This window comes from Solibacillus sp. FSL H8-0523 (assembly GCF_038051985.1).
In the GTDB taxonomy this organism is placed as follows: domain Bacteria; phylum Bacillota; class Bacilli; order Bacillales_A; family Planococcaceae; genus Solibacillus.
The window spans coordinates 692,060-749,730 of the sequence record NZ_CP150291.1; the positions used below are offsets into that span (position 1 = coordinate 692,060).

The 57,671-nt window shown below is 38.8% G+C and carries 59 protein-coding genes (2 of these 59 running past the window's edge); 40 read left to right on the forward strand and 19 right to left on the reverse strand.

The genetic code is table 11. From position 1 onward, the window contains the following. The 4 genes from NSQ62_RS03165 to NSQ62_RS03180 all read left to right on the forward strand — a co-directional run. On the forward strand, nt 1–803 hold the 3' portion of the coding sequence (locus NSQ62_RS03165) for a stage V sporulation protein AD (protein WP_341322478.1). 193 nt of this gene lie to the left of the window's left edge; the window shows 803 of its 996 coding nt (coding positions 194–996); its start codon lies off the left edge, out of view; its stop codon occupies nt 801–803. Continuing rightward, complete coding sequence (gene spoVAE, locus NSQ62_RS03170; RefSeq protein WP_341322479.1) at nt 803–1,171, forward strand: stage V sporulation protein AE; 369 nt, start codon at nt 803–805, stop codon at nt 1,169–1,171. The genes NSQ62_RS03165 and spoVAE overlap by 1 nt, the downstream gene beginning before the upstream one ends. Nucleotides 1,172–1,234: 63 nt before the next feature. Continuing rightward, nucleotides 1,235–1,369 carry a YjcZ family sporulation protein gene (locus NSQ62_RS03175; protein ID WP_341322480.1) on the forward strand — a complete coding sequence of 45 codons (135 nt, stop codon included), beginning with the start codon at nt 1,235–1,237 and terminating at the stop codon, nt 1,367–1,369. Between the two features lie 17 nt (nt 1,370–1,386). Continuing rightward, nucleotides 1,387–1,635, forward strand: coding sequence for a stage VI sporulation protein F (locus NSQ62_RS03180; RefSeq protein ID WP_341322481.1), 249 nt, complete (start codon nt 1,387–1,389; stop codon nt 1,633–1,635). Between the two features lie 41 nt (nt 1,636–1,676). On the opposite strand, the gene NSQ62_RS03185 is transcribed toward NSQ62_RS03180, so the two are convergent. The 3 genes from NSQ62_RS03185 to NSQ62_RS03195 all read right to left on the reverse strand — a co-directional run bounded on the left by NSQ62_RS03185 (nt 1,677) and on the right by NSQ62_RS03195 (nt 3,427). Beyond that, entirely contained in the window at nt 1,677–2,105 is a 429-nt protein-coding gene (locus tag NSQ62_RS03185) for a GNAT family N-acetyltransferase (RefSeq protein ID WP_341322482.1), read from the reverse strand. Between the two features lie 3 nt (nt 2,106–2,108). Continuing rightward, entirely contained in the window at nt 2,109–2,624 is a 516-nt protein-coding gene (locus NSQ62_RS03190) for a YjcG family protein (RefSeq protein ID WP_341322483.1), read from the reverse strand. An 83-nt stretch (nt 2,625–2,707) separates the two neighbouring features. Further along, complete coding sequence (locus NSQ62_RS03195) at nt 2,708–3,427, reverse strand: alpha/beta hydrolase-fold protein (RefSeq protein WP_341322484.1); 720 nt, start codon at nt 3,425–3,427, stop codon at nt 2,708–2,710. 119 nt (nt 3,428–3,546) lie between these two features. On the opposite strand from NSQ62_RS03195, the gene NSQ62_RS03200 reads away from it, so the two are divergent. From NSQ62_RS03200 to NSQ62_RS03240, 9 genes are all read left to right on the forward strand, one after another. Continuing rightward, nucleotides 3,547–4,128: a phosphatidylglycerophosphatase A gene (locus NSQ62_RS03200; RefSeq protein ID WP_341322485.1), complete on the forward strand. Its 582-nt coding sequence runs from the start codon at nt 3,547–3,549 to the stop codon at nt 4,126–4,128. A 13-nt stretch (nt 4,129–4,141) separates the two neighbouring features. Beyond that, nucleotides 4,142–4,798, forward strand: coding sequence for a thermonuclease family protein (locus tag NSQ62_RS03205; protein WP_341322486.1), 657 nt, complete (start codon nt 4,142–4,144; stop codon nt 4,796–4,798). 220 nt (nt 4,799–5,018) lie between these two features. Further along, entirely contained in the window at nt 5,019–5,804 is a 786-nt protein-coding gene (isdC, locus tag NSQ62_RS03210) for a heme uptake protein IsdC (RefSeq protein WP_341322487.1), read from the forward strand. A gap of 18 nt (nt 5,805–5,822) precedes the next feature. Further along, nucleotides 5,823–7,607, forward strand: coding sequence for an S-layer homology domain-containing protein (locus NSQ62_RS03215; RefSeq protein ID WP_341322488.1), 1,785 nt, complete (start codon nt 5,823–5,825; stop codon nt 7,605–7,607). A gap of 151 nt (nt 7,608–7,758) precedes the next feature. Continuing rightward, nucleotides 7,759–8,658, forward strand: a complete 900-nt coding sequence (isdE, locus tag NSQ62_RS03220; protein WP_341322489.1) for a heme ABC transporter substrate-binding protein IsdE — start codon at nt 7,759–7,761, stop codon at nt 8,656–8,658. A gap of 67 nt (nt 8,659–8,725) precedes the next feature. Next, on the forward strand, nt 8,726–9,679 hold the full coding sequence (locus NSQ62_RS03225; protein ID WP_341322490.1) for an iron chelate uptake ABC transporter family permease subunit: 954 nt from the start codon (nt 8,726–8,728) through the stop codon (nt 9,677–9,679). Nucleotides 9,680–9,687: 8 nt separating this feature from the next. Then, nucleotides 9,688–10,458 carry an ABC transporter ATP-binding protein gene (locus tag NSQ62_RS03230; protein ID WP_341322491.1) on the forward strand — a complete coding sequence of 257 codons (771 nt, stop codon included), beginning with the start codon at nt 9,688–9,690 and terminating at the stop codon, nt 10,456–10,458. Nucleotide 10,459: 1 nt separating this feature from the next. Further along, on the forward strand, nt 10,460–11,131 hold the full coding sequence (srtB, locus tag NSQ62_RS03235; RefSeq protein ID WP_341322492.1) for a class B sortase: 672 nt from the start codon (nt 10,460–10,462) through the stop codon (nt 11,129–11,131). Between the two features lie 12 nt (nt 11,132–11,143). Continuing rightward, nucleotides 11,144–11,968, forward strand: a complete 825-nt coding sequence (locus NSQ62_RS03240) for an EfeM/EfeO family lipoprotein (RefSeq protein ID WP_341322493.1) — start codon at nt 11,144–11,146, stop codon at nt 11,966–11,968. 118 nt (nt 11,969–12,086) lie between these two features. On the opposite strand, the gene NSQ62_RS03245 is transcribed toward NSQ62_RS03240, so the two are convergent. Continuing rightward, the gene (locus NSQ62_RS03245; RefSeq protein WP_341322494.1) at nt 12,087–14,063 is read right to left on the reverse strand and encodes a stalk domain-containing protein; all 1,977 of its coding nucleotides are present in this window, start codon (nt 14,061–14,063) and stop codon (nt 12,087–12,089) included. Between the two features lie 194 nt (nt 14,064–14,257). On the opposite strand from NSQ62_RS03245, the gene NSQ62_RS03250 reads away from it, so the two are divergent. Further along, nucleotides 14,258–14,782, forward strand: coding sequence for a YceI family protein (locus tag NSQ62_RS03250; RefSeq protein ID WP_341322495.1), 525 nt, complete (start codon nt 14,258–14,260; stop codon nt 14,780–14,782). Nucleotides 14,783–14,897: 115 nt separating this feature from the next. On the opposite strand, the gene NSQ62_RS03255 is transcribed toward NSQ62_RS03250, so the two are convergent. Beyond that, nucleotides 14,898–15,401 carry a hypothetical protein gene (locus NSQ62_RS03255; protein ID WP_341322496.1) on the reverse strand — a complete coding sequence of 168 codons (504 nt, stop codon included), beginning with the start codon at nt 15,399–15,401 and terminating at the stop codon, nt 14,898–14,900. 120 nt (nt 15,402–15,521) lie between these two features. Beyond that, complete coding sequence (locus NSQ62_RS03260) at nt 15,522–15,677, reverse strand: hypothetical protein (RefSeq protein ID WP_341322497.1); 156 nt, start codon at nt 15,675–15,677, stop codon at nt 15,522–15,524. 237 nt (nt 15,678–15,914) lie between these two features. Between NSQ62_RS03260 and NSQ62_RS03265 the strand changes: the two genes are divergently transcribed. Further along, nucleotides 15,915–17,303, forward strand: coding sequence for an aldehyde dehydrogenase (locus tag NSQ62_RS03265; protein WP_341322498.1), 1,389 nt, complete (start codon nt 15,915–15,917; stop codon nt 17,301–17,303). A 112-nt stretch (nt 17,304–17,415) separates the two neighbouring features. On the opposite strand, the gene NSQ62_RS03270 is transcribed toward NSQ62_RS03265, so the two are convergent. Further along, a complete protein-coding gene (locus NSQ62_RS03270; RefSeq protein ID WP_341322499.1) occupies nt 17,416–18,993 on the reverse strand; it encodes an ATP-binding protein in 1,578 nt (525 codons plus the stop codon). Nucleotides 18,994–19,260: 267 nt separating this feature from the next. Here NSQ62_RS03270 and NSQ62_RS03275 point away from each other — a divergent pair, with 267 nt between their 5' ends. The 3 genes from NSQ62_RS03275 (at nt 19,261) to NSQ62_RS03285 (ending at nt 23,422) form a co-directional block, all read left to right on the forward strand. After that, the gene (locus tag NSQ62_RS03275; RefSeq protein WP_341322500.1) at nt 19,261–20,730 is read left to right on the forward strand and encodes a UDP-N-acetylmuramoyl-L-alanyl-D-glutamate--2,6-diaminopimelate ligase; all 1,470 of its coding nucleotides are present in this window, start codon (nt 19,261–19,263) and stop codon (nt 20,728–20,730) included. 166 nt (nt 20,731–20,896) lie between these two features. Further along, nucleotides 20,897–21,715 carry a methyl-accepting chemotaxis protein gene (locus NSQ62_RS03280; protein WP_341322501.1) on the forward strand — a complete coding sequence of 273 codons (819 nt, stop codon included), beginning with the start codon at nt 20,897–20,899 and terminating at the stop codon, nt 21,713–21,715. A 135-nt stretch (nt 21,716–21,850) separates the two neighbouring features. Beyond that, nucleotides 21,851–23,422, forward strand: a complete 1,572-nt coding sequence (locus NSQ62_RS03285; protein ID WP_341322502.1) for a peptide chain release factor 3 — start codon at nt 21,851–21,853, stop codon at nt 23,420–23,422. 47 nt (nt 23,423–23,469) lie between these two features. On the opposite strand, the gene NSQ62_RS03290 is transcribed toward NSQ62_RS03285, so the two are convergent. Then, nucleotides 23,470–24,228: an NRDE family protein gene (locus NSQ62_RS03290; RefSeq protein ID WP_341322503.1), complete on the reverse strand. Its 759-nt coding sequence runs from the start codon at nt 24,226–24,228 to the stop codon at nt 23,470–23,472. 139 nt (nt 24,229–24,367) lie between these two features. Between NSQ62_RS03290 and NSQ62_RS03295 the strand changes: the two genes are divergently transcribed. The 4 genes from NSQ62_RS03295 (at nt 24,368) to NSQ62_RS03310 (ending at nt 31,088) form a co-directional block, all read left to right on the forward strand. After that, the gene (locus NSQ62_RS03295; protein WP_341322504.1) at nt 24,368–27,406 is read left to right on the forward strand and encodes an efflux RND transporter permease subunit; all 3,039 of its coding nucleotides are present in this window, start codon (nt 24,368–24,370) and stop codon (nt 27,404–27,406) included. Between the two features lie 28 nt (nt 27,407–27,434). Further along, entirely contained in the window at nt 27,435–28,517 is a 1,083-nt protein-coding gene (locus NSQ62_RS03300) for an SDR family oxidoreductase (RefSeq protein ID WP_341322505.1), read from the forward strand. Between the two features lie 347 nt (nt 28,518–28,864). Further along, nucleotides 28,865–29,632 (forward strand): TerC family protein, encoded by a 768-nt coding sequence (locus NSQ62_RS03305; RefSeq protein WP_341322506.1) that lies wholly within the window; start codon nt 28,865–28,867, stop codon nt 29,630–29,632. A gap of 106 nt (nt 29,633–29,738) precedes the next feature. Further along, nucleotides 29,739–31,088, forward strand: coding sequence for a TrkH family potassium uptake protein (locus NSQ62_RS03310; protein ID WP_341322507.1), 1,350 nt, complete (start codon nt 29,739–29,741; stop codon nt 31,086–31,088). Between the two features lie 42 nt (nt 31,089–31,130). On the opposite strand, the gene NSQ62_RS03315 is transcribed toward NSQ62_RS03310, so the two are convergent. Further along, complete coding sequence (locus NSQ62_RS03315) at nt 31,131–32,867, reverse strand: B12-binding domain-containing radical SAM protein (protein ID WP_341322508.1); 1,737 nt, start codon at nt 32,865–32,867, stop codon at nt 31,131–31,133. Nucleotides 32,868–33,022: 155 nt separating this feature from the next. On the opposite strand from NSQ62_RS03315, the gene NSQ62_RS03320 reads away from it, so the two are divergent. Next, nucleotides 33,023–34,468, forward strand: coding sequence for an ATP-binding protein (locus NSQ62_RS03320; RefSeq protein ID WP_341322509.1), 1,446 nt, complete (start codon nt 33,023–33,025; stop codon nt 34,466–34,468). 99 nt (nt 34,469–34,567) lie between these two features. Next, entirely contained in the window at nt 34,568–35,014 is a 447-nt protein-coding gene (locus NSQ62_RS03325) for a MarR family transcriptional regulator (RefSeq protein ID WP_341322510.1), read from the forward strand. A gap of 182 nt (nt 35,015–35,196) precedes the next feature. Here the strand turns inward: NSQ62_RS03325 and NSQ62_RS03330 are convergent, their stop codons facing one another. From NSQ62_RS03330 to NSQ62_RS03340, 3 genes are all read right to left on the reverse strand, one after another. Beyond that, complete coding sequence (locus NSQ62_RS03330; RefSeq protein ID WP_341322511.1) at nt 35,197–35,892, reverse strand: chemotaxis protein; 696 nt, start codon at nt 35,890–35,892, stop codon at nt 35,197–35,199. A gap of 62 nt (nt 35,893–35,954) precedes the next feature. Next, nucleotides 35,955–36,566: a type II CAAX endopeptidase family protein gene (locus NSQ62_RS03335; protein ID WP_341322512.1), complete on the reverse strand. Its 612-nt coding sequence runs from the start codon at nt 36,564–36,566 to the stop codon at nt 35,955–35,957. Between the two features lie 87 nt (nt 36,567–36,653). Further along, on the reverse strand, nt 36,654–36,839 hold the full coding sequence (locus NSQ62_RS03340; RefSeq protein ID WP_341322513.1) for a DUF2187 family protein: 186 nt from the start codon (nt 36,837–36,839) through the stop codon (nt 36,654–36,656). A gap of 169 nt (nt 36,840–37,008) precedes the next feature. Here NSQ62_RS03340 and NSQ62_RS03345 point away from each other — a divergent pair, with 169 nt between their 5' ends. The 13 genes from NSQ62_RS03345 to NSQ62_RS03405 all read left to right on the forward strand — a co-directional run bounded on the left by NSQ62_RS03345 (nt 37,009) and on the right by NSQ62_RS03405 (nt 48,533). Next, complete coding sequence (locus NSQ62_RS03345; protein ID WP_341322514.1) at nt 37,009–37,197, forward strand: hypothetical protein; 189 nt, start codon at nt 37,009–37,011, stop codon at nt 37,195–37,197. Between the two features lie 59 nt (nt 37,198–37,256). Next, entirely contained in the window at nt 37,257–37,493 is a 237-nt protein-coding gene (locus NSQ62_RS03350; RefSeq protein WP_341322515.1) for an aspartyl-phosphate phosphatase Spo0E family protein, read from the forward strand. A 201-nt stretch (nt 37,494–37,694) separates the two neighbouring features. Next, nucleotides 37,695–38,561: an NAD(P)-dependent oxidoreductase gene (locus NSQ62_RS03355; protein WP_341322516.1), complete on the forward strand. Its 867-nt coding sequence runs from the start codon at nt 37,695–37,697 to the stop codon at nt 38,559–38,561. 115 nt (nt 38,562–38,676) lie between these two features. Beyond that, the gene (locus NSQ62_RS03360) at nt 38,677–39,582 is read left to right on the forward strand and encodes a chemotaxis protein (RefSeq protein WP_341322517.1); all 906 of its coding nucleotides are present in this window, start codon (nt 38,677–38,679) and stop codon (nt 39,580–39,582) included. 154 nt (nt 39,583–39,736) lie between these two features. After that, on the forward strand, nt 39,737–41,278 hold the full coding sequence (locus tag NSQ62_RS03365; RefSeq protein ID WP_341322518.1) for a Ppx/GppA phosphatase family protein: 1,542 nt from the start codon (nt 39,737–39,739) through the stop codon (nt 41,276–41,278). A 2-nt stretch (nt 41,279–41,280) separates the two neighbouring features. Continuing rightward, complete coding sequence (locus NSQ62_RS03370; protein WP_341322519.1) at nt 41,281–43,437, forward strand: RNA degradosome polyphosphate kinase; 2,157 nt, start codon at nt 41,281–41,283, stop codon at nt 43,435–43,437. Between the two features lie 106 nt (nt 43,438–43,543). After that, the gene (locus NSQ62_RS03375) at nt 43,544–43,705 is read left to right on the forward strand and encodes a hypothetical protein (protein WP_341322520.1); all 162 of its coding nucleotides are present in this window, start codon (nt 43,544–43,546) and stop codon (nt 43,703–43,705) included. 166 nt (nt 43,706–43,871) lie between these two features. Then, nucleotides 43,872–44,639: a 2,4-dienoyl-CoA reductase gene (fadH, locus tag NSQ62_RS03380; protein ID WP_341322521.1), complete on the forward strand. Its 768-nt coding sequence runs from the start codon at nt 43,872–43,874 to the stop codon at nt 44,637–44,639. Nucleotides 44,640–44,695: 56 nt separating this feature from the next. Further along, complete coding sequence (locus NSQ62_RS03385) at nt 44,696–44,932, forward strand: short-chain dehydrogenase (RefSeq protein ID WP_341322522.1); 237 nt, start codon at nt 44,696–44,698, stop codon at nt 44,930–44,932. A gap of 202 nt (nt 44,933–45,134) precedes the next feature. Further along, entirely contained in the window at nt 45,135–45,578 is a 444-nt protein-coding gene (gene cbpB / locus NSQ62_RS03390; protein WP_341322523.1) for a cyclic-di-AMP-binding protein CbpB, read from the forward strand. A gap of 74 nt (nt 45,579–45,652) precedes the next feature. Then, nucleotides 45,653–46,555: a LysR family transcriptional regulator gene (locus tag NSQ62_RS03395; RefSeq protein WP_341322524.1), complete on the forward strand. Its 903-nt coding sequence runs from the start codon at nt 45,653–45,655 to the stop codon at nt 46,553–46,555. Between the two features lie 133 nt (nt 46,556–46,688). Further along, entirely contained in the window at nt 46,689–47,402 is a 714-nt protein-coding gene (gene dapD / locus NSQ62_RS03400; protein WP_341322525.1) for a 2,3,4,5-tetrahydropyridine-2,6-dicarboxylate N-acetyltransferase, read from the forward strand. A 12-nt stretch (nt 47,403–47,414) separates the two neighbouring features. Further along, nucleotides 47,415–48,533 (forward strand): N-acetyldiaminopimelate deacetylase, encoded by a 1,119-nt coding sequence (locus tag NSQ62_RS03405; protein WP_341322526.1) that lies wholly within the window; start codon nt 47,415–47,417, stop codon nt 48,531–48,533. A 68-nt stretch (nt 48,534–48,601) separates the two neighbouring features. Here NSQ62_RS03405 and NSQ62_RS03410 read toward each other — a convergent pair whose 3' ends face one another. Further along, nucleotides 48,602–49,786 carry an MFS transporter gene (locus NSQ62_RS03410; RefSeq protein WP_341322527.1) on the reverse strand — a complete coding sequence of 395 codons (1,185 nt, stop codon included), beginning with the start codon at nt 49,784–49,786 and terminating at the stop codon, nt 48,602–48,604. Between the two features lie 181 nt (nt 49,787–49,967). Between NSQ62_RS03410 and NSQ62_RS03415 the strand changes: the two genes are divergently transcribed. After that, a complete protein-coding gene (locus tag NSQ62_RS03415; protein WP_341322528.1) occupies nt 49,968–50,429 on the forward strand; it encodes an 8-oxo-dGTP diphosphatase in 462 nt (153 codons plus the stop codon). A 145-nt stretch (nt 50,430–50,574) separates the two neighbouring features. On the opposite strand, the gene NSQ62_RS03420 is transcribed toward NSQ62_RS03415, so the two are convergent. Genes NSQ62_RS03420 through NSQ62_RS03440 form a run of 5 tightly spaced genes read right to left on the reverse strand, consistent with a single transcriptional unit; the run spans nt 50,575 to nt 54,907 of the window. Then, nucleotides 50,575–51,651: an ABC transporter substrate-binding protein gene (locus NSQ62_RS03420; RefSeq protein WP_341322529.1), complete on the reverse strand. Its 1,077-nt coding sequence runs from the start codon at nt 51,649–51,651 to the stop codon at nt 50,575–50,577. After that, entirely contained in the window at nt 51,648–52,448 is an 801-nt protein-coding gene (locus NSQ62_RS03425; protein WP_341322530.1) for an ABC transporter permease, read from the reverse strand. The genes NSQ62_RS03420 and NSQ62_RS03425 overlap by 4 nt, the downstream gene beginning before the upstream one ends. Then, nucleotides 52,448–53,254, reverse strand: coding sequence for an ABC transporter permease (locus tag NSQ62_RS03430; protein WP_341322531.1), 807 nt, complete (start codon nt 53,252–53,254; stop codon nt 52,448–52,450). Before NSQ62_RS03430 ends, NSQ62_RS03425 begins: the two co-directional genes overlap by 1 nt. Further along, entirely contained in the window at nt 53,247–54,347 is a 1,101-nt protein-coding gene (locus NSQ62_RS03435) for an ABC transporter ATP-binding protein (RefSeq protein WP_341322532.1), read from the reverse strand. The genes NSQ62_RS03430 and NSQ62_RS03435 overlap by 8 nt, the downstream gene beginning before the upstream one ends. 17 nt (nt 54,348–54,364) lie before the next feature. Continuing rightward, the gene (locus NSQ62_RS03440; protein WP_341322533.1) at nt 54,365–54,907 is read right to left on the reverse strand and encodes an XRE family transcriptional regulator; all 543 of its coding nucleotides are present in this window, start codon (nt 54,905–54,907) and stop codon (nt 54,365–54,367) included. Between the two features lie 268 nt (nt 54,908–55,175). Between NSQ62_RS03440 and NSQ62_RS03445 the strand changes: the two genes are divergently transcribed. Together NSQ62_RS03445 and NSQ62_RS03450 are read left to right on the forward strand one after the other, a co-directional pair. Then, nucleotides 55,176–55,604, forward strand: coding sequence for a TlpA disulfide reductase family protein (locus tag NSQ62_RS03445; RefSeq protein ID WP_341322534.1), 429 nt, complete (start codon nt 55,176–55,178; stop codon nt 55,602–55,604). A gap of 58 nt (nt 55,605–55,662) precedes the next feature. Then, on the forward strand, nt 55,663–56,322 hold the full coding sequence (locus NSQ62_RS03450) for a TrkA family potassium uptake protein (protein WP_341322535.1): 660 nt from the start codon (nt 55,663–55,665) through the stop codon (nt 56,320–56,322). 39 nt (nt 56,323–56,361) lie between these two features. On the opposite strand, the gene NSQ62_RS03455 is transcribed toward NSQ62_RS03450, so the two are convergent. Next, on the reverse strand, nt 56,362–57,671 hold the 3' portion of the coding sequence (locus NSQ62_RS03455) for a ribonuclease J (RefSeq protein WP_341322536.1). The gene runs 358 nt beyond the window's last position; the window shows 1,310 of its 1,668 coding nt (coding positions 359–1,668); the start codon falls outside the window, past its right edge; its stop codon occupies nt 56,362–56,364.

The following is a 57,671-nucleotide window of genomic DNA, read 5'->3' on the forward strand; positions in this document are numbered from 1 at the left end:
ATTTAAATAACTTGGATATTGATTATTTGTTAGGTGGCGATTTAATTAATCAAATGACGCCAACAAATTTTGCTGCAAAGGAACTAGCGGTCTCATTTATTGGTCTATTTTCTGCTTGTGCAACGTCAGTTTCTTCTATTATTGTTGCGGCATTGTTAACGGAGCTGGGCGCAAGTGATTTTGCAATTGCGGGTGCTTCGAGTCAGCATAATTCAGTTGAACGACAATTTCGATATCCGGTTGATTATGGTGCCCAAAAGCCTGCAACTGCACAGTGGACTGTAACGGGTGCTGGCTTTGTATTGATCGGCAAGCACCAGGAAAAAATGCCAGTCATTGAAGCGGCAACGGTAGGGAAGGTCATCGATTTTGGGGCGACAGATCCATTTCATATGGGTGGCGCGATGGCACCTGCAGCGTTTGATACGATACAGGCACATTTAGAAAAGCGCGGGCAGACCTTGCAAACCTATGATGTAATAATGACTGGGGATTTAGGGAAGATTGGCTTGAAAATTTTACTTGCGATGTTTGCGCAAAGTGGTGTGAAAAAAGAAGATTTAGCGAGATTCCGTGATGCCGGTGCGGAGTTTTTTGGTGAGGATGCATCCTTTTTAGCAGGGGCTAGCGGTGCGGGGTGCTCGGCATCTGTTTATAGCAGCTATATGCTGGAGCAATTTAAAACAGGCCGCTACAAAAAAGTATTGCTTGTTGCAACAGGTGCGTTGTTGTCTCCATTATCGTTTCAGCAAGGACAAACGATTCCATGTACGGCACACGCAGTTGAAATCGGGATGGGGTGATGGGTATCGGGTTTACATTTTTAATTGCATTTGTTGTTGGTGGACTGATTTGTGTCATGGGTCAATTATTAATGGATATTGGAAAGCTAACGCCGGGACATACTTTGTCGATTTTAGTTGTAGTTGGCGCTATTTTAGATGGTTTTAATTTGTATGAGCCGTTAATTGATTTTGCTGGAGCAGGTGCGACGATTCCGATTACGTCGTTTGGTAATTCACTGACACATGGTGCGTTAGCAGAAGCCGAAAAACACGGTTGGATTGGTGTTCTGACGGGGATGTTTGAGGTGACAAGCTCCGGAATTAGCTCAGCCATTTTATTTGGCTTTATCGCAGCCCTTATTTTTAAGCCAAAAGGAAAAGTCTAGACGATTACCCCTCTTTCTTATTCTAGTGTGCATACACTAAAAAATAGAAGGGGGGTATTTTGAATGTCGGGATACGGCGGCTGGCAGCAAGACTATAACTATGAATCTCCTGGGTATGGCGGCAATAATAGTGGTACCTTTGTATTAATTGTCGTGCTCTTTATTTTATTAATCATTGTGGGTAGTGTGTTTATTTAAAGAGGGGGCAAACAATAATGGAAGGGTCTTTTTCAAAACGAATTGAGAAAAAAACAGGTGTGAATTTTGATGAAATTATGGCGCTTGCGAATGCGTTAACACATGCAAATTTTGCAGATGAAAAGCAGGTGCGTAAAATTGTGAAAAAGGTAAGTCGACTTGCGAATAAGCCGATTACAAAAGAGCTGGAAGATAACATTGTAAATTCTATTGTACAAGACGGCCAATCACTAGACTTTACGAAGATAGAGAAAATGATGAAGTAAAAAAACCCCTGCTGAGTACATGCTTAGCAGGGGTTTGTGTGTTAAAGTTCTTTTTCCATGGCGCGGTGTGGGATGTCGGCGTCCATGAATTCTGGAGACGTTACGACATAGTCTAGCTTTTCATAAAACGGCACAGCATAGCTTTGCGCGTTTAGTTTTAATGTTTTGAAGTCGATGCTTTTTGCGTATTGCTCCACTGTTTTCATGATTAATACGCCAAGACGTTTTCCACGGTAGGAACTAAGTACGCAAACACGCTCCACTTTGCCGATTTTCGGCTCAATTTCACGTAGACGTGCTGTTGCGATTGTATCTTCACCGTCATTGACGATAAAATGAATCGCAGTGGCATCATGTTCGTCTAGCTCTAAACTAAGCGGTACGCCTTGTTCTTTAACGAAAACTTCTTTACGTAGCGCAAATGCACGCTCGCGGTCTTCGTCAGTTGTCACTAATTTTACGTCAAACACGTGTTACTCAGCTCCAGTCAATTTGTAGGTATCATAGGTTGTCCATGAGCCGTCTTCAAGTTGATATAGTAAATGAATGCGATCGATGATGTCCTTTTCATCTACGCCAAACATACGCAGTTGACTGAAGATATCATCGTGCTCTGAGTCATTAATCTTTTGTGCGATGGTAATATGCGGTGAGAACACAAACTTAGGTGCACCATATTTAATGTTTTCTTGAAGGGACTTATGCACACTTTCTAATTGAGGTGTAGGCTCTACACGGAAAAAGATGGTGTTGGTTGTTGGATAAAATGAACTAATTCGAGAAGCATGAATTTGTAACGGTGCAAAGCGAGTCGAAATGTCTTCTAATGCTTTAGAAATCTCGCTAATTTGTGATTCATCCGCATCAAAGGCATCTTTTAACGTAATGTGCGGTGTAATTAATGCGTAATGCGGGTCATAGCGTTTTCGATAAGTGTTTGCTAAATCTTGTATTTTTTTCGATGGAAAAGCAACAATACCATATTTCAAATTCATTACCCCCTAAAATATTTACCAAATGTCATTTTATTATAACAGAAAATTATGTGAATAAAAATTTCCCGCTCCGTTAATTATCCGAAAATTTCAACGAGCGCCCGCTTCAAATCAGGCTTCCAATACGTCCATGTATGGTTACCATCGAATTCTTCGTAAAACGTATCAATCCCTAATTCCAAAAACAGTTGATGCAACGCACGATTCGGTGTCAAAAAGTCTTTCACGGATTTGTCCTTTAAGATTACTTCTTTTTCACGTAGGCCAATAATATGGTAAAGCGATAGCATATCTAAATTTTTTGCTTCGCGAACCGTGTTAAGAACATGTTCGTCAATAAAAGGTGATTGTAAAATGGCTTTACCAAAAATATTCGGGTAATGAATAGCGGTCATAAGAGAAATTGTTGCAGCCATTGAGTCTCCGATGAGCGCGCGACCGCCACCCATTTGCGCGGTTGAAAATTCTTCATCTAAATAAGGAACTAATTCATGAGCTAAAAAGCGCATGTAGGCTTCGAATTGATCGCCTGTTGGGATATACTTACGTTTACGATCCGCATAGTCTTTGTAAGGGACGCCAACGATGATCATATTTTCAATAATATAATCATCAATTAACTGGTCAGCTAAGCGCGGGATTCCGCCAAGCTGAAAGTAATCCTTACCGTCCGATGCAATTAAAATGTTATATGCATATAGTGGGGAATAGTTGGCTGGAATATAGATTAACAATTCTAATTCCTCGTTTAATGCATTACTAAAAAAAGCAACGTCTTTTACTGTGCCTTTTTCCAAAACAGTCACTCCTGTCATCCTTTTGTCATCAAAATTGTATCATAAAGAAAAATAAAGTTGTAATATAGAGAGAGCTGGATAGAAGTACGCTAAATTTATTTTGAAGTGAGGAAGTTACTATGCATAACAAAAGAATTCGAGTGCACTCTGATGAAGTGACGAAAGCAACGCATGATGCGTTATTACGCCGCCATGTAGAAATTCAAGATATTGCAGAAATCGTCTATACAATGCAATCACCTTATAACGAAGGGTTAACGATTGAGCACTGTATTTATTCGGTAGAACGCGTCTTAAATAAGCGTGAAGTGCAACATGCCGTATTAGTCGGTATTGAATTAGATGAACTAGCAGAAAAGAAAATGCTATCACCAACATTACAAAAAATTATTGAGTCTGATGAGGGCTTATTTGGGGTAGATGAAACATTAGCGCTAGGTTCTGTATTTACTTACGGAAGTATTGCGGTAACGACGTTCGGTCATTTAGATAAGCAAAAGATTGGGATTATCGAAAAGCTGGATACAAAAGCAGGCGAATCAGTTAATACGTTTTTAGATGATCTAGTTGGTAGCATCGCGGCGTGTGCAGCTTCACGTTTAGCACATCGTATGCGTGACTTAGAAGAAGATGGCGAGACATTTGCCGCAATCCCACCAGAAGCACTAGGACCGAAACCAAAATCGAACAAAGAGATGTAGAAAGGGATTTAACATGAAATTAAGCGATATTAAAACGCTCATTACGAGTGGTACGATTATTTTAGCTGTTGGCTTGTATTTAATTTTCAGTAATACAATGGACGATGGCAAAGACACCGTTGAGCAATCGATACCGATTACGCAAGAACAGCAAACTGGGGAAACGACGGAATACGTAATCACACCTCAATATGCTATGGATCAAACAGGTAAGTCATTAATCGATGTGAAGTTTTTAAATGCTAATGATGGCGACACGTTCAACATTGAAATGAATGGTAAAAAAGAGCGTGTTCGTTTATTAATGATTGATACACCTGAAATGAACTACAATAAAGGTGAACCGATGCCATATGCGGAAGCAGCAATGGAACGTACGACAGAGCTGTTAAAAAATGCAACGTCAGTACAGTTAGTATTCGACAAAGGACCTGAAACAGATAACTATGATCGTTTATTAACTTATGCATTTGTTGATGGTGTGAGCTTACATGAAATTTTAGTAAGTGAAGGCTTAGCTGCTGTGCGTTATGTAAATAAACCGAACGATACACTTGCAGATGATTTACGTGATATCGAACAGCAAGCAAAAAATCAAAAGCTAAATATTTGGGCACATGAAAACTATTTACAACGCGATGGTTTCCATCCGGAAGAAGTTAATAAGTAAGCGAGGGCGTGCTACGATGCTGTAGTACGCTTTTCTGATTTAAATCAAGCGTGAAATCCAACAAATTCATGAACCTTCCACAATAGATGTGAAATTTTTATGGAAAGTGAGAACGTTGTCATTTGAGAAACGGCGCGATTTATGGCATGCTAATTAGGGCAATGAGAAATGTTCTCTATTGGACAATTGGCAATCTGATAATAAGGGAGGAGAAATTGACTTGAGAAAATATTTCTTAACAGTAATAACAATGGTTTTCATGCTAGCGTTTATGGCACCAGTACAATCGAATGCAGCAATTGCAGATGGTACATACTCGATTAACTATCAAGTAAATAAACCGGGGAGCAACTCGGCTTCAATGGCTAATGATTATTTTTCAAAGCCGGCGAAATTGATTGTAAATAATGGTAAAATGACGATGCAGCTAACAATAAAAAATAGCGCATGGGTAACACAGTTTAATCCACCAGGTGGCGCGAAAGTAATTTCAGCAAATGAAGGTGCGGATCAACGTGTCGTTCAATTTTCGGTAGCAAATGCAAATCTCATTACAATTGCGATGAAAATTGATATTGATGATATCGATTACCACCATGCATATAGTGTAGATTTTGTGTTTGATAGCTCAGGCTTGCCAGAAGCAAAAGTCGAGGAACCAAAACAAGAAACGCAACAGCCAGTTAAACCGGCTGCACCTACAGAAGCGCCAAAAACATCGTCAGGAAGTAATACTTCTTCACATACACCAGCAACAACAGAACCGAAAGAATCAACAACTGAATCATCAAAGCCTGTAGATAGTGCAGAAAAAGCTAAAGGCGAAGTGGCAAAAGAAGAAGCAACGACGTCGGAAGAAGTTGTAGCGGACACAGTGCAAGATGAGCAGGCTGAGGTTGTAGAAAATCCAGAGACGAGCGATGAGTTACCGTTACTTGCGGCACTTTTATTCATCGTAGCGGCGATCGTATTCGTTCGCACAAAACAGACAAAAACAAATAGTTAATACAGGAGGAAAATGACAATGGCTAAGAAATCTCAAGCAACAAAAGCGGTGTTAGCTTCATTATTAGCAACATCAGCAATCGTACCAGCAATCGCAGTTAACGCAGAAGTAGGTGGCGAAACAACTCGCACAACTGAAGCAGTAACAACTTCGGCAGCCGTAGTTAAGACAATTGATTTTAAGGTAGAAGCAGCGCAAGGTTCAGAATCTTTACAACGCTTTATCCCAACATCAGGTGAATTAGTTGAGCGTAATGGTCAACAGTTTATTCAATTAGAATTATCTGAATCGGTGCTTGGTATGGTAAATAGTATTACTGTTGGTGGTCAACCAGCATTGCACGAATATGGTGGAAATAAAGTGATTTATATCCCTATAGCGACTAACTATGCACCTGTAGAAGTTTCTTTAAATATGACAATTCCATTTGTAGGAAAAGATCCTGTAGACTACAAAGCAACATTAACTCCATATAAAGAAACAATTAAAGAAGTTACAGCTGAAACAAAACCTGCTGAAGAAAAGCCAGCAGTAGAAGAAAAAATCTTCGCAGAAGGTAACACGTATGAGTTTGTAGCAAATGGTAAGTACGCTGTGAAATGGGACGCTTACAAAGAAAAAGTGGGCAACTACAAAGCGATTACAAATCATTTCGCTCCAGATGCAAAGTTACTAGTTAGAAACGGTAAATACTTTGTGCAATTAACAGTTACAGAAGGTTCTAAAGATATGGTTGCAGCACTAAAAATTGGTGGTAAAGAAGCAACTGAAAAAGATGGCGTTTACACAGTTGAAATCGCATCAATTAGTGATTTACAAGAAGCGGCAGTACATGTAGTCGTAGCTTCTGCAAACATGGATAAATGGTATGAATTCAATTTCGCACTTGAAACAGCTGATTTAGAATTACCTACAGCCCCAGTTAGAAAGTCTGTAACATCATATAAAGATGGTACGCAAGAATTATCAATTATGCACAATAAATATTTAGATGACGAAGTAACAGTTACAGCTACTGAGGGTGGCTATGATTTAGAATTGACATTCCCAGAAGGTCAACATTTATTAGACTTCACGGTTGAAGGTGCGACAGTAGCACTTAAATCAGAAAAAGAAGTTGGCAAAAATACAGTTAAAATCTACACAGTTTCAGTAGATGACTTAGAAAAAATGTATACAGCTACTGCAGATTTAAAAGTAATTGTTGGCGGTCAAGTACTATATGAAACAGCACATGACTTCCAAATGAAATTATCTAAATTAGTAGCACCATTCTCTGATATTACTAACGATAATCATAAAGAATTTATTGAAACTTTATATGAAGAAGGTATCTTCAAAGAAGCAGATAAATTCAATCCAAAAGATACATTAAAACGTTACCAATTTGCGTTAATGCTTAACCGTGCATTAGATTTAGACGTACCAGCAACAACAAACTTCACAGATATCGCGAAGTTAGATCAAGAAACACAAGATGCAGTTAAAGCATTAAATGCATACGGTATTATTAACGGTACTTCTGCAACTACATTTGGCGCTGGCGATGGCATCAAACGTCAACATGCGGCACTAATGATTTACCGTGTATTAGAGAAAAACGGCTATAAAGCTACAGGCGTTACATCAAACTTCACAGACTTACCAAAAGATGCCGAAGCTGTAAAAGCAATTAACGAATTAAACAACTTAGGTATCATGACTGGTTATAACGGTCAAGTAACACCAAATGCTGTATTAACACGCTCTCAAATGGCTAAAATCGTAAATAACACATTAAACGTGTTATTAGAATTAAAATAATATGTTTAGAAGTGCAGGACTCCCGTGGGTACGGGAGTCACTGCCTTTTTTCAAGATAACGGGTACAATGAATAAGACATTAAATTGAGGTAAAATTCCATCTAACATTTATGAAATTTTACTTCAGTTTAATCAACGAGGGGGAAATAACGTGAAAAAGTGGGTATTAGGCTTAGCGCTTAGCATCGGCCTATTAGCAGCTTGTGGCGACGATGAAACAACGCAGGTCGAAGAGCCAAAAACAAACGAAACAGCAGGCGCACAAACAGCTGTTGAGGAAGAGTACCGTATTATTGCAGGTACCGTTGTGTTAGCACAAATTTTAGATAAATTAAATTTAGACGCCGTGGCGGTACCCGATACCGTAAAAGAATTACCAGCACGTTTTGACGGGCTACCAAATATCGGTAATGCTATGGATCCAGATGCTGAAATTATTAAATCGCTGAACCCAACAGAAGTCTTGTCGGTTTCAACGTTGGAATACGATTTAAAAACAAAGTTTGAGCAATTAAAAATTCCGGTCGATTTCGTTGATTTATCAGGAATTGAAGCAATGATGGCTGAAATTACCGAACTGGGTGAGCGCTACAACCGTGTAGAGGAAGCAAAAGCGTTAAACGCGGAGCTTCAAGCAGAAATGGATGCCGTTGAAATTGCATCAACAGGTAAAGAAAAGCCGCGCGTACTGATTTTACTTGGTGTACCAGGTAGTTATTTAGTAGCAACCGAAAATTCTTATGCAGGTGACTTAGTCCGTTTAGCTGGAGGCGAAAACGTGATGGCGGGGCAGGATGCAGAATATTTACCGTCAAATACGGAGTACTTATATGAATCGAACCCAGACATTATTTTACGTTTGGCACACGGGATGCCGGACGAGGTTATTAAAATGTTTGACGAAGAATTCGTAACAAACGACGTATGGAAACATTTTAATGCGGTAAAGAATGGTAATGTATACGACTTAGAAGAAGAGCTATTTGGCACAACGGCAGCACTTAACGTACCAGATGCATTAAATGAACTAGTCGGAATTTTTTATAAGTAACTAATCGCCTCTCGCTCCTAATGGGGTGAGAGGTGTTTTTTTAATAAAGGGATAAAGGGTGTTTGCTGTGACAAAAAAGATAGTTAGCTATGTAACGGTTGTACTTTTACTACTTGTTACGATTATATATGCAGCGACGACCGGAAGTATTAAAATGTCGTTTGTTGAATTTATTACGAATTTTTTTAATGCCGACAATGCCAATATGGCTGCAATCAAAGATTTACGTTTCCCACGGATCATCGTAGCAATTTTTGCGGGGGCAGCGCTGTCTGTTGCAGGTGTGTTACTACAAGCGATTATGCGTAACCCGTTAGCAGATGCGGGGTTTATCGGAATTTCTGCAGGTGCAGCGTTTACGAAATTATTTATTGTGAGCTTTGTGCCTACGTTATTTTTCTTCACGCCTATTGCAGCCTTTATCGGGGGGGCACTAGCTTGTTTCTTCGTCTTCTTACTCTCATGGAAATCCGGCTTAAATCCGCTAAAATTAATTTTAGTCGGGATCGCTATTAACGCCATGTTCTCAGGACTTACAGAAGCAATGATTAGCTTTGGTGCATCTTCAACAGGTGCGATTACGTCAAACTTATCATTAAAAACGTGGGATGATGTGTCACTAATCGTCACGTACGGCTCCATTGGGTTGATTTTAGCATTTATCTTATATGTATGGTGTAACGTGTTAGTACTATCAGACAAAACAGCAAAAAGTGTTGGTTTTAACGTGACGATTTCTCGTGTGATTATTGCAGCGGTTGCGGTATTACTAGCGGCATCTTCTGTTGTAGTAGCGGGGGTTATTTCGTTCGTTGGTATTTTAGTCCCACATATTGCGCGTCGTTTAGTCGGCTATGATCATAAGGTGTTGATTCCTTTTACAGCACTTTTAGGCGCATTTATTATATTATTAGCAGATACGCTAGGACGTACGCTGTTTCATCCGATGGAAATCCCAGCATCTACCATTATGGCCATTATCGGTGGACCATTCTTAATATTCCTACTTAGAAAAGAGTGACAAAAAACATGGAAATTAAACAAGTAGTTGTTTCATATGATGGCACGACGAAACATTTAAATGGCGTGTCGACGCAGTTTCCAAAAGGCAAAGTAACAACAATTATTGGACCAAACGGCTGCGGTAAATCAACGTTACTTGGCGTCATGTCACGTAATAATAAACCGCTCGATGGACAAGCGATGTTAGAAAATCGCGATTTAGTGGAATATAAGCCAAAGGAATTCGCGAAAAAATTTGCGATTGTTTATCAGCAAAATGATATTCCGCAAGATTTAACGGTTGAAAAGCTGGTCATGTATGGCCGCATGCCGTATTCTTCGTTGTTTCAAAAGAAATCAGCAGAAGACGAAGAAGCGGTAACATGGGCCCTTCAATGTACAAATCTAGTTGGAAAACGCGAGAAGGATTTATCGGCGTTGTCAGGTGGCGAACGCCAACGGGTATGGATTGCGATGGCATTAGCACAAAAATCAGAAATGCTGTGTCTAGATGAACCAACAACGTATTTAGATATATATTATCAGCTAGAGCTGTTAGAGCTTGTAAAGCAGTTAAATGAAGAGCACGGTTTAACGATTGTCATGGTGCTACATGATATAAACCAGGCCATTCGTTATAGCGACCATATTATTTTAATGAAATCAGGCAATGTCGTGGCAGAAGGTGCACCGCGTGAGGTCATTACAAAAGAAGTCATTAAGGACGTATACGGGGTGAATTCTGTGTTCCATGAGGACGAAGAATTAGGCTTGTATATGCTGCCAGTAAGCATTTAAGATGCGTAACATTATTCGAGCATTAAGTGTTATTGTCATGATGGCTTGTGCGTTTATCCTTGTACAATATGTGATAAGCTACAAAAAGGTCGAAAACGATTTACAGCAAGCACAGCAAACCGAACTTGAACAATTGCAGCAGCAAAACGATCAAATTATTGGCTGGCTGTCACTTGAAGGGACGCGTCTCGATAATCCAGTACTACAAGCCGATAATAATGACTATTATTTATCGCATAATTACTTGGACGAAAAGAGTCGCGGGGGTAGCATTTTTGTAGATTACCGCAATCAAGCATTACAGGACAAGCATACGATTTTTTATGGACATGTATTGCGCAATGGTACGATGTTTGGAGAGTTAGCGAATTTTGCTGAACAAAGCTATGCGGAAGATCATCTAGTGTTTTATTTTGAATTTGCTGGAAAGCACTATGCACTTCAAGTATTTGCAGCCTATGAAACAACGACCGACCACTATTACATTGAAACACAATTTACAGACGAAACGTTTACACAATTTATACAAAATATTCAATCACGCTCGGTTATTTCGATGCCGATAGACGTGACGGTACAAGACAAAATCGTAACGTTTTCAACTTGTACGACTTCAACAAACGACAAGGAACGCTTTGTTGTTCATGCAAAAGTTGTTGAACAAGAACACTAAGAGGTGAAAGATATGAAATACAATAAATTAATCGTCGCATTACTTGCAACGTCAGTGTTAACAGCATGCGGGACGAAAGAAGAAGCAGTAGAAGAACAGCCAGTGGAGCAACAAGAAGAGCAACAAACAATTAATGTAAGTGCAGAAGCGGAAAGCTTTAAGCAGTTTACGAAAGAACAAATGGCTGATTTTGTAGCGGATACGGAGCTACTTGCTAAATACGTAAACGAGGGGAATGTAGAAGGTGCACAAAAATTATTCCCACTTGTAACGATGTACTACGAGCGCATGCAGCCATTAACAGCGAACTTTGGTGAATTAGACCAGGCGATTAACGGAGCCGTTGAAGAAGGTAAGGAAGAGGAAGCAACAGGCTTTAACCGTTTAGCGCAGGGGCTATTCACATTGAAAAATTCATCAGGCTTTGATGTCGTTGTCGATCAATTAGTGACAGATGTTAAAACGTTAGAGCAAGAACTAAACAGCTTAGACGTATCACAAAACAATGTGTTAGCATCTGCTGTTTTGATGCTTGAACAAACGACACAGCGCCTAGCTAAAACAAGCCCAGCAAATAATGAAGTGTACGCAGTAAAGGCACAAAATGAAGCCGTACAAAAAATTATTGGTATCTTTACGTCACGAGTAGAGCCAGAAACGGCAAAAACAGCAACAGAAAAAGCAGCAATATTAGACGAGGCTGTCGCTTATTATGAGGTTGGAAAAGAAGATTACGTCAACTATAGTTTCTTTACAAATAAGCAAAAAGAAGAATTAACAAAAGCAGTTACGGATGTAAAAGATGCGTTACAGCAAATGAATGATACGTTGAAATAAAACCATTGACCTTCGGATATGGTCCTACCAATCCCAAACCCTGCCGCTAGCGCAGCGAAAAAATATTATAAAAAAGGCTCGCATTGGAATTAATCGTTCCATGCGAGCCTTTTTAGGTTTACTGTGAAATGCTAATACCTTGTGTTTTAGTGTCGTAATTTACTTTGGCATTTAAACCATCTGCGACAACACGTAATGGTACGAAGGTTGTCCCATTTTTCACGATTGGTGCTGCTTCTAGTGATACGTTTTTGCCGTTAATTGAGCCCGATTTCGACCCAATTGTTAACATGATTGAAGACGTCCCTTTTTTGATTGTAATGCGCTTTGTAGAAGCATTGTAATCAACCTTACTGTTTAAGTTCTCACTGATGAAACGAATCGGAACTAGTGTGCGGCCGCCTGTTGAATAAGGTGCTACTGAAAGCTCAGAAATACCATCAGCTGTGAACGCCGCTTTGTCGTTCATAAATAACTGTAATTGCCCCGGTTGTAAATTGCCGACTGCACCAGCTTTTTTGAAGTTGACTGTTTTTGTTGTTGCAACTTTATTTTTTGAATCATAAACCGTTACTTTTAATTTATTGCTTGCTTGTAAAGAAGAGGTAGCTATTGATAAATCATAGGGGAACGCAGTTGATTGGCCAACTGTTTTACCATTTAATTCATAAACGACTTTTGAGACATATGGGTCATATGTTTTTACGTAGGTCGCAAGATTTAAATTACCTGCTGTACGTACAGTTGCGTTGTTTAAATTGATTGTCCCTTTACCTGATTTTGACGAAGAGACAAATTCCCCGTTAACAACAGTTGATAAGAAGTAATCTTGCTTAACGATTTCTTTATAGGTCTCAAGAATCTTACTGTTTGCTGTTAGGCTGAAATTGTTTAAACGGCGACCTTCTGATACGTAACGAGATGTTAGTGTATCTACGCTAAACCAGTGTACTGATTTAACACGTGGGTACTTTAAACGTAAGCCTTCGTAGAAAAGGCGCATTTTCGCTTGGCCAAATTGTGTTTGGTCTTTGCGTGTGCCGTTAGTGGCTTCCGAGAAGTGGCTTGCGCCAAATTCAGAAATCATCATGGGCTTTGTAGGATATTTGTTGTAAACCGTATCAAGGAATGTAAGTGGATTTACATTCTCTGTGTTTAATGAAACATTCCCGTTGTTAAAAGGGTTTGAATAAATGCTCATTCCAAGCCAGTCAACTGAAGCATTTCCTGGGTAGTAATCATGAACTTTTTCGGCAGGCATGCTGTTTGGTGACCATACCATCGCGACATTTGGTGCGTTGTCGTGCATGACTTTCGCAACTAATTGGAATTTTTGTTTGTATAATGTAGGATTACCGTTCCATGGAACCCATGTACCATTCATTTCTGATGCATAGCGTAAGAAAACGGGAATACCGCTTGCCTTTGCATCTTGAGCAAATTGTTTTAAATAAGCATCATTTTGCACGGAGTTTAAGCCTTCATGTGGTTCGAATGCAAGCTGTAATGCACCACCAGCCGCTTTTACTTGTTCTGCGACTGCTTTTGGAAATTCAGTGCCGTATTTATGGTAAACAAAATACGTGCTGTGCTGTTTTCCGACTAAGTTATTGAAGTCCGTATATTTGTTTGGGTATTTATTACTTGCACCTTCATAACGTGTATCTTGTGCAATGTAAGCACCGAAGTAAGCACCACTAGCAGGCTCGTATTTTGCTAGATTACCAGCGTTTACTTTGTCCACCTCGAAATGAACTTCTACTTCACTGTTTAAGTTGTCGGCCTTTTGTTTTGTTGCTAGATACGTTTGTGTATCACCTAGGCGTTGGTGAAGGGCTGCCTCTGCGTAAAGTGTTGTTGCAGCGTTTTGTTGTTGACCTAGCATTTCGTAGCAATTCGCTAAGCTACGATATGTACTTGCTTTTTTAGCAATTGTAATCGCTTTTTGATATTGTGGAATTGCTAATTCGCATTTTCCTGCCTTTTGATAATCCATCCCGGCTTTAACATGCTTCCAATCCGAAGCACTAGCTGTTTGAAGAGGAATTAACGAAAAGCTTAGGGCAAAAATAAGGGTATAAATTACTTTCTTCATGATGTTACCTCCTAATCATTAAATATACATTTTTAGGTGAAATGATATCCTAATTATATTAGAGGAATCCTTCATGTAAGTAAAACCAATTTCGTAAACTAACAAATTATTGTTTGGAATGGTGGCGATTTGGGAATCATATAGTGATAGAGTGCCATAAGGAATTCTAAATTACAAAAAAGGTGGTAGAAAAGATGTCAAAGTGGTCAGTGGATACATCGCATTCTAGTATTAGTTTCCAAGTAAAGCATATGATGGTCTCAAAGGTAAAAGGGACATACGATCAATTTTCAATTACGGTCGATTCAGAAAGCATAGAAGATTTAACAACAGCTACAATTTCGATTGATATTGATGTCGCAACCATAAACACCAAAAACGAAGACCGAGACAATCATTTAAAATCAGCAGATTTCTTTGATGTGGAAAAATACCCATCAATTAAATTCCAATCGACAAGCATTACAAAATCAGGCGATCATTATAAAATTACCGGTGACTTAACGATTAAAGACATGACAAAGCCCGTGACGTTTGATGTCGAATATAACGGCAAAGGGACAAATCCTTGGGGTGTTGAAGTATACGGCTTCGAAGGGGAAACGAAAATCGACCGTGAAGAATTCGGCCTGATATGGAACACAGCACTTGAAACGGGTGGGGTCCTAGTTGGTAAAGATGTAAAAATTGCCATCGAAATAGAAGTAAACCCAGCATAATGATTTTTTTGCCTAAAGCGTATTGCTTTGCGTCATGAACTAGCAGTAAGCAATTGCATGACAATAAAAAAGGATCTGTCCTAGAATTACATCTTGGGCAGATCCTTATTTGTGTTTATCGTACATTGCCATGCTTCCAATAGCTAGCTGCAGCAGTTGGTAAATTCTGATACGAGTGCTCGTCGATGGATTGAACAGTTTTGGCATCAAATGTTAAAGTGAGGGCTTCTGTGTTTTTACTACGGACATTCATAAACCATTTTAATGTCACGTCGTTCACACGCTCAACTTTCTTAATTTCTTTCAACAAATTATAGCTATCTTTTAATAATGTATCCTCATCAATAAATTCAGAAGCTTGCAGTGAAATTTCAATATTTTGCACATCGTCAACAACATCAATTTCCATGTTGAGCATGATGTTTTCAATAAATTGTTGTAAGACGATTTGAGCGATTGCGTTCATGGTTTCAATCTTTAATTGCTCTGGTGGGACGGCTTTTGATTGTTCGATTTTTTGTGGGTCTGTCGTTTCGTTACTTTTTATCATAAATTGTACAGAGACAACACCAACAAAAAGGATTAATGCAACAAACATGATTTTTAAAAGTTTTTTCAAATACGGGTGCCTCCTTTTTAATTTTAGAATAGGTACATTCTATTTTTGTACTTTCGCACATATTATTATGCCATAAATCAATAATAAAAAGGACCGTCAATTGTGACAGTCCCTAAAATGTTAAGTATTTGATTCTTCGCCGGTTGGAAGTGTTGCCGCATATTCGTTGAAGTATAAAAATGATTCGTCCTCTAATTGTTGGATCTTTTGTTCGTTTAAGCCGATTGATAAAGGGCCTGAAAAAATTTCGCCCCACCAAGTTTCAGTTATCATCATTGTTATATCCCCCTTTGTACGATTGTTATGCAATGCATATTATGTTCTGTAGTAGATAGTAATGAAATTCCCAATTCCAATAGACTGCAAACATTTTTTTTCTATTTTTCCGTTCACATGAAAGTTTCCTCCCTCATTTTGCAGGATTTTTTCCCGAGACTGTAGTAGTTAATACTATAGTTAATATGTGAGAAGCGTTATAATTTATGCATAGATTTTGCTGAAAGGATGAAAAAAATGAATTTTACCGCTCAAGATGTAGAACAAATGATTGAAAATCAACGTGATTTTTATTTTACAGGCAAGACAAAAGATGTCCAATTCCGTAAGCAGCAATTAATGAATTTAAAGAAAACGATTAAAAAATATGAGGCGCAAGTGATCGAGGCGCTCGCATTAGATTTACATAAAAGTGAATTTGAAGCGTACGCTACAGAAATTGGTATTGTCTATGATAGCATCTCCTATTTTGTGAAAAACGTATCGGCTTGGATGGAGCCAGAGCCTGTGAAAACGCCGCTACATTTTCAACCGGCAAAAAGTTATATTGTGCGTGAACCGTATGGTGTAACATGCATTATTGGGCCATTTAACTACCCATTCCAGCTGATTATGGAGCCGTTAATCGGTGCGCTTGTTGGAGGGAATACGGCGATTGTGAAGCCATCAGAAGCGGCTGTCCATACAGCCATTATTGTGAAAACCATTATTAAAGAAACCTTCCCTGAAAATTATGTGCGCGTTGTAGAAGGGGAAAAAGAAGAAGTAACGGCTTTAATTCATGCGCCGTTTGACTATATTTTCTTTACCGGTAGTGTGGCAGTAGGAAAAGTGATTGCTAAAGCCGCAGCAGAGCGTTTAACTCCAATTGCGCTAGAGCTAGGTGGGAAAAGCCCGGTTATCGTTGACCAAACTGCCAATTTAGAAGTAGCCGCAGAGCGTATTGCGTGGGGGAAATTTAATAACACGGGTCAAACATGTGTGGCTCCGGATTATGTACTGGTTCATGAAACAGTAGCAAAAAAGTTCGCGAAAATCTTGAAAAAGACGATTCGTGCATTTTACGGGGAAGACCCACAGCAAAGCCCAGATTATGGCCGAATTATTAACACGCGCCAATTTGATCGCTTGCAGAAGCTGCTTGACCTGGAACGGGCTACCGTTACGTTAGGTGGTCGTACGGACCGTGAAGATTTATACATGGAGCCGACTGTTTTAGAAAATGTCGACTGGCAAAGCCCATCAATGGAAGATGAGTTATTCGGACCGATTTTACCAATACTGACATACGAGCAATTCCCAAAAGTAATTCATGAAATCCGTCAATTACCAAAGCCGCTGAGTGCATACTTGTTCTCAGAAAACGAGAAAGCGATTGACTACTTCTTGCAGGAGCTTCCGTTTGGTGGGGGCTGTGTAAACGACGTTATTACGCATGTTGGTAATAGTCATTTACCGTTTGGCGGGGTAGGTCCATCAGGGGTGAAGGCGTATCACGGGAAAGCAAGTTTTGAAAACTTCACACACCCAAAATCAATTATGCACCGTTCAAATAAATTAGCGAATAGCTTACTCTACCCACCTTATAACCAAAAGGTGAAATTAGTACGAACGATTATGAAATAAAAAAAAGCCATTTCCTGTTTCAATTGGGAAATGGCTTTTGATATGTTAAGGAAGTCGGGCTCTCTAATGTCTGCTGGGGCTTAAAGAGCGCGAATGCTCTTTTGTCCATAAACTAACGATAATTCACGGGGAATGATAATAAAATTTCCGTCCCAATATTTTCTTGACTCCGAATTTTAATCGAGCCGTTATGGTCTTGAATGATCTTATTAATAATCATCATGCCGAGACCCGTTCCTTTTGTTTTTGTTGTATAGAAAGGTTCAAAAATCCGTTCTAATACATAGGGTGGAATGCCACAGCCTGTATCTTTGATGCCGATAAAGATTTCTTTGTTATCGTCACTTGGGCAAACATCTAATGTAAGCGTGCCATCGTTTGGCATGGCTTCCATTGCATTTCTAAAGAGGTTAATAAACACCTGTTTAATTTGATTTTCGTTTCCTAAAATAACGATATCTTGATAACGATTATTTAATTTAAATTCAATGGATTGATGCTGAAATTCGTATTGGAAAAATTGTGCGATTTCATCAAGTGTATTTGCTAAATGTATTGGGACAAACTGCGTTGCTTGCGGGCGTGAGAGCACTAAAAATTCCGATAAAATTAATTCAACACGCTCCGTTTCTTTCTGAATCAGCTTTGTGTACTCGTAATAAGGTGAGTCCTGATCGTCATTCATCATTTGTACAAAACCAGAAATAACTGTCATCGGATTACGAATTTCATGGGCGACTCCTGCAGCTAATTCACCAACTAGTTTCAATTTTTCAGATTGGCGCACTAATTTTTCGTTTTCTTTAATGTACGAAATGTCACGTGAAATAACAGAAGCGGCAATGACGGCACCATCCGGATTGAAAATTGGAGAAAGTGAAATTTGTGCGTTGAAAATAGTCCCATCTTTTCGCATATCCGTTGTTTCAAATAATTGATAGCTTTGGCCTTGCTTTAGCAGTTGTGAGCGCTTTTTGGCATCCTCGATGTTTTCAGGTGGGACAAGTGGTAATGAACGACCGATCGATTCCTCTTTCGTCCAGCCATACAGTTTTTCAAAAGAAGGATTGACAGTAATTACGCGATCCTCTAAATCAAAAACAGCAATCGCATCTTCTGCTTGTTCAAAAAAGAGCCCTAAATATGCTTGTTTTGAATTTAAATCGTATTCGCGAGCTAATGCGCGCTTCTCCATCTTCATCCAAATTTGTTTAATATAAAAGCTTTGGGCAATACTTACGACACAAACGATTAATAAGAAAAAGAAAAATAAATAGTTTTCCTGTACTTTAAAAAATGCGAGAGAGATTACTGAAAATTCAAAGAGTAAAACGATTTCTAGTAACACAAAAACACTATTTATGATATTAACTAAAAAAGAGCGATAGATTGTTAAAACGCTAATTAAGTAAATAAAACCGTAAAGTGTGATCGGATTTTCACTTTGGAAATTATAAAGGAAAATGAGTATATGCCAAGTAAAAATTAAAATAATTTGCAGGATTTTCGGTGGTGTTTTTATAAAATAAAGCGCTAAAAGAATGAATACACTAAAACCACAAAAAATTAAGAATGAAAAGTGATGACTAAATTGCTGAAAAATAATAGCAATAACTACGACTAAATTTGAACATAGATAAGTAATGAGCGTAAAAAGGTTACGCTTTTGTAAAACGTCATGTTGTTGCATGAGACACCTCAACGGTTAAATAATACTTTTAATGATACATGAATTCGCCATGTCGATAAATGGCGAATTTTGATATGATGGAGATATAGGATAAAAGACGTAAATTATAGGCTGAAACCGAAATTGACTCCATTATTTTTACGCGATTCAAGCGTAAAAGCATGGAATTTTCGAGGTATTAGCAGTATGATGATTAGTACAAACAATAAAAAATCGTAAATGAAATTATTCATTCGCAAATAGATTGCAAATGTGGGGGAACTAATTATGTATGCAGAAGAACTTTTCAGTACACTGATGCAAAAGAAAATCGTAGGGCAATTGCCAAAAGTGATTCAAGACATCGCGATTGATTCGCGTAGCGTGCAGCCAAATAGCTTATTTATTTGTATTAAGGGCTATACGGTAGATGGTCATGATTACGCACAACAAGCCGTTAATGCTGGAGCAACGGTAATTGTTACAGAGCGACTTTTACAATTAGAGGGCGACATCGCACAAGTGATTGTTAATAGCACGGATCGTACGCTAGGTATTTTAGCGGCGAAATTTTTTGACTATCCGTCAAAGGATTTAACGATGATCGGTGTCACAGGAACAAATGGTAAAACGAGTGTAACAGGGATCATTCACAATATTTTAGTTGGACTTGGTGAGAAATCAGCTTTGTCTGGTACGATTGGCTTCGACTTAAATGGTGTACTGTATGAGTCAGCGAACACAACAAGTGACGCACTGAATACACAGCAAATGATTTTCCGTGCGAAAATGGAAGGCTGCCGTGCAATGGTGATGGAGGTTTCATCTCACGGGTTACAGCTGGGTCGTTTATCGGGTGTAGATTATGATGTGGCGGTATTTACAAACTTGACCCATGACCACTTAGATTTCCATGGTACGATGGAGAACTATGGCAATGCAAAAAGCTTACTGTTTTCACAACTTGGGCAAGATTTAGAGAAAAATAAACACGTCGTATTAAATGCGGATGATGCATGGTCAGAGCGCTATGCTGCGATGACACCATTCCCTATTTGGACATATGGCTTAAAGAACGATGCGATTTTCAAAGCAGAAAGTTGTCGCTATGAAGATGGCATGACGTATTTTGACATGATTACTCCTGAAGGAACGTTCCCAGTAGCGATGCATTTACTAGGTGAATTTAATATCTATAATGTACTTGCAGCAACGGCGGTCTTTTATGCGCGTCAATTCCCAATCGATGCGATCATTGAACAAATTGAAATGCTTCCACCGGTAAAGGGACGTATGGAAAAAGTAGATTCTGAATTACCGGTTCAACTATTCATCGATTACGCGCATACGCCAGACGCGATTGAAAAAGCAATCAATGCGGCATTACCTTATAAAAAACCGGAAAATAAATTAATCTTCTTGGTCGGAACAGGTGGTGGTCGTGATAAAACGAAGCGTCCAACAATGGCCGAAAAAGCATCCGTTGCAGATTATGTCGTGTTAACAACAGATGACCCGCGCTACGAGGCATTTGATAGTATTACAGGTGATTTAGCAAAAGGCATGCAACATGACAACTTTGTTTGTATCGGTGACCGTGCAGAAGCAGTTCGTCACGCGATTACCGTAGCGGATCCAGGTGATATTATTATTTTTGCTGGTAAAGGGCATGAAGATTATCAAATTATTGAAAATACAAAATACCCACATAGTGATGCACAAATTGCAATTGATGCAGGAAAAGTAAAATTCATTTAATTCGTAACAATGAAACGTGAGAGCAAAAGCAGCTCTTGCGTTTTTTTTATAAATGTAGAGAAATGGTAAAAATAGAATAATATTAAAACACTTATAATTATTATAATAGTACCAAATTATGTTACGATAATAGTAATTATTTAAGTAGAATGGGAGTGTTATAGATATGGAATTTATACAATCAATGGGGATTATGGCAGATTACATTCATATGGCGTTAAAAAAAGAGGCCGTTATTGTTATTGCGGACAAGGATCATCGAATCGTGAAATACATACCGGGTGAAAATTTAAAATTAGATTATCGTGAAGGGGACAAAATTAATGCGAGCGATTCCAATTTGATGGCTGCATTAAATGGTCGTGATTCAGATATTTATTTAGATGCTAGTGTTTACGGGATGGCTATTAATGCATATGCATTTCCAATTCGTGAAAATGGTCGTGTAGTTGGTGCTTTAGGCTTTGGGAAACTAATCGATAAAGAAAGACAATTAGAAGAATACATCGGAGTTGTACGTGATATTGTTGGCACATTACAAAGTAAAACGCATACAATGGCTTCCCATTCGGAGGAATTGGCTGCAACAAGCACGGAAATTCGTGAACAATCAGAGCGTGCATTGCAAGACTCAGCAAAAACCAATGATATTACAAAGCTCATTAAAGACATTTCGCGTCAAACGAATCTGTTAGGTTTAAATGCCTCGATTGAAGCAGCGCGTGCAGGACAATTTGGTGCAGGCTTTAACATTGTTGCGCAGGAGGTTCGAAAACTATCACAGCAAACAGACGATTCAACTTCAAAAATTGAATCCGCGTTAACGGGTGTTCAATCTAATTTAAAATCACTGTTGGAAAATATGAACCAAATTTCGCAAGCTTCAAATGAAGAAGCGAAGTTAGCACAAGATGTGACAGGTGTTATCGAACAACTAGATGATGTTTCAACGAAGCTAGAAGCATTTATGAAAACAATGTTTTAACAAAAACGGCGGGGGTAAAATTACTCCTGCTGTTTTTCTTATTCATGTATTTCGAAAATATTAAGTAAAAATGGTTGTACCGAGGTACGCTTTTCTTTTATGATAATTAAGTATGCAAAAAAGGAGACGAAAACAATGACTTTAGAACAAGATATATTATCTCGTCGTACATTCGCCATCATTTCCCATCCGGATGCTGGTAAAACGACGATTACAGAAAAACTATTATTATTCGGTGGCGCGATTCGTGACGCTGGTACGGTAAAAGGGAAGAAAACAGGGAAATTCGCAACATCTGACTGGATGGAAATCGAAAAACAACGTGGGATCTCGGTTACTTCTTCTGTAATGCAATTTGATTACTCAGGTTGCCGTGTCAACATCCTAGACACACCTGGTCACCAAGATTTCTCGGAAGATACGTATCGTACATTAATGGCGGTAGACTCAGCGGTCATGGTAGTCGATGCAGCAAAAGGGATCGAGGCACAGACATTAAAGCTATTCAAAGTATGTAAAATGCGTGGTATTCCGATTTTCACGTTCATTAACAAATTAGACCGTCAAGGTAAGGAGCCTCTTGAACTAATTGAAGAATTAGAAGAAAGCCTTGGCATTAACGCGTACCCAATGAACTGGCCAATCGGTATGGGGAAAGAATTTTTAGGGATTTACGATCGTTACAACAAACGTATTGAGCAGTTCCGTGTAGAGGAAGAAGAACGTTTCTTACCTTTAGATGAAGCAGGCCATTTAGCTGTTGATAATGACATGAAGAAAACATCGTATTATACACAAGCAATGGATGATATCGAATTATTAAATGAAGCAGGTAACGAATATTCACGCGACAAAATTAATCGTGGTGAATTAACACCTGTATTCTTTGGTTCGGCGTTAACGAACTTCGGTGTTCAAACATTCCTTGATACGTATTTACAATTTGCACCAACGCCTCAGCCTCGTATTACAGAGGACGACCAATTTATCGATCCAGTAGAGCATAACGATTTCTCTGGTTTCATCTTTAAAATTCAAGCAAACATGAACCCAGCGCACCGTGACCGTATTGCCTTTGTGCGTATCGTATCAGGTCAATTTGAGCGTGGTATGAATATGACACTTGCGCGTACAGGTAAATCGTTTAAAGTATCACAATCAACGCAGTTCCTTGCTGATGATCGTGAAACGGTAAATACAGCGGTTGCTGGTGATATTATCGGTCTATATGACTCAGGCACATATCAAATTGGCGATACCGTTACAGGTAGTAAGAAATCATTTAACTTTGAAAAATTACCACAGTTCACACCTGAAATTTTCATGAAAGTTTCTGCGAAGAACGTAATGAAAGGGAAGCAATTCCAAAAGGGTGTGCTACAATTAGTGCAAGAGGGCGCAATCCAATACTTTAAAACATTACACACGGAAGAAATCATTCTTGGTGCGGTAGGTCAACTGCAATTTGAAGTATTCCAACACCGTATGTTAGGTGAATATAATGTAGAAGTAACGATGCAGCCAGTTGGTCAAAAAATTGCGCGTTGGATTGAAAATGAAGAGGATGTTCGTGAGTCAATGCATTCACAGCGTTCACTACTTGTAAAAGATCGCTTTGACAGCAAAGTATTCTTATTCGAAAACGAATTTGCGATGCGTTGGTTTACAGAGAAAAACGAAAACATTAAATTATATAGCTTACTATAAGAAACAAAGCTCACGATACAACGAATATCGTGAGCTTTTTTCTGTTATCAAGATTTAATCTCATACGCGGTATCAAACGCTAATTGACCTTGTTCATATGTGCGTTCTAATAGCTGGATGGTACCATTTTGTTGAAATGTAATCGCCGTTGAGCAGCGGGTGCCGTAGTTTGGCAAATTCACGAAAGCTGCGGATAAAGCACGTTCTAAGTGAATGCCAACGCCTGTATTAGGTAATGTTTCGTCAGGTGCGATTTGTTCATTCGCTAGGAGTGAAATCAAGTCTGTCGTGTCAACTGTTTCAGCCGTAATCGCTGTTTGTAACACCTCTTTTGCAAAACGCGCTTTTGGCCAAGCAGTATTGAGCGTTGCATTACTGACGCTATGTACACCGGGTGGGACAATGTGATGTTCATCAACTACATTGTTGTAATGATGGAGCGCTACGCCGTCATACAGCAAAACATTGAATCCACCGTATAAAGCCCGTTTTCCACGTAATTCGTCAATAAATGAGGAAGTGCTTTGGTTAGCACTTAAAAACGTCTGCACAATTTCTCCGCGTGACAATTCACCAGATTCTGGGCGGCTAGGATCACGGTAATTGGTAATGGCAGCAAAGCGACCTGACGTGGATACCCCCAACCAACTACCATTCATTTTTAAATCGCGCCCAGCTAAAATCATCGGTGCATCTTCCCAAAATGCAGCAGCAGCTGTTGGACGCTCATAAAATTCATCGCGATTGGCAATGATGATAAGTGGAAAGGTCGGATGTGACTGATAAGCAAATGCAATTAAGCACATAATGCTGGCCTCCTAAATAGTTTTGTAATTTGTAACATTTTACCACAGTATTAAAAGTTTTTGTTTTAGGGTAAAGGGAAATTTTAGAGAGCGCTCGAATGTTAAATAAGATACGCATAAATGAAAGGATCTTACATCCATGAATATAAGTAAATTTTCCATTAAACGACCTGTATTTACACTTGTGACGATGTTCATTGTGTTAATACTAGGCGCAGTTTCATTATTTAAAATTCCGATTACATTAATCCCTGACTTAAATCCACCAATCGGGGTGGTTGTCACAAGTTATCCGGGCGCAAGTCCAACTGAAGTGAATGAAAAGATAACAAAACCGCTAGAGCAATCACTTGCGACATTGCCTGGTATAAAAAAAGTTCAATCAACCTCGATGGAGAGCTCGAACTTAATCATTTTAGAATTTAATTGGTCAACAGATATGGATAAGGTGCAAACTGATATCTTGCAGCGAATTGATTTAGTACCATTGCCAGATGATGCTGGGAAACCGAGCTTTTTAAAATTTGATCCGTCGCAATTTCCAGTCATTCAGCTCGCGTTAGCCGCACAAAATGACACGGTTGATGTGCGTCAAATAGCAGAATCCTTAGAGCAAGAATTAAAACGTACCGATGGGGTTGCGAGTGTTACGGTTTCAGGGAAAATCGTAGAAGAAATTCAAATTGAACTCGACCCAGCAAAGCTAGAGCAGCAAAATTTAACGCAAGCAGACGTTGTGCAAATGGTGCAAGCGAGTAATATTTCATTACCGGGTGCAGAGCTGAATACCGATGAAGGGCAATTGTTAACGACACGTGTTATCAGTCTATTTACTTCAGCCGAGCAAATTGCAGATTTGGCATTGTCTGTAAATCCGTTAACGGGTGAGGCATTAACTGTAAGTGACGTAGCAACGGTAAAGCGTCAGGAACAGGAATCCACAACGATTACACGTGCCAATGATCAGCCGGCTGTACTTATTTCGGTTCTTCAAGAATCGGGTGCTAATACGGCCGATGTATCAGAAACCTTCCAAGCGGAGCTCGACCGTCTCCTACAAGAACCACAGTATGCGGGGGTAAAGGCGACCATACTATTCGACCAAGGGGACTATGTGCGTTTAGCAATCGGTAATATTAGCTCGTCGTTAATTTTCGGGGGCTTATTTGCGATGCTTGTTCTATTTGTCTTTTTACGCGGGATTAAAAGCCCACTTATTATCGGCATTGCCATTCCGTACTCGGTCATTGTCACGTTTGTATTAATGTACTTTGCCGATTTTTCGCTGAACATTATGACACTCGGTGCACTCGCATTGGGCATTGGGATGCTTGTTGATAATGCAATTGTGGTCATTGAAAATATTGAGCGCCATCTAGAGCTTGGAGAATCGCCAACAGAAGCAGCGATTAATGGTGCAAAGGAAGTAGCACTCGCCATTACCGCATCCACTGTTACAACGATTGCGGTCTTTGTGCCGGTACTGTTTATTAGTGGACTGATTGGAAAGATTTTTACTGAGTTTGCGTTAACTATTTCATTTAGTTTAATTGCGTCACTTGCGGTGGCATTAACGGTTGTCCCGATGCTTGCAAGTAAGTTTTTAACGACAAAATCTTTAGTAGTTATGGATAAACGACAGGCTTCTTGGTTTTATCAAAACTATAAAAATGCACTAAACTGGGCATTAAAAAAACGAGCACTTGTTTTATCATTAACTGTCCTGTTACTCGCAGTTTCGGGATTTTCTCTTTATAAAACCGGAACGGAATTTTTACCACCAACAGATGAAGGCTTCGTCACACTGTCTGTTGAATTACCGAGCACGGCCTCTGTTAAAAAAACGGAGGAAATTGTTTCGCAGTTAGAAACGATGGCTAAAGATTATAAGGAAGTCGATGTGGTCGTTAGTTTAATTGGTGGTAACCAGCAGTCGTTATCGCGCGGTACAAGTAATGCAAATGAAGCGGAAATTTCTGTGAAGCTTGTTGAATTGTCAGAGCGTTCACAATCGGTGTTTGACTTTGTTGAGCGATTTGAAAAGCAGGTGAAAGCAGAAATTGGAGAACAAGCAGAAGTATCGTTTTCGCTGTCTTCTTCATCCGGTTCAACGCCTAATACATTGTCGTTCCGAGCAACGGATAGTGATGAAGCACGCTTAACAGAAACGGTAGCGTTGATTCAAGAAAAGCTAAAAATGATTGACTCGATAACTGAAGTAACTACCGATTTAGATGCGACAAAAGAAGAAATTCAAATTGAAATCAACAATGATACGGCGCTCAAGTACGGTGTATTACCTGCACAAATCGCGCAAACGATTAATACGATGACGCGCGGTGCATTTACTACACAGATCATTGCGGAAGACGGAGAAGTACTAGGTGTCTATACCGGTTTTGGTAAGGCTTACCGTGAAAATGTCGATGCATTAAAAATGATGAAAATCCGTACGAATGCCGGCGTATTTGTCGAATTACAAGAGCTTGCCAATATTGAAATTAAACAAACGCAAACAGCAATTCGTCGTTCAGACCAAGCTGCAGCTATTGCGATTTTTGTTAAATACAAAACAACCGAATCACTGAGTGGGATTTCAAAGAAAGTTGATGCTGCGATTGAACAGGCATCAATTCCAGACACAACAAAAATTATTTTTGGCGGAGACCGCGAGCTATTTGATAGCGCAAAGCAAGATATGATTTTAGCTATCATTTTATCAGTCGTGCTCATTTACTTAGTAATGGCAGCACAGTTTGAGTCCTTTAAATTACCGTTTGTCATGATTTTCAGTGTACCGTTAATGGTCATTGGTGTTGCGTTATCCCTATGGCTAACAAATACGTTACTTGGTGTAACAGTGATTATCGGGATATTAATTTTAGTCGGAATCGTTGTCAACAATGGGATTGTGTTGATTGATTACATTAATCAAAAGCGTCAGCAAGGCTTCAATGTGCAAGATGCGATTGTCATCGGGGCACAAGATCGTATGCGACCGATATTAATGACCGCCTTAACGACGATTCTAGGGCTCGTACCACTTGCATTGGGAATTGGCGAAGGGACAGAAATTAATCAACCAATGGCAATCGTTGTCATTGGTGGACTCATTAGTTCGACGTTATTAACGCTATTTATCGTACCAATCATTTATCGCTTAATCGAAAAAGACTAGCAATGTTGCAGGCAAAGGGGGGAAATCAATGGGGAGTCATTTTGTAGTAGGGTTTCCGGGATTTGTTGCAACACATCTAATAAAAGAACTTTTTAAACAGCAAGTTACGACAGAAATTATAGCAGTCGTGCAATTTGAGGAGTTTGCAAAGGCAAAGGTAGTTGCAGGAGGAATAGAAAGACAATTTAACCAGTGCCAAATTATTTTGTTTGAAGGAGATATTACCTTACCGAACTTAGATTTGGCAGATGCAGATCTTCAGTTAATTGCACCGAAGATTACAGCAGTTTGGCATTTAGCTGCTGAGCAAAATATTATGATTAAACGCGAAAAAGCTTGGAAGGTCAATGTGCACGGGACAGCCAATGTCAATGAAATTGCGTGCAATTTGCCGAATTTACAGCGCTATATGTATTTTAGTACGGCCTTTATCTCGGGGAAGCGTAAAGGTGATATTCTAGAGATGGAACTCATTCGCCCGCCAGAATTCCATAATTTTTTAGAGGAATCGAAATTTGAGGCAGAACTATTAGTGGATGATTTAAAGTTAGAGCTGCCGGTAACAATTGTGCGCCCAGCATTGATTTATGGGCATTCACGAACAGGTGAAACACAGCGTTTTGACGGGCTCTATTTTTTAATGAATATGATAGACCATTTAAAGGGAAAGAGGATATTTCCGCAAATCGGGAGTAAAAGTACAGAGCTACAAGTTGTGGCGGTAGATTATGTCGTAAAGGCGAGCATTGCGCTTTACTTAAATGAGCAGGCTGAGGGCGAGACGGTGCATCTAACAGATCCAAGGCCATATAAAGTGCTAGAGGTTTATCATAGGCTAGCTCAGTTAATGGCCAAGCGGAAAACATTTATTATATTGCCACTTGGAATTGCTAAAGTCATGTTGGAGCAACAAAGTGTCCGCAAAGCTTGGCATGTTCCACCTCAAATGATCGATTACTTAGATTACGCAGCTCGATTTGATACGACCGATTGCGAGCGATTATTACAAGGGGCGAACGTTCAATCGGTTGATCTCTTCGACGTATTGCCAAATTTAGTACAGTTTTATGAGGATAATAAGCATTTAAAAAGTTATCATGTAAAAATTTGATAAAACGAAAAGAATTTATTTGATTTTTTTGTACTTTATCGTTAAAATAACATTATAAAGTTGAATATCCGTTGACATTTGTCAAAGGGGAGTAGCTATGGGGGATTTCGTAAGCGCATGTCGAATACAAAGCATGTCTTACAATGAATGAACTTATTTCACATTCGTCATTACATGGTAGGAAACCATCGGGTGTGATAGCATGAATTTGCTTAGCAAGACCTTTGCCTGTATTTTAAATATGGGCAAAGGTCTTTTCTTTTTGTTAAATTGGCTAATATTTCAACTTATATGCACAAAACCTAAGTATTTGGGGTACTTTATTTTTATGAAGGAGGAGAACATTCTTGGAAGCAATTTTATTAGAATACGCATGGGTATTACTTGTACTAGTATTCCTTGAAGGCTTACTTGCAGCGGACAATGCCGTTGTAATGGCTGTAATGGTAAAACATTTACCAAAAGAGCAACAGAAAAAAGCATTATTTTATGGATTATTTGGAGCGTTTGTATTCCGTTTCGTCGCGCTATTCTTAATTACATTCCTAGCGAAATATTGGGAAATTCAAGCGATCGGGGCAGCATACCTATTATTCATTTCCATTAAGCACTTATATGACAATCACTTCAAAAAAGAAGAAACAGACGAACACGGCGAGGCTATTGAGAAAAAAGGTTCTGGCTTCTGGATGACTGTATTTAAAGTAGAGCTTGCAGATATTGCCTTTGCAATTGACTCAATGCTTGCAGCAGTTGCAATTGCTATGACATTACCGCATCTTGGGGATTACACGGTCGGCGGTATTAATGCTGGGCCATTCGCTGTCATGTTCTTAGGTGGCTTTATTGGTCTTGTTATTATGCGTTTCGCGGCGCAAATGTTCGTGAAGTTATTAAACGATTACCCAACACTCGAAACAACAGCATTCTTAATTGTAGGCTGGGTAGGGGTGAAGTTAGCGGTATTAGCTTTAGGTCACGAAAACCTAGCTATTATTGATCCACACTTCCCACACTCAACAACTTGGAAAGTTATTTTCTGGGTAGTGTTACTTGGCTTAGCGATTGGTGGCTATTTAGTAAGTGTGTACAAAAACAAAAAGCAAAACGCGTAATAGTGCTAATTAATGTAAGAAGATACTTCTATCAACGAAGTATCTTCTTTTCATTTTCAGCGTAATTCATTATACTGGTAAAAATGAAATGATGGAGGCGACTATATTGCCTTTAAAGAAGTTTGGGAAAAAAACGATTACACCGTTTCAGCTATTACTGACGTATTATTTTTTTGCAATATTAATTTCGTATTTATTGTTACGAATTCCAGGTGTCCATTTAGAGGGTGTGCGGGTATCGCATTTAGATAGTTTATTTACCGCGGTAAGTGCGGTAAGTGTGACAGGTTTAACGACAGTAACTGTTGCTGAAACGTACAGTGACTTTGGATTAGTAATGATTTTAATCATCTTGCAATTTGGTGCAATTGGCATTATGTCTATCGGTACGTTTTTATGGCTGTTGTTCGGGAAAAAAATAGGGATGCGCGAACGCCAGCTTATTATGATTGACCACAATCAGTACAATTTATCAGGTGTGGTTGCGCTCATTAAACAAATTGCAAAGCTTGTATTTTTAATTGAATTGATTGGTGCGATTATTCTAACGGTCCATTTCAAGCGTTATTTTGATTCGTGGGAAGAGGCTGCCATTAATGGAGTATTTGCTGCAATTTCAGCAACGACAAATGGTGGGTTTGATATAACGGGTATGAGCTTGCAGCCGTTCCATCATGATTATTTCGTGCAATTTGTGTGTATGATGTTAATTTTTCTCGGTGCGATTGGATTTCCTGTATTAATTGAAGTGAAGACCTATTTGTTAAAAAAAGATCCGACGTTTCGCTTCAGCCTCTTTACGAAGATTACAACGGCAACCTACGCAGGGCTTTTTGCTTTCGGAACGCTAGTGATTTTAATATTAGAAAGCTTTTATTCGTTTAAAGGAATGCAATGGCACGAAGCCTTGTTTTCGGCCATGTTTCACTCTGTATCAACAAGGTCAGCAGGCTTAACTACATATGATGTGACGACGTTTAGTGAAGCGACGGACCTGTTTATGAGTGGGCTGATGTTTATTGGGGCCTCGCCCAGTTCGGTTGGTGGAGGTATTCGTACAACGACGTTCGCGATTATCATATTGTTTATGATTGCCTATTCACGCGGCCATTCTGATATTCAAGTTTTCAAACGAGAAATTCATTCAATCGATGTCTTCCGTTCGTTTGCCGTACTCATTTTTGCTATTTTCATGGTGCTCGTTGCGATGATGATTTTACTCATTACTGAGCAACATGCAACGATGACGCAAATTTTATTTGAAATCACCTCTGCGTTCGGGACGTGCGGAATGTCTTTAGGCATCACACAAGATTTATCGACCGTCGGAAAATTTGTCATTATGGCTCTGATGTTTATCGGGCGCGTTGGCTTAATTTCCTTCCTTTACTCAATTGGTGGGACAGCGAAAAAGAAGAAATATCACTATCCAAAAGAGCGAATTATTATTGGTTGAAAAAATGCGACGATTACTCATGGAGAGCAATCGTCGCATTTTTTAGTTGAACGTATGGAAATAAGGTGTTTGTCCGTTGCGGAAGTATGTGAATAGATAGCCTTGTTGTTTTGTTACCACGCCATTGTCTTCGTAGCTTTGTAAATCCATATGGAACGGGATAATTAATGAATGCTTAAATAGCTCGCGTTCGTTAATATTCATCGTGGCAAATCCTTCACCAACTAGCGCTGGATTCTCCTTAATGCGTCCGTAAACATCACGCATTTCATCTTCAGACAGACGATCATCCCACCATAATTTACGTGGTTGGAACTGCTGAATACTTAAGAAGTCGTATTTCATTAGGCTTGTAATGACGTCGATATCTGCGTTGTCGACCGTTTGTAAAAATTCTAACAAGCGACGGAATAAGTCTTCTAACTGATGCCCAATACGTGACCAGCCCTTTGTTTCCCAGTACGTACCAAAATTTTGGAAGAAATCGAATGGTGTTTCAAACACTTCTGTAACTAAATATTCGATTGTACGATCCATACGGTGTGCATTCCAATATTTTTCAAGTACGTCCTCAGCGTGCTTAATTCGTACGATGTCATCAAACGTTAGTACGTTGTTTGAGAAAATTTCGTATGGTGAGATGTCTACATATGTGTAGCCGTATTTTTCGGCCTCTAAGCGTAAGCCTGTCCCGCGTAATAGCTTTAAGAAGCCAAGCTGTAATTCTTCAGGGCGCATCGCAAATACGTCGTTGAATGTTTTACGGAATGAAGCATAGTCTTCCTCTGGTAAGCCGGCGATTAAGTCTAAATGCTGATCAATTTTGCCGCCTTCTTTTACCATGGTTACGGTACGTGTTAATTTTTCGAAGTTTTGACGACGTTTTACTAAGTCGTTCGTTAAGTCATTTGTTGATTGTACACCGATTTCAAAGCGGAATAAGCCTTTTGGAGCGTTGTCATTTAAAAATTGAATAACTTCTGGACGCATAATATCTGCTGTAATTTCAAATTGGAATACAACGCCTGGTTTGCGTTCATCAATTAAAAATTGGAACATTTCCATGGCGTAACTACGGCTAATATTAAAGGTACGGTCAACGAATTTTATTGTTTTGGCACCATTGTCCATTAGGTAGCGAATATCTTCTTTAATTTTTTCGCGGTTAAAGTAGCGCACACCGACTTCAATAGAAGATAGGCAGAATTGGCAGCTAAATGGACAGCCACGGCTTGTTTCAATATATTGAATACGTTTACCGATGTGTGGTAGGTCCTCTTCAAAGCGGAAGGGTGACGCGATTTCACGTAAATCTATTTTTGGTGGCTGTGCGTGAATTTTGATTTTGCCTTCCTCTAAGTAACAAATCCCAGGCACTTGTTCAAGCTCAATTTCACCATTGAAATGACGTAACATTTCTTTGAAAGAAACTTCGCCTTCACCCATAATAATAAAGTCGATTTCTTCATGCTTACGAAGCCAATCGTGCACATCATAAGAAACTTCAGGACCACCTAAAACAATTTTGACCTTTGGCAGAACGGTTTTTAACATGCGAATAACGGCAATCGTTTCGTTGATATTCCAAATATAGCAGCTAAAGCCGACTACATCAGGTTTCTTTTGAAATAAATCCGAGACGATATTAAACGCCGGATCTTTAATTGTATATTCTGCTAGCTCACAGTCAAACTCTGGGCGTGCAGCAGCCTTTAAATAACGAATGGCTAAATTCGTATGGATATATTTTGCATTTAACGTACTTAAAACGATGTTCATAGTTTAATTCTCCTCTTCATATATTCTATTGTAGCAGTGTGTGGCGATGCAAACAATATAGGAGTAAGTACCCATTTTATTCCAGGAGATAGTATGTGATAATATAAAATATGTTTGAATTCTGAAAATTATAAATTCGGGAGGTCCGGCTATCGGTGGAAAGTCAATTGAGTCTCATGGTAGAAGAGCTTTTTCAACATGCAAGTGAACAAACCGTTATTTTTAATTGTGCTGGAAAAATACAATTTATGAATGATAAAATGGTCGACACACTTCAACAGCTAAACCTTCAATCTAGCTTTTCGGAGTTAACTGAACAAAATAATGAAAAATGGCATTCATTCATTCAAACTATGACTCAGGATATTTCCGCCCGTGCTATTTTTTATTTAACAGATGCATCTAACGAAAAAGTTATAATGGAATTGTCTGGCTATTATTTGAAAGAAAAGCAATTAATTTTTTCGCGTGCTCAATTTACAGTAATCCCTCAAAAACTAAGTACTACTGACCGTGAAATCCAGTTAATGAATAGTTTGCCACATGGTGTAATCCTGGCGACGTTAAATGGAAAAATTATTTCTACCAATTCACAATCATTGCAGTTATTAGGTTTTGAAGTAGGACAACTTGAAAGAAGAAGCTATGAACTTTTATTTGAACATTGCTATTATGAGCCGGAAATGATTGTGCATTATTACCGCATGATTGCGCTTAATGACCTAGCAACAATTGTAGTAAAGCGTGTTTGTAGCGATGGACATGTCAATTATTTAAGTATTGCAAGTAAGATTGATGAAGCACTGGGAATACTCGTAACGACGATTACTGATCAAACAGAACAGATGCGATTACTCGAGACGATTAATCATCAGAAGGCATTATCTGTTATTGGGAAAAATGCGGCTTCTATTGTGCATGAAATTCGTAATCCTATGACATCGATTCAAGGATTTATTCAAATGATTAAAGAAAACTTAGAGGAACAGGCAAGTCCGTACTTTGAAATTGTAGAATCTGAGCTACAGCGCATTGATGAACTGCTAGTGGAAATTTTGACACTATCAAAGCCTAGTAGCTATGAAGCGCAAATGCTAGATATTAAGGATGTCGTAGAACAAGCGATTACATTATTTCAATTGAAAGCATTGGAACTGAATACGAGTATTATTTTTGAATATGATGAACAAGCCTCGTATAAAATCAAAGGCAATAACAATCGATTAAAACAAATGCTGATTAATCTATTGAAAAATGCGATTGAGGCAGTCGATTCAAACGGACATATTATAATTCAATTAGTCTACCAGGATCCAACAACATTACGATTAATTGTAGAAGACCGAGGAAGAGGAATGTCATCTGAACAAATGGAAAAAGCGTTTCATAGCTTTTATACAACAAAATCGACTGGAACAGGTTTAGGGCTATTATTAGTACAGGCTGTAGTTGAGGAACATAACGGCGAAATTAAGTTGGAGAGTACAGAAGGTGTCGGAACGAGATTTATCATTGATTTCCCTATAAATATGTATGATTTTAACGAAATGATGACATCGAATACAATGTATTTATCGGAAAAACAGCAAAATTATATATAAGCTATTGATTATTAAATTGTTGGTTTGAAGCGATTTTTGACAAAACTTTCAATGCATCGCTATAATAATCATATTACTCAAAAATAGAGGATGGTTTTTATGGCTTCAGATGAAGTAAAACAATCGTTAAAATTATTTATCGTCTTATCAAGAGCAACGAAAGCGATTAATGAAGCAACTAATCAATTTATCCAAAAAAATGGACTAAATCCGACTGAATTTGCCGTGTTAGAGCTTTTATATCATAAAGGTCGTCAGCCGTTACAACAAATCGGCAATAAAATTTTACTAGCAAGTGGTTCAATTACGTATGTAGTGGACAAGCTTGAAAAACGTCAATTTTTAGCACGTATTTCTTGTCCAACGGATCGCCGTGTTACGTATGCAGAAATTACTGCTGATGGTGCCGCATTTATGGACAAGTTGTTTCCAGAACATGAACAAAAGTTGCATGAATTACTAGGTGCCTTAACACCAGAAGAAAAGCAAACAGCCATTGATTTACTGAAAAAATTAGGGTTATCGATTAAGGATTTATCGTATTAATAAAAATGCCACGCCTATTCGTTATGAATAGTCGTGGCTTTTTTTAGAGATACGAAAGTATAAAATTTTAGCGTTCTAACAGAGTCTAGGCTAAAGTGCCAGCTCCTCGGTCATTTCGGGCATGCCACATGGATGTGGCGTTTTGACCGATCGGAGCTTTAAGGGGCGCTTTAGCGCTTTTCCTATTGAATCGTTAAGCCCATTTGTAAGAAGGCGTCTTGTAGGTCTGCTGCTGTGTCATAAATTGTTAAAGTAACGAACATGTTATCACGTTCGAAAACAATTTTCACTACTTTATCTGTTTCTTCGAGCACTGTTTCATAGCCTGCAAGATTGATGATATCTGTGCGCTGTTCTAAGACGCTTGCAAAATCAAGCTCAGTTATGTCAGCTGAGATAACGGCCATTGTTTCTGCTGCAGAAGCTTTTACATCATCAAACGTGACATCTTCTTTTGTAATAACGTTGATTTGCATTGAAAGTTGGTCATCGTTGTTAAAAATTAATTGATCGACGCCAGGCTCTTCAGCTTGTAATGTAAAGTTGTCGAAGTGGGCAATAGTATAGTTCATTTCTTTGCTCGTAGAAGTCGTCACCGTATCAGAAACCGTTTTACCGAGAGAGCTATACGTTAGTGTTGCGGCTTGCTCAGTTGGTTCTTCAGTTGTTTGGGCCGGTTCGTTTGTTTTGTTAGCTTGCTCTGTTGTTGGCTCTGTGGTTTGCTCTGTATTTAATTCGGTATTGGCTTCAGTTTGCTCAGTTTGAGGCTTTTCATCTGCCGCTGTTGTTGTAGCCGGTTCTGTTGTATCTGTATTACAAGCTGCTAATGTTGCTGATAGTAATAGTAAGGCACTCATTGTCGTTATGGTTTTTTTCATGATGATCCCCCTCTTTCTTGTATAGACGGAAACTGATGAGATAAGTTTCTGATTTTATTGTATCAAAATAAAGGTAAAACTAAAAATAATAATAAAACAAAGACGATATGCGCGACGATAATGAGCGGTAAGCTTTTTTTCCATTCGTAAAGTGCGCCCCATAAAAGTCCCGCAACAATTGCTGCCAAAGCGCCTGGAATAAACCCACTAATTGCTAAGGATAACGAGAATAGCAGAGAGGTGATGACAACTGCCCAACTAGGTGATGTATAGTTTTTTAATTGTTGTTGTACATAGCCGCGCCAAAATATCTCTTCTCCAACTGCTATTACGAAAATCAGGAGCACATAATGAAAAATATTTTGTGGCCCGTAATCTGTTAAAAATCCTGTAATGTCTGATGTCGCGTTCGCATTGATAGCAGACAAAACCATGTAACCCAATTTGATAAAGCCGTACGTTATGGTCCCGTAGCCAATCCCATAAATTAAATATTGCCAGGTTGGAATACGGTCCTCAAACTTTCCAACTAGCAATGCAATTGAAATACCGATGAGTAATGTAAAGGCATATAAATACCAAAAAATCGTGCGTTCATAAAACGTGTAAAACATCATACTATAAATAAAAACTAATGAAAGAAGGAGTATAATAGTCTGTTTTCTAATATTCATAACGGGGAATACCTCCATCTAAATGTCTTATCAAAAATACCCTTTTTGTCATCTCGATCAATGCTAAAAAGGGTATTTTACATTCAATTATTCATGATTTGTTAAAATTTTATAGCGTTTATGATTAATAACCGTTTTTTCTTCCATTTCTAACTCGTGAAAATTTTGCATAATCGTAATATCGACGATGACCGAATTTTCATTAACTTTTTCAACAATACCTCTTAATCCATCTTTAAACTCGATAATATTTCCAACTTCAGCAATTTTCATACGCAGTCAGCCCCTTCATCGACTAATAATTAACAGTTTGCAAGCAATTATACTACAAAATTTATGTTATTTGAATATTTATATTATTTTTATAGAATTTGTTACCCTTTTCTTTCAGATTAGAGTTCTGTTATATTGAAAAAAATGAAATGAACAGGAGTTAATATACATGACAGATTATAAAGCAATGCTAGATCAATTACGCAGTGGAGAAGTAAAATCTATTTTAATAAAGAAGGATGAATTCTTACAATTTCGTGAACTTCTTGTGAAGGATGCTAAATTTAAACAGTTCCGTGGCGATGCAAAACAGGGCGGAGACGTGGTTTTTACATTTCTACAAACGCCAAGATCATAAAAAGTGTCGAAATTTGTTTCACGATTTTTGTGTATATGTTCTGTAAAGAAAGTATAATAATGGTAACAATTGTTCGTGAAGGAGGGTTAAATTTGGATGAAGTAAGGCTTGATAATGGATTGTTACAAAAAATTGAATCAACAAGACAATTAATGATTCAATCCGGTATCGAGAATGGGTTACACAGTCGTAAAACACTTCGCTTAAGTAAGCAAGTGGATTATTTAATGAACAAATTTAATCAATGTTATCAGAGTGATTTGACAATAGCTATACAAAATCGTCATTTGAAATAAATTTAGAAAATGATGTTTAGCACGAATATTTTGGGGAATATTATTATTGAACACAGCAACATTCTCATTTCCCCCTTTAGAGTAGAAGCGATTGACGCTACTGCTCTCTTTTTTTGTCTTTGTAAATTCGTCCTTCACGTCCATTGCAGTTTAATCGATTTTTGTTAAAATGAAAGAAAATGTAAAAAGGGGATTTTTGGTATGGAATCGAAAAAAATTGGCTTTATCGGAACGGGCGTTATGGGAGCGAGTATCGTCAAGCATTTATTAACTGCAGGTCATGAGGTAACAGTTTATACGCGTACAAAAAGCAAGGCTGAAGTGCTAGTCGAAAAAGGTGCGAAATGGGCGGACACACCCGCTGCGGCTACAATGGGCCAGCAGGTAGTATTTACAATGGTTGGTTATCCAAAAGATGTAGAAGAAGTGTATAGCGGAGCAAATGGCATTTTTTCAGCTGCACAGCCTGGGACAATCGTTGTGGATATGACGACAAGTGAACCAACATTAGCGAAAAAGTTATTTAATCAAGCGAGTGAAAGAGGTATACATAGTTTGGATGCCCCTGTATCAGGCGGAGATATTGGTGCACAAAATGGGACATTGTCGTTAATGATTGGTGGAGACAAGGCGGTTTTTGAACAAATGCAGCCGATTTTCGAAGTGTTCGGTCAAAATATCGTCTATCAAGGTGTAGCGGGTTCTGGTCAGCATACGAAAATGTGTAATCAAATCGCCATTGCATCAGGGATGATTGGTGTTTGTGAAGCGATAGCATACGGTCTAAATGCCGGTTTAACGATGGAAGATGTGCTGCGTTCTATTACAGCAGGAGCAGCAGGCTCTTGGTCGCTGACAAATTTAGCTCCGCGCATGCTGAAAGAAGACCTAGATCCAGGCTTCTATATTAAGCATATTATTAAAGATATGAAAATAGCACTAGATGAAGCAGAACGCATGGAACTTCAATTACCAGGGCTGTCATTAGCTAAATCAATGTATGATCAACTACTTGAGGAAGGCTACGGTGATAACGGTACACAAGCATTAATCAAATATTATCAATAATACCAATATTACTGGAAAGTACACTATTCTTGTTTATTCGTTTATAGGAGAAATAGACACCCTATGATACAATAGAGTCATAATTAGCCTGGGAATTTGGAAGGAGATACATACATTGGAAAAACAAAAAGGGATTTTATTAGAGAGTGGAACAAATGAACTTGAAATCGTTGAATTTGAAGTAGCAAACAATAAATTTGGCATTAATGTAATTAAGGTCAAAGAAATTATTCAACCAATTCCAGTGACATTTATTCCGCATGTACATCCTCATGTAGAAGGTATTATTCAATTACGCGGGGAAGTATTGCCGGTTGTAGATATGTTAAAAGTATTAGGGATTCCAACAGAAAACCGTAATCCACAACAAAAGTATATTGTTGCTGAATTTAATAAACAACGCGTAGTCTTCCATGTCGATAACGTAACACAAATCCACCGTATTTCGTGGGATCAAATTGAGAAGCCGTCTGACATGTACCAAGGAGGTACGTCACAAGTAATTGGTGTAATTAAGCGTAATGAAGAAATGATTTTACTACTAGACTTCGAAAGAATTATGGTTGATATTAACCCTGAATCAAGTATTAGTGTAGAATCAGTGAAAAAACTAGGTAAGCGCGAACGTTCTGAAAAGAAAATTGTTATTGCCGAAGACTCACCGTTATTACGTAAGCTTTTATTCGATACAATGAACGAAGCGGGCTATGCTAATACAGAGTTCTTTGAAAATGGTCGAGATGCTTACGAGTATTTAGAAGCATTAGCAAAAGCCGACAAAGAAATTGAAAAGCATGTTCAAATGGTTGTAACAGATATAGAAATGCCACAAATGGATGGCCATCATTTAACAAAAAAAATTAAAACACATCCAGACCTTCAAAAATTACCAGTAATTATCTTCTCAAGCTTAATTACTGACGACTTACGTCATAAAGGTGATCAAGTAGGGGCAGAGGACCAAATTTCAAAACCAGAAATTGCGGAACTTATTTTACGTATGGATAAATTAATGCTGTAAAATATTTACCAATTGGTTGAAGCAACACACGAAGATGATATAAAATAGTAATAAGCCGGATACTTGTAAAAGTAATTCCGGCTATTTTTATAACGTTATTGTCTGTATGTTCACGAAAACTCAAATGACTTTTAGAAAGAAGTGACAGGCATCTATGGGAAATTTAAAAACAGCCATTATTGATATCGGTTCGAACACGATTCGACTCGTATTATATTCGTATAAAAAAAACGAAGGGCTACGCGAGTTTGGCAATATTAAAACAGTAGCAAAGCTTCGTACGTATCTCTTACCGAATGGGGAGATGTCTGAAGAGGGGATTCAACTTTTAGCAGACACATTAAATTCGTTCCGTTTAATTTTAGCAGACTATCAAGTGACAGATATTAAAGCGGCAGCGACAGCGGCTGTTCGGCAAGCGGTTAACAACGAAGAAATCATTCGTCGCATGCAAGAAGAAACCGGTATAAAAATTGATATTTTAACAGAAGAAGAAGAGGCTTATTACGGATTTGCGGCAGTTGCACATTCGATGGATACACCTTCTGCTGTGACGATTGATATTGGTGGTGGCTCAACGGAAATTACGTTGTTTATTAATAAAAAGCTTCAAAAAACGTTCAGTTTTCCATTTGGTACGGTGTCACTAAAGCAAAAATTCGTGAAGGGCTCAATAATTACCCGTGATGAACTCGCAAAGTTAAATGCCGATGTAATAGAAAAGTTCAGCTCGTTACCATGGATTAAAGACGTAGCATTTCCAGTGGTTGGCATAGGGGGGAGTGCGCGTAATATTGCACAGGTGCATCAGCAAAAAACAAACTACCCGTTGTCAGGTGTTCATGAGTATGAAATGAAGCAAGGTGATTTAGAAGCATTAAGTGATTATTTAGTGCAATTTTCGTTTGAGGAATTAAAGCAACTAGACGGTTTATCTTCAGATCGCGCAGACACGATTGTACTAGCGTTAGAAGTGTTCCGGGCGTTGTTAACAGTTGTAGGTTCTGACACATTTCAAGTGAGTAAAAAAGGTTTACGTGAAGGGCTAATTATTAAGCGCGTATTACAGGGAAACGCAACCGCATACAATAAATATAATGTTTTTGAAGAAAGTGCCCGTCAATTAGCCTTGGCTTATGGGCGCACGGAAGATGAAGTTCAGACACTTGCAAAGCTGACAGAGCAGTTTTACCGTGAGTGCTGCCATTTACAATTATTTAACTTTAATGAAGCTGATTTAAAACTGCTGATTAAGGGAGCGAAGGTTTATGCAATTGGCGAATATATTGAGCTGGATTCGTCTAGTCAGCATACATTTTATTTGATTGCCAATCAATCATTGCCAGGTCTTTCACATGTAGATCGAGTAAAACTAGCACTACTGGCTTCCTATAAAAATCGTGATTATTTTGAGCGTTTTTCACAGCCCTTTGAAACATGGATTTCAAAAGAGGAGCTTAAAAAAATACGTGATTTTGGCGCGATTTTAAAATTTGTCTACGCACTGAATATGACAAAACGTAATGTAGTGAAGCATCTTGCGATTGAAAATAAAGGCGATGATTTACTAATCGAGGTCGTCACGTCAGAACGTGCTATTGCCGAAATGGCACAAGTAGAGAAACAGAAAAAGCATATCGAGCGTGTGTTCAAAAAGAACATTCAAATTGTGTTCAACGAGGAAGGATGGAATTGAAAATGACAACAAATATGGAGATGAATCCGATGTCTGAATCAGAAGAGATGATCAAACCAGATTTTCAGGTGTTAGAGGAAATTGCAAAACCTCAATATTACAATAACCGTGAGCTTAGCTGGTTAGCATTTAATGAACGTGTATTAGAAGAAGCCGAAGATACGAATAATCCATTATTAGAACGCTTAAAGTTTTTAGCGATTTTTAGTTCGAATTTAGATGAGTTTTTCATGGTGCGTGTAGCAGGCCTTCAAGATCAAATTCGTGCAGGTTTCCATAAGCCTGAAAATAAATCGGGCTTAACACCAAAGGAACAGCTAGCGAAAATTGCGGAGCGTACACAAGCTTTAGTACGTCGTCAAACAGAGGTGTATCGTCATTTAGTAGATGATTTATTACCAAAAGAAAATGTCTATGTACGTGATATGAAGCTATTAACTGCTGAGCAAAAGAATTTCGTCCATGAATTATTTGAAGAAACGATTTTTCCAGTATTAACACCTGTAGCAGTTGATGCATATCGTCCGTTCCCAACGTTACTTGGCCGTACATTAAACTTGCTTGTGATGTTAGAAAACAATAATTCGGATTCAGAAATGTCAGATAAGGTTGCGATTGTACAAGTACCATCTGTTTTAGAGCGTTTTATCAAAGTACCAACACAAAATGACGAAACGGTATTTGTTTTATTAGAAGATGTCATTTCAAATAGTATTGACCGTTTATTCTTTGGCTATAAAGTAAAATCTACGCAAGCATTCCGTTTAACGCGTAATGCCGATTTAACAATTCATGAAGAGGGCGCACAGGATTTACTAGTAGAAATCGAAAAAGAGTTAAAGAAACGTAAATGGGGCGTTGGCTCCCGTTTAGAAGTACGAGATGGTGAAATGAACGATGATGTACTTGAGTACTTACTAGATGAATTTGAAATTGAAGAATCAGACGTTTTTAAAATCGATGGTCCACTCGATTTAACGACGATGTTTAGTTTTGTGAAAGCGATTTCAAAGGGCCGAGAGCATTTAGAATATGAAAGCTTTATCCCGCAGCCACCACAAGATTTGCAGTCAGATGAAAATATTTTTGAAAAAGTATTAACGCAAGACATTTTCTTCCATCATCCATATGAGTCATTTGTCCCAATTGTTGATTTTATCGCAGAAGCAGCAAAGGATCCAAGTGTTCTTGCGATTAAGCAAACTCTGTATCGTGTAAGCGGCAACTCCCCAATTATTCAAGCGTTAAAGCAAGCAGCTGAAAACGGCAAGCAAGTAACCGTACTTGTGGAGTTAAAGGCACGTTTTGATGAAGAAAATAATGTGCACTGGGCAAAGCAACTTGAGCAAGCGGGCTGCCTAGTAATTTATGGAATGAATAATTTAAAAACGCACTCAAAAATTACGCTCGTTATCCGTCGTCGCCAAGGGAAAATTGAACGCTTTGTGCACCTTGGTACAGGGAATTACAACGATGCAACGGCAAAAATATATACAGATATGGCGATTATTACATCCAATAAGGAATTCGGCATTGATGCAACCAACTTCTTTAACTATTTAAGTGGTTATACAGAAAAACCAAAATTCAATCATATTTGTGTATCGCCATATGACATCCGAGATGAGTTTCTGAAATTAATCGATAAAGAAATTGCACTACATAAAGAGTATGGCAATGGCTTTATCCGTGCGAAAATGAATTCATTAACAGACAAAGATTTAATGATGAAATTATATGAAGCGTCCATTGCAGGTGTGAAAATTGAGTTAATCATTCGAGGGATTTGCTGTATTCGTCCAGGGATCCCAGGCATTTCAGAAAACATTACGGTTACAAGTATTGTCGGACGCTTCTTAGAGCACTCACGCATTTTCTGGTTCCACCATAACGGGAACAATAGCTTGTATTTATCATCAGCAGATATGATGACACGCAATATGATTAAGCGAGTAGAAATTTTATTCCCAATTTATGCGCCAGATATTAAAAAGCGTATCCAGCGCATTATGATGACGCAACTTGAGGATAACCAAAAGGCACGTATTCAGGATTCAAATGGAAAATACCACTACAAAGAGAATCACAATAGTGATGTGCTTATCAACAGCCAAGAAGTGTTCTTAAACGAATCCCTTGGTACAATTGTCGAAGAATAAATGATAAATGCCATTTTCTTGTCTCAGAGAAAATGGCATTTTTAATGCAGTATACTACGCACGCCCATTTTTTTTATGCATCCAGTAATTAAAAAGGAGTGCCATTTTGCAACCTACTAACTATGCATCGCCGGCTAGGTCGAGTTTCCCTGATTTGATGAAAGCAATCAACGGGGAATTTACAGTAATTCATTATTATCAGCATTTAGCGAACCTTGCACCGAACGAAACTATTAAAAAAAGAATTTTAGAAATTCGAGCAGATTAACAGAATCACGCAGTTTGGTTTTTATATTTTCTAACGTCTAGTAAAAAAATGTACAATCCCCAGAGGCTTGAAAATGAAAATACTGATTTTTCTATAAATTATTGGTATTTTGTAGTAAAATGAATACATGAATGATTATTCATTTTATTTCAAGGGGGATGGGAATATGTTGACAGGTAAAACAATTATTATTACAGGCGGTTCTAGTGGAATGGGCCTTGGGATGGCGAAGCAGTTTGTGCAAGAGGGTGCAAATGTTGTTATTACAGGACGTGATGCAGAGCGTTTAGCAAATGCTAAAGCAGATATTTTAGCATTGGGTTCGACAATTGAAACATTTCAAATGGATGTGCGTGAGCCAGAGCATGTGCAAGCAATGGTTGATTTTACGGTTGGAAAATTTGGACGCATTGATCGCTTAGTGAATAATGCAGCAGGTAACTTTTTAGTGCAGGCAGAAAAGCTGTCACCAAATGGCTGGAAGGCTGTTATTGATATTGTCTTAAACGGCACATTTTACTGTTCATCTGCCGTAGGGAAGTACTGGATTGAAAATGGCATTAAGGGCTCGATTTTAAATATGGTGGCAACCTATGCATGGGGCGCGGGTGCTGGAGTTGTACACTCAGCTGCGGCAAAAGCGGGTGTATTATCGCTTACACGTACATTAGCGGTTGAATGGGGCACACAATACGGTATTCGTGTGAATGCCATCGCACCAGGGCCAATTGAGCGTACAGGTGGCGCGGATAAACTGTGGGAATCAGAGGAACAGGCGAAGCGTACAATAAATTCTGTCCCATTAAAACGCCTAGGTACTCCCGAAGAAATTGCGGATTTAGCAACATTTATGCTGTCAGATAAGGCAGGATATTTAAATGGTGAATGCATTACGCTTGATGGCGGTCAATGGTTAAATCCGTTTCCGTTTTAAGTGAGAATAAACGTTCATTAAACGGTACATACTAGCGCTAAAAGGGGGCGCTAGTGGTGGGAATGTGGCTTTATCCGACAATTATCGTATGTACGATACTTTGCTTGATGGGCTATTATTTAACGGTAAGAGTCGGACATAAAATTGAAGATAGCGGAGAAGAACGCGATAGCGAGGTATCAGAAAAAATTGTAGAGCATCCATTTTTTCTGAATCCGATTATATTATCATACGTGGTATTCTTAGCATTTACAGGCGTCATTATTTTTTATTATTGGGCACGTGGTTACTAATTTTTTATGCATAATAGGACGAATTTGCTCGTCTTGTTATGCTTTTTCTTTGTGTAAGTAGGCATGTTTCTTAGTCAATAAATTAGTAGTTATGTTATGATAGAGAGAGAAAATGCAAGGTGTGAAAAAGTGATAGGGTTTTAATGTAGAAGCAGTTTGTATTGATTTGCCCGTATTAACGGAGTCAAAGGAGTAGAACAGAATGATTTCAACTAACAACAGAGCGTTATTAGACATGCCAATCAAGGATTTTATTATTTCTTCTGAAAAGGTAGCACATGTTCAAAGTGGTAATAATGCAGAGCATGCACTGCTTGTCTTAACGAAAACAGGTTATTCTTCAATCCCCGTATTAGACGTAAAATATCGTTTAAAGGGACTACTTAGCACAAAAATGATCACCGAATCCATCTTAGGGTTAGAACGAATTGAATATGATAAATTACAAAATATCCGTGTAGATGAAGTCATGGCGCATGATGTCGCTTACTTAAAAATAACAGACACATTCCAACGTGCGCTAGATTTAGTTATCAATCATGCTTTCTTGTGCGTCATTGACGAGGAAGGTACGTTTGTCGGAATTATGACACGAAGAGTTATTTTAAAACAATTAAAGAAATACGTTTACCAACAAAATGCGTAAATCATGATTTGTCGACAAGGTCCTCTGGGGCTTTGTCGACTTTTAACGTCAATCAGTAGGAAAGGAAGAAATAAATGACGGCAACAGAAGCAGAAATCATCAAGGTGCTGGCAGAGGAAAAAAACATGCGTAAGGCAGCCGAGCGTTTATTTTTAACACAGCCAGCATTATCACAGCGTCTACAATCAATCGAAAAAGAATGGGGCTCGCAGTTATTTATTCGTTCGCAAAAAGGGTTAACTGCTACGCCAGCAGGAGAATTAGTCATTCAATATGCGAATGAAACAATCGCCAAACGTGAAGAGATTTTTGAATCGATTCAAGCATTGCAATCAAAGGTACACGGTACATTGAAAATTGCTTGTGCGTCCATCGTTGGTCAAAATTGGCTTCCAAAAGTGTTAAAGGATTTTGTGACTAAGTATCCGGATACGAAAATTTCACTCATGACGGGTTGGAGCTCTGAAATTGTGAAGGCTTTGTATGATGGAGAGGCGCATATTGGTATTGTACGTGGGCAGGCAGACTGGAAAGGGAAGAAAATTCACCTATTCCGTGACATGATGTATTTGGTTGATAAGGAAATTCAAGATATGGAAGATATCATTACATCAGATCGCCCCTTCATTCAATTTAAGAGTGACTCGAATTACTATCAAGAAATCCAGCAATGGTGGCAGCGTCATTTTAACTATAATCCAAAGCACCAAATTATCGTGGATCAAATCGAGACGTGTAAACAAATGGCATTGAACGGGATTGGCTATGCGATTTTACCGTCCATCACATTGAATGGGGAAGAAAACGTCAATAAAATTCCACTAACGAATTCCGAAAGTGACTACGGATTAACGCGTGATACGTGGTTAATTGGTTATGAATCAACATTTGAACTGCGCCAAGTGGAAGCCTTTGTAAAGGTTGTACAGGACCGCGCGAGTTGCCTATACGATTATTCCAATGGACAATTTAAATAACATATAGGAACGTAGGTTAAGTCGGTTGTGCTTAGCCTACGTTTTGTTGTGGAAAAAAGCATTTATTGAAATTTATCTGAAAATTTAGTACAATATCTCATGTTAAGAAAACTTACATACGAAGAGGTGTCCAATGGAAAAATTAAATGCACAGCAAATTATTGATTTTATTTCACAGGCAAAAAAAGTTACACCGGTTAAAGTCTATGTAAAAGGACCTGGTGTTGCTTATTTATCATATGGAACAGATGCAAAAGTATTTGGAGATGGCAATAACGCCGTGGTTTTCGGTGAGTGGTCTCAAATTGAAGCAGCATTAAAGGAACACGGAACACAAATTGAGGATTATGTCGTAGAGAGCGATCGCCGTAACTCGGGCGTTCCACTGTTAGATACAAAACATATTAATGCGCGTATCGAACCAGGGGCGATTATTCGTGACCAAGTAACAATTGGCGAGCAAGCCGTTATTATGATGGGTGCGATTATTAATATTGGTGCAGAAATTGGCACGAAAACAATGATTGATATGGGTGCGGTACTAGGTGGGCGTGCAACAGTAGGAGCAAACTGTCATATTGGTGCAGGAACTGTGCTTGCAGGGGTTGTAGAACCACCAAGTGCATTACCTGTAGTTGTAGAAGATGATGTGGTCATTGGTGCGAATGCGGTTGTCTTAGAAGGGGTACGTATCGGGCAAGGGGCAGTTGTTGCAGCCGGTGCGATTGTGATTAAAGACGTAGAACCTTATACCGTGGTAGCCGGTGTACCTGCACGCGAAATTAAAAAGTTAGACGAGAAAACGAAGTCAAAAACAGAAATTATTGATTCATTACGTAACTTATAAGAAGGTGTATGTATGAAAAATCTCATTGAAGTGCGACGGGATTTACACAAAATTCCTGAAATTGGCTTCGAGGAAGTTAAAACGCAGCGCTATTTATTAACATACCTTACACAATTACCACAGGCTTATTTGCAGGTAGTGACGTGGAAAACGGGTATTGTTGTAAAAATTCAAGGCTCTAACCCAACGAAATGTATCGGTTGGCGCACGGATATTGACGCGCTGCCGGTTTTTGAAGAAACCGCTCTGGATTTTCGTTCCGAGCACGAGGGCTTTATGCATGCGTGTGGTCATGATTGTCATATGGCAATCGCCCTTGGTTTAGTCACAGCATTTGCCAAGAGTCGTCCAGCGCAAGATGTGGTCGTGTATTTCCAGCCGGCTGAAGAAGGTCCAGGTGGTGCGGAACCAATGCTTGAATGGCTACGCAGTGAGCAGCCACAGCTTGTGGCAGATGAAATTTATGCACTACATATTGCTCCTGAATATCCTGTTGGCACGGTGGCGACAAAACCTGGGCTACTCTTTGCGAATACATCGGAGCTATTTATTGATTTAAAAGGTGTTGGTGGGCATGCGGCATTCCCGCATAAAACGCGCGACATGACCGTAGCGGCGGCGAATTTAATCGTCCAGCTGCAAACAATCATTAGCCGAAACGTCAACCCAATGGATAGCGCGGTTATTACGATTGGCAAAATGACTTCGGGTACGGTACAAAATGTCATTGCTGAAAATGCACGTTTAGAAGGCACGATCCGTACGTTAAGTGCAGAAGCGATGACAGAGGTGAAACGTCGAATTGAAGCAATTTGTGCGGGCATTGAAGCCGCATTTGAATGTAGTGTCAGCATTGATTATGGCTCAATGTATTATGAAGTGAATAATGATGAGCGTTGCGCAAACGCGCTCTTAGAATTTGCGCGTGAATTTGACGGTGCGGTGAGCTATGAGTGTCCCGCTGCAATGACCGGTGAGGATTTTGGCTATTTCATTAAGGAGATTCCAGGTGCAATGTTTTGGGCAGGTGCCAACTGTGAATATGGTTTACATCATGCAAAATTAGCACCAGATGAAGCGCTCATTCCGTTTAATCAACAATTTGTGGAACAGTTTATTCGTTCTTTATAAAAAATACCCATTTAACGTCACTCGTTAAATGGGTATTTTTATAATGTTTACCTATTATTAATAAGCTTTTACGATGCCTTTAGTAAATGAGGGGCACGTTTTGCTGTCCATGCATAGGCAAGGATAAAGCAACCAACTAACACGACAGTCCCTAAAAAATATGGTGAATCCGGGTTCCAATCGAATAAAATCCCAGCTAACGCAGGTCCAAACATATTGCCTAGACTCATATAAGCGTTGTTCATCCCCGCTGCAAAGCCCTGTTCATCCCCAGCCAGTTTTGAAATAAGCGTATTCACGGCCGGACGAATAAACGTTGTTGCAATCGAGAATAATGTCGCGACAACTAAAATTACGAAGAAGCCACTAATATAAACCACAAGTAGCATCGTCACAGCTGCGATCAGCAAGTTCACTAAAATCACTTTCATCTCACCGAAGCGTTTAAATAACTTATTGACGACAAACATTTGCAGAACAACGCCCGCGAAGCCACCGACTGTTAAAATGATAGCAATATCTGTTGGACTATAGTTAAATTTATTGTCTAAATAGAGCGAGAGCGTTGCTTGGAAGTTAGCAATCCCAAAGCTAAAGGTGAAGACGACGATTAAAAAAATGAAGTACGACGTTTTCACAGAACGCGCTAGCTGCTTAAATAAGTTTTCGCGCGGTGCGGTAACGATTTTCACAGATTTTACATTTGGTAAATAAATCGCTGATAATGCCGAAGCAATTAATGCGACAGCACCTGCTAAATAAAACGGGAATGTTAAATTGACATTTGCTAAAAAGCCTCCAATCCCAGGCCCAATCATAAAGCCTAAAGACATCGCTGCCCCAATCATTCCCATGCCTTTACCACGTTCTTCGTACGTCGTAATATCGGCTACGAATGCCATAATTGGAGGCATGATGAACGCCGCCCCAGCACCACTTAAAAAGCGCGCTAAAAATAGCACCCACACTTCTGTCGCCATGCCGAATAAAATTTGTGCACAGCCGTAAACGATAAGCCCCGCAACGATAAACATTTTACGTCCATGACGATCCGATAAATCTCCCGCTACAGGAGAGAGTAAAAACTGCGCGAGCGCAAAGCCAGCGATTAAAAAGCCGAGTACTTGTCCACCAACGCCAAATACTTGTAGATAAGCAGGCATTACTGGAACGATAATCCCAATCCCACCCATCGTAATGAACATATTAAACATTAATAAATAAAGTGCTAATTTATTTGATTGTTGCTCCATTCACTTCAGCCCTTCACTAAATATTTCGATTTTTGAAATGATTAATTGCCAATAGCATACCATATTGTACTGCCTTACACGATAAAAATCATCGTGCAGAAGACTGAAATTGTCGGTTGAATTTTCAGAATAATTTTGTTTAAATGAGAAAGAAAACAACAAAGAGAAGAAGGTTGTAAAGATGAATTATAAGTTTTGGACGGTTGTCATGATACAACAAGACGAGAACGTACTGCTATTAAATCGCCAGCATGATCATTTTAAAGGCTATATTCCACCCGGAGGCAAAGTTGATTTTCCTGAGGGCTTTGCGGAAGGGGCAATCCGTGAGGTAAAGGAAGAGACAGGACTTGATGTACATAGCTTAACGTTTAAAGGGGTTTCCCATTATACGAATGCAGTAAAGAAAGAGCAATTTATTATTTATAACTATTTAACAAACGATTTCTCAGGCGAGTTACTAGAAAACTGCGATGAAGGAGAACTGGAATGGGTCCCGATTCGTGAAGCGAAAAATTACCCAATGCAAGAAGATATCCGTATACGTTTTGATTACTTTTTTGAGCCTGGGACATTTGAAATTCATATGATTTGGGATGAGGAAAACGATTGTTTAGACAAGCGCATCATACATAAGTTATAAAAAACGACAGGCGCGAGTTATGGCCTGTCGTTACATTTATATCTAGGTTAAAGCGCCAGCCCCTAGAGCTTTTCGGTCCCGCCGTCGAAAGTGATGAAACGTTTACTTTCTAGTCGGGGCTTAAATGGCGCTTTAGCGCTTTTAATTATTTCAAACTCATTTTAAATTCTAAGAAATACTCGTTATACTTACCTAACCATTCAAGGCCAAGGTTTTCGTATACTTCTAATGTGTCGCGTTGTTCGTTTGATGGATAGAAGCGCTCGTCGCCAATAACTTCCTCGTCCATTAGTTCCCAAGCGGCAAAGTTAGGAGAAGAGTACCCAACATAATCTGCATTTTGTGCAGCATTTTCAGGGTCTAACATAAAGTTAATGAACTTATGTGCACCTTCTACGTTTTTCGATGTTTTTGGAATAATCATATTATCAAAGAAAATGTTTGACCCTTCATACGGTGTCGCGAAATCTAATTCTTCATTTTCCCACAGCATATCGGCTGCTTGACCAGACCAAGTAAGTGCAACCGCGGCCTCGTTGTTGACCATCAGTGGTGTAATTTCATCCCCGATAACTGCTTTGATGTTTGGTGTTAATGAAATCAGTTTATCTGTCGCTTCACGTAAAAGCACATCATCTTTGACGTTTAATGATTGGCGGATTGAGTTTAAGCCCATGCCAATGACTTCACGAGAGCTGTCGACTAAAAATACTTTTTCTTTTAATGAAGGATCCCATAAATCTTCCCATGATTCGAATGTTAAATGGTCAGCAATTAAGTTCGGATTGTATACAATACCAACCGTCCCCCAGAAGTAAGGAATCGAATATTCATTGCCTTTATCGAATGCTAAGTCTAAAAAGTCTTCATGAATATATTGTAAGTTCGGTACTAATGCATGATCAATTGGAATCAGTAAATCCTTTTCTTTCATTGATTCAATCGTATATTCAGATGGCACGGCAACGTCATACGCTGAACCACCTTGCTCGATTTTTGTCATCATCGCTTCGTTTGAGTCGAATGTTTCATAGGTCACTTTAATACCTGTTTCTTCTTCAAACTTGCCGATTAACTCGGGATCGATGTACTCGCCCCAGTTATAGATTGTAAGTGAATCCTTACTGCCTGAGCTGCCTGATGATTCCATTTGATTGACTGCAACAAACAGTAGGGCACAGACAATGATAATGGCAATTGTTGCTTGTAGTAAATCTCTCATCGTTGTCCCTCCGTTGTTGCTGATTTTGAACGTTTGTTAATGAAGTAGTAACCGATAACGATTAATAGGGTTACCGCAAATACTAAACCTGAAATCGCGTTTACTGTTAATGAAATCCCAGCACGCGCCATTGAGTAAATTTCTACTGATAATGTTGAGAAACCATTACCCGTTACGAAAAACGTTACAGCGAAATCATCTAATGAGTACGTTAATGCCATGAAGAAACCAGCAAAAATACCAGGTGAGATGTACGGTAAAATAACACGTAATAAGACATCACGTTTTGTTGCACCTAAATCGCGTGCAGCATCAATGAGAGAGGTATTCATTTCTAATAATTTTGGTAAAACCATTAACACAACAATCGGTACACTGAATGCTACGTGTGAGACTAACACCGAAGCAAAGCCAAGTTTTACACCAATCATTGTAAATAAAATTAAGAAACTTGCACCGATCACAACGTCCGGTGAAACAATTAAAATATTATTTAATGATAATAAGGTATTACGCATTTTTTTGTCTTTTAGTGAGACAATCCCGATCGCGCCAAGCGTTCCGATAATCGTTGCGATTAAACCTGAAAGCAGGGCAACGATGACTGTGTTTAATAAAATAACAATTAGGCGTGAATCCTCGAAGACAGCCGCATAGTGTTCCCATGTGAACGATTCGAAGCTATTCATGGTACCGCCACTATTGAAAGAATAAAAGATTAAGTAAAGAATTGGCGCATAGAGAATCACAAATACGAATACTAAATACGCTTTAGAAGCAGCTGATAATTTTTTCATTATGCGCGGCCTCCTTTAGATTTGTCTCGCGTTAATAACATCGTAATGAACATGAATAAAATTAAGAATACGGCAATTGTCGAACCCATGCCCCAGTTTTGAGAAACTAAGAATTGCTGCTCAATTGCTGTACCTAACGTAATCACCTTGTTACCCGCAATTAAACGTGTAATCATGAATAGTGATAGAGCAGGGATGAATGTTACTTGAATCCCTGATTTTACGCCGTCAATTGTCAGTGGGAAAATCACGCGGCGGAATGTCGTCCAAGCGCTAGCCCCAAGGTCGCGTGCAGCGTACACAAGTGATGGGTTCATTTTATCTAATGAGTTGAAGATTGGAATAATCATAAACGGAATAAAGATGTAAACCGCTACGAAAATAAAACTAAAATCGGTAAATAAAATTTGCTGTGGATTAAAGCCGAATACTTCAACAAGGGCATTGATTGGACCATATAAACCGAAAATCCCAATGAATGCATATGTTTTTAATAGTAAGTTAATCCAAGACGGAATAATGATTAACATTAACCATAACTGCTTGTGCTTTGTTTTTGTAAGTAAATAAGCAGTAGGGTAGGCAAATAATAACGTAAATAACGTAATTAAAAACGCATACCAGAAACTACTTAGTGTCATTTTTAAATAAACTGGTGTGAAGAACTTCGCATAGTTGGCTAATGTGAAATTACCATTTAAATCAAGTACTGAATAGTAAACGATTAATGCAATCGGCGCGATAACGAATAAAACGATCCAAAATAAATAAGGAATTAACGGTCCTTTTGCAGTTTTGTTATTCATGGTCTTCATCCCCATAAGCTTCTAAACGTTTGTCGAAATCTTCTTCTGTCTCGTTTAAGCGCATTACGTGAATTGCTTCTGGATCAAAGTCCAAGCCAATTTCTTTGCCAACTTCTGCTTTTTTCAGTGAGTGTACTAACCATTCATTGCCGTCTTTATCGTATGTTGAAAGCTCATAGTGAACCCCGCGGAATAGCTGCGTATCGACCGTTACAATTAATTTACCTTTTTCAGGTGTCGTCATTTCTAAATCTTCTGGACGAATCACAATGTCAATTTTTTCGTTTGGTTTCATACCACCATCGACACACTCGAATTCTTTTCCTGCAAATTTCACTTTGTAGTCCTCAATCATAATACCGTCTACGATATTTGATTCCCCGATAAAGTCTGCTACGAAGCGGTTAATTGGCTCATCGTAAATATCTACCGGTGTACCAGATTGTTTAATTTCACCATGTGACAAGACGAAGATTTCATCACTCATTGCTAGTGCTTCTTCTTGGTCATGTGTTACGAAGATGAATGTTTTACCAAGACGCTGTTGTAACTCGCGTAACTCGTATTGCATTTCTGTACGTAATTTTAAGTCTAAAGCCGATAATGGCTCATCAAGTAAAATCACGTCTGGATCATTGACAATGGCACGTGCGATTGCCACGCGCTGGCGTTGACCACCTGACATTTCAGAAATTTCACGATTACCATAGCCTGCTAAGTTAACGAATTTTAACGCTTCTTGTACACGTTCTTTTACTTCAGCTTCTTTAACTTTTTTAATACGTAAACCGAATGCTACGTTTTCAAACACGTTTAAGTGTGGGAATAGGGCGTAATCTTGGAATACCGTATTGACGTGGCGTTCGTTGGCAGGTACGTCATTAATACGTTTGCCGTTAAAGAAGACATCGCCTGTAGTGGCATCTGTAAAACCGGCAATAATGCGTAAAATCGTTGTTTTACCACACCCAGATGGTCCTAATAACGTGTAAAACTTACCACGCTCTAACTCTAAGTTAATATTTTTTAATACAACAGTACCGTCGTTGTATGATTTTGTGACATTTTCAAAGCGAATAATCGTGTTATCCATGTGAGTAGCCTCCTAAATTATAAGTATGATTGCGTCGCGACTAACAGTAATTTTGTTATGCCGTTATGCGCATTAAAGATTTGGTGATTGGAGGAAGCCTCATAGTAGACGGCATGTCCTTCGCTCGCAATATATTCGTCGCTGCCAAGCACAACACGAATTCGTCCATTTAATACGTAAATGAATGTCTCTGCTAATGATGGTTCGAATGATTTAAATTCTGCATCCTTTTGCAGTGTAATGAAAACAGGTTCCATTTCCTTTTCATTTGATGTCGGAATTAACCACTCAATTTCGTATTTCTTGTCGTGGTCAATAAAGCTTGTTTGGTCGTCCTTTGTAAAGACAATTTGTTCCTGGCCTAGTTCATCATCAAAGAAGTCCCGTGGCTTAGAGCCGAGTACTTCGAGTAAGTTGAAGAGTGTTTCAATCGAAGGGGAGTTTAAATCTCTCTCCAATTGAGAAATATAACCTTTCGTTAAATCCGTGCGCTCCCCAAGCTCTTCTTGGGTAAGACCCTTTTTTAAACGCAATGCCTTGATCTTCGCACCAATTTGCATGTGGTCACGCTCCTTTTTGGGCAATAAAAAATCCTCCGTAAGAGTTTACTGTTGTTAAACCTTGAGTACGGAAGTTTACTTTTACAAAACTTTTAGTTTACCAAAACAATAATAATTATACCGAATTTAGACGGATTTTCAAGTATATTTATGCTTTGTTTTGAAATAATTTTAGTTAAAATGTAGGAATACTTCTTTTGTGCCGTTGCCGCGAAATCCCGTACGTATTGAATCGTATGAACATATGCTATTTTTGAGGAGGGAATCGATGAAATTATATACACCGATGCCAGCATTACAAGGTGCTTCTAAAATATTTAATGACCGACGTTTGCACAAGGGGGATACAGGGCCAATGCTGATCTATTTTTGGTCAATGAGCTGCGTACAATGTAAGCAGTCCATTGAAAAGTTAAAGGATATTCAAGCGCGCTTTGAAAATCGATTAAAGGTTAACGCGATTCACATGCCAAGAAACGACCAGGATTATTCAATGGAACAACTAAAAGACACAATTCAGCGCTTACAACTACCATTCCCTGTTTATGCAGATCATGAACTAAAAATTAGCGATGCATTCCAAAATCTAATTGTTCCTGCTTATTATTTATTTGATGAAAAACAACAGTTACGCTTTTTAAAGTACGGCTTTGTATCAACGAAATCACTGCAGCAAAAAATTGAGCGCATAATATGATGGTAACTGTTTCCGAAGTACGATAAAATGTTGGCAATGCAAAGTCGGAGGAAACGAGATGAAAAAAGAATTCGTAGTAATTGGGTTAGGTCGTTTTGGAGGAAGTATCGTACGTGAGTTAGTGAAGCAAGGAGCGAACGTAATGGCAATTGATACCGATAGTGAACGTGTCGATGAATTTGCCCGTATCGCTACACAAGCAGTTGTCGCAGATACGACAGAAGAGGAAACGGTAAAGTCTCTCGGTCTGTGGAATTTTGAACATGTCATTGTGGCAATTGGCGAAAATATTCAATCGAGTATTTTAACGACGCTGATTTTAAAGGAGCTCGGTGTGCAGCAAATTACCGTAAAGGCCCAAAATGACTATCATGAAAAAGTGTTACGTAAAATTGGTGCAGATTTTGTTGTGCATCCGGAACGAGACATGGGCATTCGTATTGCCAACAATATGTTATCAAACAGTGTGCTCGATTATTTAGAGTTATCAGCAGAGCATTCTTTAATGGAAATTCGGGCAAGTGAACAAATTGCAGGGAATTCGTTAATTGAGCTCGATATCCGTGCAAAATACGGGGTAAACATTGTCGGCATTACCCGTGGTGACGAAATTATGATTTCTCCACCGGCAACGGAGCGTATCCAACAAGGTGATATCTTACTTATTATTGGTGCCGATGTGGATATTAACCGTTTTGTGAAAAAGGAAATACAATAGGAAAAAGGTGCTCCGAAATTAATTCGGGGCACCTTTATTTTATACTTCCATAATAATCGGTAAGATCATTGGGCGACGTTTTGTTTTTTCGTATAAATACGGTCCTAAAGCGTCTGTAATTTCATTTTTCAGATCGCTCCATTGTGTATCTTTTTCTTGGATTGTGCTGTTTAAATGTTGATTTAACATTTTTTGTGCTTCGTTAATCATTGTACCTGATTCACGCATGTACACAAATCCGCGAGAGATAATGTCTGGACCTGATACGAGTTTGTTATTGGCCATATCAACACTTACTACGACAATAACTAAGCCTTCTTCAGAAAGAATACGGCGGTCACGTAGCACGATGTTGCCGATATCACCAATCCCATTACCATCGATATACACATCGCCAGAAGGGATGCGGCCTGCAACATGTGCTTCATTCGCACTTAATGCAAGAACGTCACCGTTTTCCATAACGAACGAGTTATCAAGTGGTATATCACAAGCTTCTGCAAGTTCTGTGTGAATTTTTAACATACGATATTCACCGTGAATTGGCATGAAGAACTTCGGTTTCATTAGGCGCAGCATAAGTTTTTGCTCTTGCTGAGAACCATGACCTGAAGTATGGATATTTTTTAATGTGCCGTGAATAACTTCTGCACCGGCACGGAATAATAAGTTGATGATTTTGTTGACGCTCATCGTGTTACCAGGAACTGGAGAAGATGAGAATACTACTGTGTCACCAGGTTGAATTTGAATTTGACGGTGAGTACCGTTTGCAATACGTGATAATGCAGCCATCGGTTCACCTTGAGAACCTGTACATAAAATCATCACTTCGTTTGCAGGTAAGCGGTTTAAGCTTTGTACATCAACAAATGTTTCTTTTGGTGCTGTAATATAGCCTAATTCGCGACCAATCGTAATGGCATTATCCATTGAACGACCGAATACAGCGATTTTACGACCATATTTAATTGCAGCATCTGTTGCTTGTTGTAATCGGTGGATATTCGATGCGAATGTCGCAAAAATAATACGGCCATCCACTTTACGGAAAATCTCATCGATACTTTTACCAACTGTACGCTCAGACATTGTAAATTCTGTTTTTTCAGCATTTGTACTGTCAGAAAGTAGGCAAAGGACACCATCACGGCCGATTTCAGCCATTTTTGTTAAGTTTGCCGGTTCGCCTACAGGAGTGAAGTCGAATTTGAAGTCACCAGTATGAACGATGTTGCCTGGTGGTGTTTTTACAACAACTCCGTATGCATCTGGAATACTATGCGTCGTACGGAAGAAACTCACAGACGTTTTACGGAACTTAATAATATCGTCTTCTTTAAATTCGA

Coding starts and splice junctions, on each gene's coding strand:
- NSQ62_RS03265 (WP_341322498.1), top strand. CDS start 15,915: ATGAATTTTACCGCTCAAGATGTAGAACAAATGATTGAAAATCAACGT.
- NSQ62_RS03335 (WP_341322512.1), bottom strand. CDS start 36,566: ATGAATATTAGAAAACAGACTATTATACTCCTTCTTTCATTAGTTTTT.
- NSQ62_RS03365 (WP_341322518.1), top strand. CDS start 39,737: ATGGGAAATTTAAAAACAGCCATTATTGATATCGGTTCGAACACGATT.
- NSQ62_RS03415 (WP_341322528.1), top strand. CDS start 49,968: ATGAATTATAAGTTTTGGACGGTTGTCATGATACAACAAGACGAGAAC.
- NSQ62_RS03330 (WP_341322511.1), bottom strand. CDS start 35,892: ATGAAAAAAACCATAACGACAATGAGTGCCTTACTATTACTATCAGCA.
- NSQ62_RS03340 (WP_341322513.1), bottom strand. CDS start 36,839: ATGAAAATTGCTGAAGTTGGAAATATTATCGAGTTTAAAGATGGATTA.
- NSQ62_RS03180 (WP_341322481.1), top strand. CDS start 1,387: ATGGAAGGGTCTTTTTCAAAACGAATTGAGAAAAAAACAGGTGTGAAT.
- spoVAE (WP_341322479.1), top strand. CDS start 803: ATGGGTATCGGGTTTACATTTTTAATTGCATTTGTTGTTGGTGGACTG.
- srtB (WP_341322492.1), top strand. CDS start 10,460: ATGCGTAACATTATTCGAGCATTAAGTGTTATTGTCATGATGGCTTGT.
- NSQ62_RS03285 (WP_341322502.1), top strand. CDS start 21,851: ATGACTTTAGAACAAGATATATTATCTCGTCGTACATTCGCCATCATT.
- NSQ62_RS03215 (WP_341322488.1), top strand. CDS start 5,823: ATGGCTAAGAAATCTCAAGCAACAAAAGCGGTGTTAGCTTCATTATTA.
- NSQ62_RS03300 (WP_341322505.1), top strand. CDS start 27,435: ATGGGGAGTCATTTTGTAGTAGGGTTTCCGGGATTTGTTGCAACACAT.
- NSQ62_RS03175 (WP_341322480.1), top strand. CDS start 1,235: ATGTCGGGATACGGCGGCTGGCAGCAAGACTATAACTATGAATCTCCT.
- NSQ62_RS03315 (WP_341322508.1), bottom strand. CDS start 32,867: ATGAACATCGTTTTAAGTACGTTAAATGCAAAATATATCCATACGAAT.
- NSQ62_RS03430 (WP_341322531.1), bottom strand. CDS start 53,254: ATGAATAACAAAACTGCAAAAGGACCGTTAATTCCTTATTTATTTTGG.
- NSQ62_RS03275 (WP_341322500.1), top strand. CDS start 19,261: ATGTATGCAGAAGAACTTTTCAGTACACTGATGCAAAAGAAAATCGTA.
- NSQ62_RS03260 (WP_341322497.1), bottom strand. CDS start 15,677: ATGATGATAACTGAAACTTGGTGGGGCGAAATTTTTTCAGGCCCTTTA.
- NSQ62_RS03425 (WP_341322530.1), bottom strand. CDS start 52,448: ATGAAAAAATTATCAGCTGCTTCTAAAGCGTATTTAGTATTCGTATTT.
- NSQ62_RS03410 (WP_341322527.1), bottom strand. CDS start 49,786: ATGGAGCAACAATCAAATAAATTAGCACTTTATTTATTAATGTTTAAT.
- NSQ62_RS03345 (WP_341322514.1), top strand. CDS start 37,009: ATGACAGATTATAAAGCAATGCTAGATCAATTACGCAGTGGAGAAGTA.
- NSQ62_RS03325 (WP_341322510.1), top strand. CDS start 34,568: ATGGCTTCAGATGAAGTAAAACAATCGTTAAAATTATTTATCGTCTTA.
- NSQ62_RS03230 (WP_341322491.1), top strand. CDS start 9,688: ATGGAAATTAAACAAGTAGTTGTTTCATATGATGGCACGACGAAACAT.
- NSQ62_RS03240 (WP_341322493.1), top strand. CDS start 11,144: ATGAAATACAATAAATTAATCGTCGCATTACTTGCAACGTCAGTGTTA.
- NSQ62_RS03435 (WP_341322532.1), bottom strand. CDS start 54,347: ATGGATAACACGATTATTCGCTTTGAAAATGTCACAAAATCATACAAC.
- NSQ62_RS03245 (WP_341322494.1), bottom strand. CDS start 14,063: ATGAAGAAAGTAATTTATACCCTTATTTTTGCCCTAAGCTTTTCGTTA.
- NSQ62_RS03280 (WP_341322501.1), top strand. CDS start 20,897: ATGGAATTTATACAATCAATGGGGATTATGGCAGATTACATTCATATG.
- NSQ62_RS03295 (WP_341322504.1), top strand. CDS start 24,368: ATGAATATAAGTAAATTTTCCATTAAACGACCTGTATTTACACTTGTG.
- NSQ62_RS03450 (WP_341322535.1), top strand. CDS start 55,663: ATGAAAAAAGAATTCGTAGTAATTGGGTTAGGTCGTTTTGGAGGAAGT.
- NSQ62_RS03445 (WP_341322534.1), top strand. CDS start 55,176: ATGAAATTATATACACCGATGCCAGCATTACAAGGTGCTTCTAAAATA.
- NSQ62_RS03205 (WP_341322486.1), top strand. CDS start 4,142: ATGAAATTAAGCGATATTAAAACGCTCATTACGAGTGGTACGATTATT.
- NSQ62_RS03395 (WP_341322524.1), top strand. CDS start 45,653: ATGACGGCAACAGAAGCAGAAATCATCAAGGTGCTGGCAGAGGAAAAA.
- NSQ62_RS03290 (WP_341322503.1), bottom strand. CDS start 24,228: ATGTGCTTAATTGCATTTGCTTATCAGTCACATCCGACCTTTCCACTT.
- cbpB (WP_341322523.1), top strand. CDS start 45,135: ATGATTTCAACTAACAACAGAGCGTTATTAGACATGCCAATCAAGGAT.
- NSQ62_RS03200 (WP_341322485.1), top strand. CDS start 3,547: ATGCATAACAAAAGAATTCGAGTGCACTCTGATGAAGTGACGAAAGCA.
- fadH (WP_341322521.1), top strand. CDS start 43,872: ATGTTGACAGGTAAAACAATTATTATTACAGGCGGTTCTAGTGGAATG.
- NSQ62_RS03270 (WP_341322499.1), bottom strand. CDS start 18,993: ATGCAACAACATGACGTTTTACAAAAGCGTAACCTTTTTACGCTCATT.
- NSQ62_RS03355 (WP_341322516.1), top strand. CDS start 37,695: ATGGAATCGAAAAAAATTGGCTTTATCGGAACGGGCGTTATGGGAGCG.
- NSQ62_RS03350 (WP_341322515.1), top strand. CDS start 37,257: ATGGTAACAATTGTTCGTGAAGGAGGGTTAAATTTGGATGAAGTAAGG.
- dapD (WP_341322525.1), top strand. CDS start 46,689: ATGGAAAAATTAAATGCACAGCAAATTATTGATTTTATTTCACAGGCA.
- NSQ62_RS03250 (WP_341322495.1), top strand. CDS start 14,258: ATGTCAAAGTGGTCAGTGGATACATCGCATTCTAGTATTAGTTTCCAA.
- NSQ62_RS03405 (WP_341322526.1), top strand. CDS start 47,415: ATGAAAAATCTCATTGAAGTGCGACGGGATTTACACAAAATTCCTGAA.
- NSQ62_RS03440 (WP_341322533.1), bottom strand. CDS start 54,907: ATGCAAATTGGTGCGAAGATCAAGGCATTGCGTTTAAAAAAGGGTCTT.
- NSQ62_RS03420 (WP_341322529.1), bottom strand. CDS start 51,651: ATGAGAGATTTACTACAAGCAACAATTGCCATTATCATTGTCTGTGCC.
- NSQ62_RS03370 (WP_341322519.1), top strand. CDS start 41,281: ATGACAACAAATATGGAGATGAATCCGATGTCTGAATCAGAAGAGATG.